This is a genomic window from Enterobacter oligotrophicus, assembly GCF_009176645.1.
Taxonomy (GTDB): domain Bacteria; phylum Pseudomonadota; class Gammaproteobacteria; order Enterobacterales; family Enterobacteriaceae; genus Enterobacter; species Enterobacter oligotrophicus.
Genome location: NZ_AP019007.1, coordinates 457396 through 513212 on the forward strand (window position 1 = coordinate 457396; position 55817 = coordinate 513212).

A 55817-nucleotide genomic window follows, 5' to 3' on the forward strand; every position below is an offset into this window, starting at 1 on the left:
CGTTATCAGGCACGGAATATGCGTTAGCTGGCTTTGCGTAAACCTGCAGCGTGGTGGCGGTTTTGCAGCATTACCAGCCGCTCCATATAGGCGATATCTTTCGGTTCAAGGCAAAATGCGGCATCAACCCAGTCCTCCGTGATGTCCATCAGTTCACTGCGTGGCAGTTGTAAAACGCGTGTGCGGGCACGCAGCATAGCCCGTACACCGTTAAGTTTCGGTTGCAGCGTGTCGATAAACGTCCGTACAGAGACATAGCTTTGTCCTGGTTCAAACAATCCATCGACCAGCCCGTGCTGCTCATACCATTCCGCCGTATGCGATTCCCCTTTGTAGATCAGCTCCTCCGCCAGTTTCATACCTGAGCGGCGTGCGACCAGCGAATAGCCGCCCATGCCGGGGAATAAGTTAAAGGCAATTTCGGGGAACCCTAACCGGGCATCGCGTTGAGCCAGAACAAAATGGTGCGCCAGCGCGGCTTCAAAGCCGCCCCCTAACGCGCTCCCCTCGACCATAGCCAGTGTGATAGCTCCGGTATCAAACCCTCTTGATGCGGCATGGACGCAATCGACACAGGCACGGGCGTAAGCCCGCAGTGCTTCCCGACGGCCATGCCGAATGCACTCCACGAAGAACTGTAAATCCCCTCCGGCATTGTACATATCCGGAACCAGCGATCCGGTTACCCAAAAATCGACAACAAAACCGGACTGCCGTACCAGCCAGGAAAGATTCATGATCTCTTCAATCAAGGCATGGTTGAAGCAAGGTCGTGGCTGAGCCCGCAACATCATCCACACCGTACGACGTTCCTCCTCATAATAAGCGGCCAGTTGAGTGAATCGTTCAGCATCAGTAAACAGTGTACAGGTAGCCTGGTTGATAACTGTCATAGTCTAATTCCTCATATAATAAAGCGCCTTGCGCGCAGTTTTAGACTAATCCACTCATTCAGCCCGCTACATGCAGAGGGGAAAATTTATCACTTTCATTTATGTACTTTCGTTATTGCATTTTTTCCCTTCTCTTTTGAACCTATTTTCTGCATCATTGAAAATATTCACTTTTCGCTCCTGAGGAGAGATTATGTCTAACATAGATGCACAAACCGTGGCGCAACGTATTGATACTGTGCTGGATATCCTTGTCGCGGGCGATTATCACTCTGCTATCCGTAATCTTGAGATTCTGAAATCTGAATTACTGGCACAGAACGGCACGGATACCGCGCCAGAAGCTGCTCAACCAAAAGCCCCGTGGGAAGTGTGACCACGTCTTTTCCGATCTCGTCTTGTTTTTAAATGGATGCTATGAATTCCCGACAACAAATCATTTTGCAGATGGTCATCGATCAGGGCCGCGTGAGCGTGGTCGATCTCGCTAAAGCCACCGGTGTCTCCGAAGTCACAATCCGCCAGGATCTTAACCTGCTGGAAAAACAGAGCTACCTTCGCCGCGCACACGGGTATGCCGTCCCGCTGGACAGTGAAGACGTCGAAACCCGCATGATGAACAACTATGCGCTTAAACGGGAACTGGCGGAATTTGCCGCATCCTTAGTGAATAACGGTGAAACGGTATTTATCGAAAATGGCAGCAGCAACGCCCTTCTCGCGCGCACGCTCGCCGAACAAAAAGATATAACGATTATCACCGTCAGCAGTTATATCGCCCATCTGCTTAAAGAAACACGCTGTGAAGTCATTCTGTTAGGCGGGATTTATCAGAAAAAGAGCGAAAGTATGGTCGGTCCGCTTACCCGGCAGTATGTGCAACAGGTGCATTTCAGCAAGGCTTTCATTGGTATTGATGGCTGGCAGCCAGACACTGGCTTCACTGGCCGGGATATGATGCGTACTGACGTCGTTAACGCCGTACTGGAAAAAGAGTGTGAAGCCATTGTACTTACCGACAGCTCGAAATTTGGTGCGGTTCACCCTTACACGATGGGCCCCTTGTCCCGTTTTAGCCGCGTGATCACCGATGAGCGCCTGAGTAATGAACATCGTCAGCAGCTCGAACGTGACGGCCTGACGGTAAATATCGTCAAAAAGTCAGCATAACTATTTTCCGCGCCCAAATCTCGGGCGCATATTTTTCTGAGAAAATTCCGACCCTTTCTTTAAGATTTTTTACCTGTTTAACCCTGGCTGAAGTCGTAAAATTAATATTAGCGATATAACAGGAAGTGACTATCACCTGCGTGATTACGTAACACCTGCGCAACCAGCTTTCACGGAGAAAAAGAATTTAAGTATTCAATTGGGCTATACTTAAAGTGCATTTCTTTCCGTGAATCGATAATTCAGGAGAAAGTATTATGACCTTAACCAGCAAAAAATTAGCCGCCGCTGTTCTGGCAATCACTGTAGCAATGTCCCTGAGCGCATGCTCTAACTGGTCTAAACGCGATCGTAACACCGCAATTGGTGCCGGTGCTGGTGCTCTGGGTGGTGCGGTGTTAACGGATGGTAGTACGCTGGGTACGTTAGGTGGTGCTGCCGTCGGCGGTATTATCGGTCACCAGGTGGGTAAATAATCACCATACCGACAACAATCAGTATAAAAGATATATTGAATATATTTCCGATCTGACTTACGCACGAGAAAAAGAGCCACGGCATTGTCCGTGGCTCATTTATTTTAACCGCCTGCCAGTTTGACTTTCATACCTTTGGCTTCGAGCAGTGATTTAATTAAATCACGCTTATCACCCTGGATTTCAATTACGCCGTCTTTAACGGCACCACCGCATCCACATTTCTTTTTTAATTCCGCAGCGAGTTTTGTCAGTTCGGCATCGTCCAGATCAATCCCGGTGATCAGGCAAACGCCCTTCCCCTTGCGACCGCTGGTCTGGCGCTGAATGCGCACGATACCGTCGCCTTTTGGACGCTCTGCTTTTTCTTTTGGTTCATCAATACGCCCGGTTCCGGTGGAATAGACCAGGCGGCTGTTAGAATCGCTCATCATGCCCCCTTTCTCAGTGATGCGTTAATCGCTTTCAGGGTCTGCGCAGGATGGGCGGACTGCGTCACAGGGCGACCAATCACCATATAATCCACGCCTGCGGCCTGTGCCTGTTCTGGTGTCATAATGCGGCGCTGATCGCCTGCCTCACTGCCTGCTGGACGGATACCCGGTGTGACCAGTTTAAACTCGCGCCCCAGTTCAGATTTGAAACGCAGCGCTTCCTGAGCCGAGCAGACAACACCATCAAGGCCGCAGTTTTGCGTCAGCCGCGCGAGACGCTCAGCATGCTCTGCAGGTGACAACGTCACACCCAGATCGCGCAGATCGGAATCGTCCATGCTGGTCAGTACAGTTACAGCAATCAGTAACGGCGCGTCCTTACCAAACGGCACCAGCGCTTCACGCGCTGCGGTCATCATCCGCGCCCCGCCTGATGCATGCACGTTTACCATCCATACGCCTAACTCAGCCGCCGCCGCAACGGCATGGGCGGTGGTATTCGGAATATCGTGGAATTTCAGATCGAGGAAAACGTCAAAACCGCGCTGCTGTAGGTCGCGGACGATCTGCGGACCGAACAACGTGAACATCTCTTTGCCGACTTTCAGGCGACAGTCACGAGGATCGATACCGTCAACAAACGCCAGCGCGGCATCGCGATTGTTATAATCGAGAGCAACGACAACAGGAGAATCGGTAATTATGCGGGAAGCGGAGGAAGCTACAGACGTCATGACCAGCCCTTTTCGTCTATGGGCGCGCAGCGGCGCGGAACAGATAAACGGCCAGCATTCTACCTGCCAGCGGCACAAATTGACAGAATCGATTTCCTTTCCTGCCAGGCGATAAATCGCACGGTGCCTGATAATGGTAAAAGAACCATTAGTATGTTGTAACTAAAGCAGAGTTTTTTAAAAAATTATTGTCCGTCAAGTCCGCGAATCGGCTTGATGGTGGACCAGGCCCGGCACGATGGACAGTGCCAGTAGAGCGTATAGGCGGTAAAACCACACTTCTGGCAGCGATAGCGCGGCTTACTGCGCACCTGCTCGCCAACCATATCACGCAGCACCATCAGGCTCTCTTTGGCGCGTCCCTCTTCTGCGTCATTCAGGTGGTAATCCATGAGCTTATGGAACACGCGCATCGTTGGATGTCTCTGCAACTGACGCGTGATATAGACTTGTGCGGTGTCACTGCCTTCGTGCTGTTCAACGATGTCTGACAGCATCAGTTCAGCCGTCGCACCGGTATTCTCTTCTACGCACCGGCGAAGGAAAGCGACCCACTCATCCTGTTTACCCAGTTGCTGATAGCAGGTCTGCAACATTTCCAGCGTTTCACTGACCAGCTCTTTATCCTGGTCGATAACCCGCAGCAGGCTTTCCACCGCTTTGGCGAACTCACCGTTCGCCATAAAAACACGCCCCATCATAATGGAGATGCGAGCGCTGTTGCGGTCAGCAGCGGCCCCTTTTTTCAGTAACGCCATGGCTTTATCCATGTCGTCATTGCCCATTTGCTGAAGGGCAAGTTCGCAGTAGAAATGGGCTATCTCATCGCGCTGTTTATCTTTACCCAGCTTCACCAGACGCTCAGCGGTATCAATGGCTTTCTGCCAGTCACTGGTCGCCTGATAAATTTGCAGCAATTGTTGTAGCGCACTGATGCGGAAATCGGTCTCGTCCACCAGTTGAGCGAACATATCTTCCGCCCGATCGTACAGCCCCGCCGCCATGTAATCACGTCCCAGCTGTTGAACCGCCAGCAAACGCTGATCGTAGGTCAGCGAAGCGCTTTCCATTAAGGTCTGGTGAATGCGAATGGCGCGGTCAACCTCACCGCGTGAACGGAACAGGTTTCCCAGGGTGAGATGCGCTTCAACGGTGCCCGTGTCCTCTTTAAGCATATCGAGGAACAGATCAACCGCTTTATCCTGTTGATTACTCAGCAGGAAGTTAACCCCTGCAACATAGTCGCGGGAGAGACGGTTTGCTTCATCCTGTTTTGTTTGTTGCGCACTTCTGCGGCCCATATACCAGCCATAGGCTGCGGCTACAGGCAAAAGCAGAAACAACAACTCCAGCATATTCGATTATTCCCTGGATACCGGCACAGCACTGCTTTCCGGAATGTCAGTTGCAGGCGCAATTTGATGTTCAAGTCGTTTAATTTTTCGCTCAGCGCGCGCAAGGGAAACACGAACCTTAAGCCAGAACAGGCCACACACCAGCCAGCCGATGATGAAACCCGCTGCGAACAAGACCGCAAGCAGGCTCGAAACCCGGTACTCGCCCTGCGCCAGCAGATAGTTAAACGTTACCTGCTGATCGTTTTGCGCGCCCAATGTGACTGAAATGACAAAAATCGCCAACACCAGTAAGAAAATGAGTAAATATTTCACATTACTTCCCGTTATGTGGTTCAAGCGAATAAAGTGTGTTCAACTCACCGCAATTAGCCTTATAAACTACCATTTTAGTGACGGGCGCGAAACGGAAAAAGTAGCGCGCCAGTCATGGATTTATGGGCAAAATGCGGAATATCAACCTTCAGACGCCGCTTTGCTCCCTTTCGGCGATTTCTGCCTTCTCTTCCGGCGGCGGCGTTAGCGGCCCGCAAATACGTTCGGCAAGCCAGGTTGCCAGCGTGACCAGCACCCACGATATGAGCGTGGCAACCACCAAATCACGCGGCCAGTGCATGCCAAGCAGCAAGCGGCTCCCCATTACGCCTGTCGCCCAGACCAGCAAAATCGCGATAGTCACCGTCCGACGGCGCGGCCATAAAAGCCCTACACCAAGCAACGCCCAACTGGCGGCAAACATCGTATGCCCGGAAGGAAAGGCAAAACCCGTCTCTTTTTGCCAGTGTTTACGTAAAAAGTTCGGAATTTCCTGTTGTTCCGCCAGTTGCTCTTTTACCAGCGCACCGCGATCTTTACGTTTTAAATTGTAGAACTCATCCACCGGAACATGATGCGTTTTTTCCATCCATACCACAAAAGGACGCGGTTCCTGCACATGATCTTTAACCCAGGACTTCACGCCCTGGCCGATAAGGATTGCGCCGCCGAGGATAGCAAAAAGCATTAGCGCAGCACGCAGACGAAAACGCAGACACCACAGGAACCAGGCACAAAGCAGCACATGCGTAATGATCCCCCACGGTTGCGTGACCGTCTCCGTTATCCAGTACAAGGCTTTCAGCCACGCGCTATTCTGGCCGGGCTGCCACATCCAGCCTGAAATCCATACGGATAAAGGCATAATAAGCAAAATGGCCGCACCTGCTGCCGTTCGTCTGGCGATTGAAAGCATGTCTTCTCCTTTTTCGCTAAGCGTCACAATCATAACTGAATTTCATCAACAGGGTGGATATGTCGGATCGTGCGTTTAACGTTCGTATAGCATGGTGGTGATTAGGCGAACGCGCGGAGCTTGTGGCAAAATAAACGGATACAGAAAGCCAAACAGGCGAAAGACACGAAACGTGTCAGCATACTCTGGAGAATCACATGCAGCTTAAACGTGTGGCAGAAGCCAAACTGCCAACCCCATGGGGCGATTTCCTGATGGTGGGTTTTGAAGAACTGGCAACCGGACAGGATCACGTCGCCCTGGTGTTTGGCGACATTTCAGGACAGACGCCGGTACTGTCTCGCGTACATTCGGAGTGTCTGACCGGCGATGCCCTGTTCAGCCTGCGCTGTGATTGTGGTTTCCAGCTAGAGGCCGCCCTTTCCCATATCGCTGAGGAAGGCCGTGGCGTGCTGCTTTATCACCGCCAGGAAGGTCGTAATATTGGTTTGCTGAATAAAATCCGCGCCTATGCGCTGCAGGATCAGGGATACGACACGGTCGAAGCTAACCATCAGCTTGGCTTTGCCGCCGACGAGCGCGACTTCACCCTGTGCGCGGATATGTTTAAGTTGCTGGGCGTAGATGAAGTTCGCCTGCTGACGAATAACCCACGCAAAGTGGAGATCCTGACCGAAGCGGGTATCAATATCGTCGAACGCGTGCCGCTGATCGTTGGACGTAACCCGAAAAATGCCCACTACCTCGACACCAAAGCCGCAAAAATGGGCCACCTGTTGGGCGAGTGATCGCAAATAGCCCGGCACAGGTGCCGGGCTTGTTTCATCAATCCAGCATTTTACGAATCACGTAGTGCAAAATGCCGTCGTTCTGGTAATAGGTTAGCTCTGTTGCCGTATCGATACGGCACCGACATTCCAGCATCTCTGTTGTCCCGTCCGCCCGTGTCAATTTTACCGGCACCGTTTTGCCCGGCTGCAGATTTTGCAATCCGCTAATGTCAATCTGCTCTTCACCCGTCAGCCCCAGCGTTTTGCGGGTGACGCCTTGCGGAAACTCCAGCGGCAAAATACCCATACCAATCAGGTTAGAGCGGTGAATACGTTCAAACGACTCGGCAATGACCACACGGACGCCCAGCAACCGTGGTCCCTTCGCCGCCCAGTCACGGCTTGAACCTGAGCCATACTCTTTCCCGGCGATAACGGCCAGCGGCGTACCTTCTTTCTGATAGCTCATCGCCGCGTCGTAAATAGACACCACTTCCGAGCCCGGCAGGTGTCGTGTCATCCCCCCTTCCACACCCGGCACCATTTCGTTGCGAATACGGATGTTGGCAAAGGTCCCGCGCATCATCACTTCGTGGTTACCACGACGCGAACCGTAGGAGTTAAAATCACGACGCTCCACCCCACGGCTTTGCAGATAGCGCCCGGCCGGACTGTCGGCTTTGATACTGCCTGCCGGGGAGATATGGTCCGTTGTGACTGAATCCCCTAACATTGCAAGGATGCGCGCGTTGTGAATATCCTTAAGCGGTTCAGGCTCTGCCAGCATGTCATCGAAGAAAGGCGACAGGCGGATATAGGTTGAATCATCCTGCCAGTCATAGGTGTCAGAACCGACGACATTGATCGCTTTCCATTCGGGCGTGCCTTCAAACACCTCGGCATACTCTTTGCGGAACATCTCCGTCGACACCTTCTCGACCGCACGCGCAATTTCCCGCGAGGACGGCCAGATATCTTTCAGATACACAGGATCATTTTTGCGATCGTGACCAATCGGGTCGGTGACCAGGTTGATATTCATATTCCCGGCCAGTGCATAGGCTACGACCAGCGGCGGTGACGCCAGCCAGTTCGTTTTAACCAGCGGATGAATACGCCCTTCGAAGTTACGGTTACCGGAGAGGACCGCGCCGACGGTCAGATCGCCCTGCTTAATCGCCATTTCTATTGGCTCAGGCAACGGCCCGGAGTTACCGATGCAGGTCGTACAGCCATATCCCACCAGGTTAAAGCCCAGCTCGTCCAGGTACGGCGTGAGCTTCGCCTGCGCCAGATAATCGGAAACCACTTTCGAGCCAGGGGCGAGAGAGGCTTTCACCCACGGCTGCGGTTTAAGGCCAAGCTGTACCGCCTTTTTCGCCAGTAACCCTGCGGCCATTAGCACGCTTGGGTTTGAGGTGTTGGTACAGGAGGTAATGGCTGCGATAACCACCGCCCCGTCAGGAAGCTGATACTGATGCCCGTTCATGACATAGTCGACCGGACGGTGATCTTTTTGCGCGGTGTTCACTTCCAGTTCATTACTGGCGGCAAATGCTTTAGGCACGTTATTCAGCGCAACGCGATCCTGAGGACGTTTTGGCCCCGCGAGGCTTGCCTCCACGGTGCCCATATCCAGCTCCAGCGTGCTGGTAAATACAGGCTCATCGCCAGGGTTGCGCCACATTCCCTGCGCTTTGGTGTAGGCCTCAACCAGAGCCACCTGCTCTTCACTGCGGCCACTCAGACGCATATATTCCAGCGTGACGCTATCGATCGGGAAAAAGCCGCAGGTTGCGCCATATTCCGGCGACATATTGGCGATGGTGGCGCGATCCGCCAGCGGTAATGAATCCAGCCCGTCACCGTAAAATTCGACAAACTTGCCGACCACACCATGCTTACGCAACATCTGGGTCACGGTCAGGACCAGGTCGGTTGCGGTAATGCCTTCCGGGAGCTTGCCCGTCAGCTTAAAGCCCACCACATCCGGGATGAGCATAGAAACGGGCTGGCCGAGCATGGCTGCTTCCGCTTCAATGCCGCCAACGCCCCAGCCAAGCACGCCCAGGCCGTTAATCATCGTGGTGTGTGAATCGGTGCCCACCAGCGTATCCGGATAGGCCACCCACGCTTTATCCTGCAATTCACTCCAGACGGCTTTGCCCAGATATTCCAGGTTGACCTGGTGACAGATCCCCGTTCCTGGAGGAACGACGCTAAACCGGCTGAACGCCTGCTGCCCCCATTTCAGGAAAACATAACGCTCATGGTTACGCTCCATCTCCAGGCGAACGTTCTCACCAAACGCGTCGTCATCGCCGAAATGGTCAACGGTCACTGAGTGGTCGATAACAAGATCAACCGGTGAGAGCGGGTTTACTTTTGCCGTATCCCCTCCCAGGCGCTTAACGGCTTCACGCATGGCGGCTAAATCGACGACGGCAGGTACACCGGTGAAATCCTGCATTAATACCCTGGCCGGACGATAGGCTATTTCTCTGTCTGCATGGGCATTCTTCAGCCAACCCGCCAGTGCCTGAATATCTTCGGCAGTCACGGAATCGTCGTCCTGCCAGCGTAAAAGGTTTTCCAGTAAAACTTTCAGCGACTTGGGTAACCGCGAAATGTCCCCAAGCGTCCTGGCTGCCAGCGGTAAGCTGTAATAGTGCCAGGTTTTATTTTCTGCCTGTAACGTGTCCTTACTGGCTTCGCGTAGGGTTAACGACATAAGCTCCTCCTTAATTACAGAGATACCCTGACAATCATCAGGGCCGTAATTAAAGATAACACAAAGATGTCGTAACGTTTTGATAACAACCCAAATTGATAAATTTCGGAATGGTCCAGAGAACCCTGGAAAACAAAAAACCCCGCCGTGGCGAGGTTTTACGATTTAGAGGAGAGCCAGCCAGATAAGCTGACACCAGAAGAGAATCGACACGGAAAAAACGCCGATCCATGACCAGTATTTGAGAGTTGTCATGTTATTCATCATAGGGACACCAGGCTTTATTTATTAAACCGTCTGAGGTCAGCCCTCAGTGCTATATTGCTGATGTGTATTTATTAAAGAGTACAAAAGCGCACACCATCGTTAGGCTAATTACATCATTACGCAATAAACGCAATTACTGCTTTTTGGGTTCGTCTTCCGCGAACATATCAATAAAAGCCTGCTGCTGCGGTGTCAGTTTCCAGGAAGCCGGCACGCTGGTTGCAGGGGCCTTACGCGCATTGTGACGATTGTCACGATGCTGACACATCTGTTTTACCGTTTCTGTACGTACCGTCATTGCCATATTTAACCCCAAAATTTCCAGGCAAGGAGAGCAACCACCACCCAAAACAGGGCAGAGACAAGAAAGACCGCCAGCCAGGCTTTACGCTTAAGCGCGGGGTCCCTTTGCGGTTCTTCACTTCCTGACGGCATTGCTAACCTCATACAATCGATATCGCTTATCATTTAGAGACCAAACAATTGGTACAAGTAATCATCGGTTGAGATAAATCCTAAAGAAACTTTAGCCGAAAAGCCAGTGAATTTACGAATCTGTGCCTGGGAAATATTCATTCTTTTGACCAGAAATAAATAATTGAAAAGAATTATTTGCGAAGCCGTAAATTACTTTCTACTTTTGTCGCAAATTTGCGACAGTAAGACCTTATAAATTAAATGGGTTCTGCCATTATATGGCGAAGATATGCAGATGATGATAATTCTAATTTAGGTTTGAGAGGTTATTTCGGTATCTTTCCGCATGGGAAAGATACCGGGAGTGATTATTTGGCAGGAAGTTTAATGTCTTTAAACATCTCTTCGATGTCTTCGTTAGATCGTAATGCAACAGCCGTATCGACAACATCACGCGTTAAATGCGGTGCAAAGCGCTGAATAAAATCATACATATAGCTGCGCAGGAAGGTGCTACGGCGGAAGCCAATTTTGGTGGTGCTGTGGCTAAAAATATCATGCGCATCAAGACGTACCAGATCCGGATCAGAGACCGGATCAACCGCCATGCTGGCAATCACCCCAACCCCCAGCCCCAGACGCACGTAGGTTTTGATAACGTCCGCATCCGTTGCGGTGAACACAATACGCGGCGTTAATCCCGCACGATTAAACGCGGTATCGAGTTCTGAACGGCCCGTAAAACCGAAGGTATAGGTCACCAGCGGGTACTGCGCCAGCTCTTCAATCGTCACCGATCCCTTCCCGGCCAACGGATGATCCGGTGTGACCACAATAGAACGGTTCCAGTGGTAGCACGGCAGCATCACCAGATCGTCATAAAGATGCAGCGCTTCCGTTGCAATGGCAAAGTCAGCATTGCCTTTAGAAACGGCTTCGGCAATTTGCGTCGGTGAGCCCTGATGCATATGCAGCGACACGCGAGGATACCGCTCGATAAAGCCTTTAATGACCCCCGGTAAGGCATAGCGCGCCTGCGTATGCGTGGTAGCAATATACAGCGAACCTTTATCCGGCCAGGTATGCTCACCCGCAACGGATTTAATCGCGTCCACTTTGGAGAGCACCTCTCGTGCAATACGAATGATTTCCTGCCCTGCCGGCGTCACCTGAGTCAGGTGCTTACCACTGCGAGCGAAAATCTGAATCCCCAGCTCATCCTCCAGCATACGAACCTGCTTACTGATGCCGGGCTGCGAGGTATAAAGTCCTTCTGCTGTAGAAGAGACGTTGAGGTTGTGATTGACCACCTCAACAATATAGCGAAGCTGCTGTAGTTTCATGCCAGACCATCCGATTTAGCGCACGCGTTCAATCGCTTAAGACGATTTGATAATAAGAAATGGGTTAACTATAACCACTATATCATTTATAGCCTGGCTGTATAGTACGGAACAAAAAATAATAACAACGTAATAAAAAAGGGCCGGAAGCCCGGCCCTTTTAGAGGTAAGTTACGGTAAGTGAAGATTATTTCTTGCCTTCAACCCATTTACCGTCAACAAAGAAGGCTGACCAGCCTGTCGCTTTACCCTCTTTCTCTGCCGCAACATACTGCTGCTTCGTTTTACGGCTGAAACGCACAACGGTCTTATTCCCCTCCGGGTCCTGCTGTGGCGCATCGGCCAGGTAACGCAGTTTCTCCGGCAGACGATCGCGGAAGCGATGCAGCTCTTCCACCAGCGGGGCGCGCGTCTCACGCGATTTCGGGAAGGTGTTGGCAGCCAGGAACACGCCAGCAGCACCGTCACGCAGCACGAAGTAGGCGTCTGACTTCTCACACGGCAGCTCTGGCAGCGGAACAGGATCTTCCTTCGGCGGAGCCACTTCACCGTTGCGCAGGATCTTACGCGTGTTTTTACACTCGTCGTTGGTACACGCCATGTACTTACCGAAGCGGCCCATTTTCAGGTGCATTTCGGAACCACACTTCTCGCACTCAACGATCGGGCCGTCGTAGCCTTTAATGCGGAACTCGCCCTCTTCAATCTCGTAACCATCGCAGGTTGGGTTATTACCGCAGACGTGCAATTTACGTTTTGGATCGATCAGATAGCTGTCCATCGCCGTGCCGCATTTCTTACAGCGACGTTTGGCGCGCAGGGCGTTGGTTTCCGCGTCGTCACCTTCCAGTACGTTGAGAACTTCGTTCTCCGGCACCAGATTGATGGTGGTTTTGCAGCGTTCTTTCGGCGGCAATGCATAGCCAGAGCAGCCCAGGAATACGCCCGTTGTGGCGGTACGAATGCCCATCTTACGGCCGCAGGTTGGGCAGTCGATGCTGGTCAATACCATCTGGTTCGGCAGCATACCGCCCTCTTCAGGATCTTTCTCGGCTTTATCCAGTTGATTGGTAAAGTCGCTAAAGAAGCTGTCGAGTACCTTTTTCCATTCCGCCTGGTGGCTGGCAACCTGGTCAAGACTGTCTTCCATCTGCGCGGTGAAATCATAGTTCATCAACTCGCGGAAGTTGGCTTCCAGACGGTCGGTAACAATTTCACCCATTTTTTCAGCGTAGAAGCGACGGTTTTCGACACGCACGTAGCCACGATCCTGGATGGTCGAGATGATCGACGCATAGGTCGACGGACGACCGATACCGCGTTTTTCCAGCTCTTTCACCAGCGAGGCTTCGCTGAAACGGGCTGGCGGCTTGGTGAAGTGCTGAGCCGGGACCAGTTCAACCAGAGACAATTCGTCCCCTTTGTTGACAGCAGGCAGCGTTCTGTCTTCATCGCCTTTACGCAAGGCAGGCATTACCTTTGTCCAGCCGTCGAAGCGCAAAATGCGTCCACGCGCCTTCAGACGGAAATCCCCCGCGCCAACGGTCAGCGTGGTGGAATCATATTTCGCGGGCGTCATCTGACATGCTACAAACTGACGCCAGATCAGCTGATACAGCTTCTGTGCATCCGCTTCCATATCTTTCAGCGATTCCGCTAACACGGAGACGTCAGAAGGACGGATCGCTTCGTGCGCTTCCTGAGAGTTCTCTTTACTGGCGTACTGGTTCGCGCTTTCCGGCAGGTATTTCTTACCGAAATTGTCACTGATGTAGCCACGGACCATGTTAACTGCATCCTGGCTCAGGTTGGTGGAGTCAGTACGCATGTAGGTGATGTAGCCCGCTTCATACAAGCGCTGCGCCATCATCATGGTTTTTTTCACGCCATAACCCAGACGCGTGCTCGCCGCCTGCTGCAACGTTGAGGTAATAAACGGTGCGCCGGGCTTGCTGCTGGTCGGTTTGTCTTCGCGTTCCAGCACCTGATAACGCGCTTTCTCCAGCAACGCGACCGCCGCCATCGTCTGGTCACGGTTTTCTGGGCGGAACGGTTTATCGTTCTGATGGCTTACCTGCAGCGGCAGCGCATCTCCCCCTGGCGTGGTCACATTCGCGTCAATTTCCCAGAATTCTTCCGGTACGAACGCTTTGATTTCACGCTCGCGCTCGACGACGAGGCGCACAGCAACGGACTGCACACGACCGGCAGACAGACCGCGGGCGACCTTTTTCCACAGCAGTGGCGAAACCATGTAACCCACAACGCGGTCCATAAAGCGACGCGCCTGCTGTGCGTTTACACGGTCGATATTCAGTTCGCCCGGCTTTTCAAACGCCTGACGAATCGCATTCTTTGTAATTTCGTTAAACACTACACGGCTGTAGCGTTTGTCGTCACCCCCGATCACTTCCCGCAGGTGCCATGCAATGGCTTCCCCTTCGCGGTCAAGGTCGGTTGCGAGATAGATGTGGTCTGCTTTTTCAGCAAGCTGTTTCAGCTCGTTAACGACTTTTTCTTTCCCTGGCAGCACTTCATATTGTGCATCCCAGTTATGCCATGGGTTAACCCCCATGCGGTTGACAAGCGCGCTACGTTCATCCTTTTTAGGCTTTTTAGCCCCTTTGGTGGAGGTAGAGTCTGCGCTCTTTTTGCTGGCTGAGCCACTGGTCGGCAAATCGCGGATATGACCCACGCTGGACTTAACCACGTAGTCATTACCCAGATACTTATTGATCGTTTTGGCTTTTGCCGGGGACTCAACGATGACGAGAGCTTTACCCATATTCACCTTTACCTAATTTAATTCTTCCAGGAATACGCCGCACGTTGATTTCCCTTCCGCTGACGACGAGCCATTGATATTGCGACTGCGTCAGGGGATATCAACCCCTATGTCTTACCGAACGTCAGATTGGCGACATCCAGGTCATTGAGTTATCGGGTATTTTTCTCACATCAAAGTTAATTCGTGACGAATTCCCGGTCGAATGTCAAGCAATTCTGTTGCCAGAATGACGAAAGCGCACACTGTACCTGATAAAATTCGTTACGCAACTTTATTAGCATGCAAAAGCAAATCCCGCCAGCACGCCCCCTCGCCCTTATCCCCTCAGATCACAGGGAAAATTTGCCCCCAAAGCGTCCCCGGCGTAGACTATTGTCACTGTTTAAGGAGTGGATTATGCAGAATACGACCCAACCTATTGACCGAGCATCTCTGCTTATCGAAGCGAACAAACTGATTCGCGATCATGAAGACACCCTGGCGGGCATTGAAGCGACCGGCGTAGAACAACGTAACGGCGTGCTGGTTTTCAGCGGCGAATATTTCCTTGATGAACAAGGTTTACCCACCCCGAAAAGCACTGCGGTATTTAACATGTTTAAATACCTGGCACATGCACTGTCAGAGAAATATCATCTGATCGATTAATGCAAAACGCGAGGCAAATGCCTCGCGTTTTTGTTTACAGCAGCGGCTTTTGGCTGCGTTGCAGCCAGCGTAGCAGCAGACGATCGGCGCTCTCGGCGGCGCTGTTGGTGAAGCGGTCAAGCAGTCGTTTACGCCGGGTGAAGCGCACGCCCACCAGTTCGCGGCCTTCCATCAGGCTCAGCAACAGATCGTCGCTGGTTCCAACTTCATCCACCAGCCCTTTCTCCTGCGCCTGAGTGCCGTACCAGTGTTCGCCTGTGGCGACGTGCTCAATGTCGAGTGCAGGACGCATACGGTGTACAAAGTCTTTAAACAGATGATGCGTTTCGTTCAGATCTTCACGGAATTTCTGACGCCCCTCTTCGGTATTCTCACCCAGCAGCGTCAGTGTGCGTTTGTACTGTCCCGCCGTGTGCAGTTCAATATCGATCTCTTTATTTTTCAGGAAACGGTTAAAGTTCGGGATCTGCGCGACCACACCGATGGAGCCGATGATGGAGAAAGGTGCTGCAACAATTTTGTCCGCGACGCAGGCCATCATATAGCCACCGCTTGCGGCCACTTTATCCACCGCTACCGTCAATGGGATCTGCTTCTCACGCAGGCGCTGTAACTGCGAAGCTGCCAGGCCGTAACCGTGAACCACCCCGCCCGGACTCTCAAGACGCACGACAACTTCGTCCTGCGGTTTTGCGACCGAAAGGACAGCCGTCACCTCTTCACGTAGAGAGGAGACTTCATGCGCATCCATGCTGCCTTTAAAATCGAGCACATAGACGCGTGGTTTTGCCTCATCCTGCGGCGCATTAAGTTTGGCTTTCGCCTTCGCCTCTTTAGCCTCCTGCTTATGCTTTTTCTTCTGCGCTTTCAGCCACAGTTTTTGCTGGTGGTGATCCAGCAACGACAGCGACATCTCTTCCTGCATCTCTTTATATTGTTCGCTCAGGCGGGTAATGCGTAACTCACCACGCTGACGCTTGCGTTGCGTCAGGTTCACAATCAGTACGGCGATCACCGCGATAGCAATCACCACCGTCGCGATTTTGGCCAAAAACAACCCATATTGAGAAAGTAATTCCACGCGCTCCACCTTGATTTAACCACGATTCTTTCACGCCAGTGTACAACAGCCCTGCTCAAGCGTCTCGCTCGTGACATTACCTCTGCGAGCCGCCTTCAGGAATCCCCCCATTCTGGTTTAAATATTTGCAAATTGTTAATTTTGCTGCGTTGTCTCCTGTAGACTGATTGAATTCTCCTGTTATTTCGGGCATAAAGCCGAAAAGTCATAGATAAAGGCACATTTGACGCGCAGTGTGCCTGAGGAGTCACCGTGCATTATCAACCGCAAAAAAATCTGCTGCAGAACCGGATTATTCTTGTCACCGGTGCCAGCGACGGGATTGGTCGCGAAGCGGCGTTGACCTATTCCGAATATGGCGCAAGCGTCATCCTGCTGGGCCGTAACGAAGACAAACTTAAACGGGTCGCGCAGGAAATAGAAAATGCTGGCGGCACACCAACGCCGTGGTACACGCTCGATTTACTCACCTGCACCCCTGCAACCTGCCAGGCGCTTGCACAGCGTATCGCCGCGCATTACCCGCGTCTTGACGGTGTTCTGCACAATGCCGGACTGCTGGGCGAAGTTCGCCCGATGGAAGAACAAAATCCCGAGATCTGGCAGCAGGTCATGCAGGTGAACGTTAACGGGACATTCTTCCTCACCCAGTCTTTGCTTCCTTTATTACTCAATTCTGATTCCGGCTCTCTGGTCTTTACCTCTTCCAGCGTGGGCCGCCAGGGGCGCGCAAACTGGGGGGCATACGCCGCCTCAAAATTCGCGACCGAAGGGATGATGCAGGTTCTTGCCGAGGAGTATCAGAGCCGCCATCTGCGCGTAAACTGCATTAACCCCGGCGGGACGCGCACCAAAATGCGTGCCAGCGCCTTCCCGACGGAAGATCCACAGAAGCTCAAAACCCCGGCAGATATCATGCCGCTCTATCTTTGGTTGATGGGGGACGACAGCCGCCGCAAAACAGGGATGACCTTTGATGCCCAGCCAGGCCGCAAGCCGGGGATTTCGCAATGAGTGAGGAACGTCATCAGCAACGTCAGCAGCGTCTGAAAGAGCAGGTTGATGCGCGCGTCGCCGCAGCCCAGGACGAGCGCGGGATCATCATCGTGTTTACCGGCAACGGCAAAGGTAAAACTACCGCGGCGTTTGGCACCGCCACGCGTGCGGTGGGTCATGGGCAAAAAGTGGGTGTCATTCAGTTTATTAAAGGGGAATGGCCTAACGGTGAACGTAATTTGCTTGAGCCGCATGGCGTTGAGTTTCAGGTGATGGCGACCGGGTTTACCTGGGACACGCAAAACCGTGAAACCGACACCGCAGCCTGCCTTGCCGTTTGGGAACACGCTAAACGCATGCTGGCTGATCCTGCGCTGAATATGGTGCTACTGGATGAGATCACTTATATGGTGGCGTATGACTACCTGCCACTGGATGCTGTACTGGAGGCGTTAAAAAATCGGCCTTCGCATCAGACCGTTATCATTACAGGGCGTGGCTGCCATCGGGATATTCTTGAGCTTGCAGACACCGTCAGCGAGTTGCGTCCGGTTAAGCATGCGTTCGATGCGGGTATCAAAGCGCAAATCGGCATTGATTACTAAATAAAAAGCCCGGTCGACATGACCGGGCTTCTGTTTTTAACCGTTATTATTACGGCTGCCGGAGCGGCGATTGCTGCTCACCTGGCTGTGACGTTTCACGGCACGACGGATCTGGTTCGCCTTCATACGACGACGATCTTTCTCCACCGCCACTTTTGAGGTGGTTTCTGGCGTCAGGCCAACCAGCTCACGCAGATAGTTAGTCTGAGTGAGATCCAGTTCGGTATAACCGCCGCGCGGCAGACCTTTCGGCAGGAGGATGTCGCCGTAACGAACACGGATCAGTCGGCTAACCTGCACGCCTACCGCTTCCCACAGACGACGCACCTCGCGGTTACGGCCTTCGGTCAGGGTCACGTTGTACCACTGGTTAATCCCTTCACCACCGGTAAATTTGATGGTTTTGAACGCCGCTGGGCCGTCTTCCAGCTGAACGCCACGCGACAGATCGCGCAGTTTATTTTCATCAACCTGGCCAAAGACACGCACGGCGTATTCACGTTCCACTTCACGGCTTGGGTGCATCAGACGGTTTGCCAGTTCACCATCGGTGGTAAACAGCAGCAGACCGCAGGTGTTCACGTCCAGACGACCCACGGCAATCCAGCGAGCACCACGCAATTTAGGCAGACGGTCAAACACCGTCGGGCGACCTTCCGGGTCATTGCGGGTACACAGCTCGCCTTCCGGCTTATAGTAAGCCAGCACGCGGCAGATCTGTTCAGCGGACTCTTTCACGGAGATAAGATGACCGTCGATACGGATCTTCAGCCCCGGTACGATTTCTACGCGGTCACCCAGCGTGGCGATTTTACCGTCCACACTCACGCGTCCCGCTTCAATAATGGCTTCGATTTCACGGCGTGAACCGTGGCCGGCGCGCGCCAGCACTTTTTGTAACTTCTCGCTCATTGAGCTTCCTCAGGTGTCGCCTTCACAGGCGTCGAATCAGGTCAAAACGGAACTGCGCCCCATTTTGATGGCCGCGTAGTATAGCTGCTTACACCTTTACAAGAAAGGCTTAACATCGCCCACGCCTTCACGAATTACTTCTGGCGCATCATCGGTCAGGTCCACTACCGTCGTCGGCTGCTGGCCGAGATAGCCACCATGAATAATCAGTTCCACCACCTTCTCCAGACGATCTTTGATCTCTTCCGGATCAGACTCGGTAAATTCACTGCCTGGCAGCATCAGCGAGGTGGAGAGCATCGGCTCACCCAGCGTCTCCAGCAGCGCCTGCGCAATCGGGTTAGACGGTACGCGCATCCCGATGGTTTTGCGCTTTTCCTGCAGCAGACGACGCGGCACCTCTTTCGTCCCTTTCAGGATGAACGTGTAGTTGCCGGGCGTGTTATTTTTGATCAGCCGAAACGCCACGTTGTCGACATAAGCATAGGTCGACAGTTCGGAGAGATCGCGGCACATCAGGGTAAAATTATGGCCATCCGGTAGCTGGCGAATACGGCAAATGCGCTCCATTGCCCCTTTGTCTTCAATTTTACAGCCCAGCGCGTAGCCAGAATCGGTCGGGTAGACGATCACGCCCCCTTTGCGAACAATCTCCACGGCCTGGTTAATCAGGCGTGGCTGTGGGTTATCCGGATGGATATAGAAAAACTGACTCATACTTCCCTCTCTTCAATTTGCTGTGGCTGTTCCCAGAGCTGCCAGACAGGCTCCACGCCTGCGGGTAACCAGAGCTTGCGCCCCAGTTCGATCCACGCGCAGGGCTGGTGGAAATCAGAACCCTGTGACCCAAGCAGGCCGAACTGGCGGGCATAGGTCGCGAGCTGTGAACGCTCATTGGGAGCCTGCTGACACTGGGCGACTTCCATCGCCTCACCGCCGCATTCGGCAAAGTGCGCCAGCAGTCTTTTCAGCCATTTAGCAGAAAGATTATACCGCCCCGGATGGGCCAGCACTGCCTTACCGCCAGAATGATGAATCACATCAATAGCTTGTTTTATTGTACACCACTGTGGCGGAACGTATCCGGTTTTCCCGCGCGCCAGATACCGTTTAAAAACATCCGCCATTGTGGTTGCCTTCCCCGCGTCGACGAGGAAACGGGCGAAATGGCCCCGCGTGACCGCCCCGCCGTTCGCCAGTTTGCGTGCGCCTTCCAGCGCACCGGGAATATGCGCTTTCTCAAGACGCTCACCGATCATCTCCGCACGCTGGTTGCGGCGTATTTTTTGTTCCTCTAAAAAGGCACGCAGTGCCGGATGTTCTGTATCGATGTTCAGGCCCACAACATGTATTTCATGATTTTCCCAGAGGGTCGAGATTTCAACGCCGGAAACCAGGTTGAGTGCGAGCCCACTGCGGGCAATCTCCGCGCGGGCGGCGGGGATCGCATCTGTCGTATCGTGATCGGTTATTGCCAGCGTGCCGACACGCATTTCTACGGCGCGGTGGACCAGGGCTTCGGGCGTCAACAGGCCGTCAGAGGCCTGAGTATGGCTGTGTAAATCATAAATTATGGCGTAGGTAGTATCGCTCAAAGCACTTCCCGTTACAGGTTGGAGACATCCGAAACGCCTATGATAACGACTTGCCGCGAAATTCTGAAATCAAGGGTTGACAACTCGCCATCGAACTAGTTAACTAGTACGCAAGTTCACACGAGAAAGGTATCTGAAAATGACCGCACATTTCACTCTGCATGGCTGGTGGCGTACTTCCTGATTATCGGGCAGTGTCACACGTCTGCAAAATGCAAACAGATACCAGCCCGCTACCAGGCGGGCTTTTTTTTGAACAAAAAATGAGAACAATATAATGCAAACAGCCAAACCACACCTCGAATTGCTGACCTGCGAGGCGGCCTATCGCCACAATCCGACCGCGCTGTTTCATCAGGTCTGCGGTGCCCGTCCGGCAACGCTGCTGCTAGAATCCGCCGATATTGACAGCAAAGACGATCTCAAGAGCCTGCTGCTGGTCGACAGTGCGCTGCGCATTACCGCATTAGGTGACACCGTCACTATAAAGGCATTGTCAGAGAACGGCGCATCGCTGCTGCCTCTGCTGGACGCTACTCTGCCGTCAGGTATCGAAAATGAAAAACACCCGGAAATGCGGATTCTGCATTTCCCGCCGGTCAGCCAGCTGCTGGATGAAGACGCCCGCCTGTGCTCCCTGTCCGTTTTCGACGCCTTCCGCCTGCTGCAAAATCTGGTGTCCGTGCCGGAAGATGAACGTGAAGCGATGTTCTTCGGCGGGCTGTTTGCTTACGACCTGGTCGCCGGTTTCGAAGATTTACCGGAGACTGAACAGGGCAACCGCTGCCCGGACTACTGTTTCTATCTGGCCGAAACCCTGCTGGTAATCGACCATCAGAAAAAATACACCCGCATCCAGGCCAGCCTGTTCACACCGTCTGCGTCGGAGAAACATCGTCTCGAACACCGTATTGCACAACTGCAGCAGCAGATGACGGAAGCCCCACCCGCACTGCCAGTGCAACGTGTCGAACAGATGAAGTGCGACGTAAACCAGACTGACGATCAGTACGGTGCCGTAGTTCGCCAGATGCAAAAAGCAATTCGCGCCGGGGAAATTTTCCAGGTTGTGCCGTCCCGCCGTTTCTCACTGCCCTGCCCGTCGCCACTGGCGGCCTACGACGTGCTGAAAAAGAGTAACCCAAGCCCGTACATGTTCTTTATGCAGGACAACGATTTCACCCTGTTTGGCGCGTCACCGGAAAGTTCCCTGAAATACGACGCCACCAGCCGCCAGATTGAGATCTACCCGATTGCCGGTACCCGCCCACGCGGTCGTCGCGCCGATGGATCACTGGATCGCGATCTCGACAGCCGTATCGAACTGGAAATGCGTACCGACCATAAAGAGCTGTCCGAGCACCTGATGCTGGTAGACCTGGCACGTAACGATCTGGCGCGCATCTGCACACCGGGCAGCCGCTACGTGGCGGATCTGACCAAAGTTGACCGCTACTCCTTCGTGATGCATCTGGTGTCCCGCGTGGTGGGAGAACTGCGCAGCGACCTCGATGTGCTGCACGCCTACCGCGCCTGCATGAATATGGGCACCCTGAGTGGCGCGCCAAAAGTGCGCGCGATGCAGTTGATTGCCGAAGCCGAAGGTCGCCGTCGCGGCAGCTACGGCGGCGCGGTGGGTTACTTCACCGCACACGGTGATCTGGATACCTGCATCGTAATCCGCTCCGCCTACGTGGAAGACGGCATTGCCACCGTCCAGGCGGGTGCCGGGATTGTTCTTGATTCTGTTCCGCAGTCTGAAGCTGACGAAACCCGCAGTAAAGCACGTGCGGTATTGCGTGCCATCGCGACCGCTCACCATGCACAGGAGATTTTCTGATGGCTGACATTCTGCTGCTCGATAATATCGACTCCTTTACTTACAACCTGGCAGATCAGCTGCGTGCGAATGGTCATAACGTCGTTATCTATCGCAACCACGTACCGGCGCAAACGCTGATCGACCGTCTGGCTACGATGCAAAACCCGGTGCTGATGCTCTCCCCTGGGCCCGGCGCACCGAGTGAAGCAGGCTGTATGCCGGAGCTGTTGACCCGTATGCGTGGCAAGCTGCCAATTATTGGCATCTGCCTCGGCCACCAGGCCATTGTGGAAGCCTATGGCGGCTACGTTGGTCAGGCCGGTGAGATCCTGCACGGCAAAGCCTCCAGTATTGAACATGACGGCCAGGCGATGTTCGCCGGGCTGCCAAACCCGCTGCCCGTGGCGCGTTATCACTCGCTTGTTGGCAGCAACATTCCGGCCGGACTGACCATCAATGCCTCGTTTGAAGGGATGGTGATGGCGGTGCGTCACGATACCGATCGCGTCTGCGGTATGCAGTTCCACCCGGAATCGATCCTGACCTCTAACGGCGCGCGCCTGCTGGAGCAGACGCTGGACTGGGCGTTACAGAAACTGGAACAGACCAATACCCTGCAGCCGATACTGGAAAAACTGTATCAGGCACAGACCCTGAGCCAGCAGGAGAGCCACCAGCTCTTCTCCGCCGTGGTGCGCGGCGAGCTGAAACCTGAACAGCTGGCGGCCGCGCTGGTGAGCATGAAAGTGCGTGGCGAAAGCCCGCAGGAGATTGCCGGTGCCGCGACGGCCCTGCTGGAAAATGCCGCTCCGTTCCCGCGTCCGGACTATCCGTTTGCGGATATTGTCGGCACAGGTGGTGACGGCAGCAACAGCATCAATATCTCCACCGCCAGTGCGTTCGTTGCAGCGGCCTGTGGACTGAAGGTAGCGAAACACGGTAACCGCAGCGTCTCCAGCCGTTCCGGATCTTCTGACCTGCTGGCCGCGTTCGGCATCAACCTGGACATGCAGGCCGAACGTTCGCGTGAAGCGCTGGATGACCTGGGCGTTTGCTTCCTGTTCGCGCCGAAATATCACACCGGTTTTCGTCACGCGATGCCGGTTCGCCAGCAGCTTAAAACCCGCACACTGTTTAACGTGCTGGGCCCGTTGATTAACCCGGCGCACCCGCCGCTGGCGCTGATTGGCGTATACAGCCCTGAGCTGGTGCTGCCGATTGCAGAAACGCTGCGCGTGCTGGGTTACCAGCGTGCCGCCGTCGTTCACAGCGGAGGCATGGATGAGGTGTCGCTTCATGCGCCAACGCTTGTTGCCGAACTGCGCGACGGTGAAATCCTGAGCTATCAGCTGGAAGCGTCCGACTTCGGCTTAGCCCCGTATCATCAGGAAGCGCTGGCGGGTGGGACGCCTGAAGAAAACCGTGACATTCTGACGCGCTTATTACAAGGTAAAGGTGAGGTCGCCCATGAGGCTGCCGTGGCTGCCAACGTCGCCATGCTGATGCGTTTGCATGGTGAGGAAGATCTGAAGGCCAACGCCCAAAAAGTTCTGGACGTACTGCGCTCCGGTGCAGCTTACGATCGCGTTACCGCACTTGCGGCAAGAGGGTAAAGAATGCAGACCGTTTTAGCGAAAATCGTTGCCGATAAGGCCATCTGGGTAGAAGCCCGCAAGCAACAACAGCCGCTTGCCAGTTTTCAGAACGATGTGGTGCCAGCTACACGCCGTTTTTATGATGCCCTGCAGGGTGCGCGTACCGCGTTCATCCTGGAGTGTAAAAAAGCCTCTCCGTCGAAAGGCGTGATCCGTGACGATTTCGACCCGGCGCGCATTGCCGGTATTTATAAGCATCATGCGTCAGCCATCTCCGTGCTGACGGATGAAAAATATTTCCAGGGCAGCTTTGATTTTCTGCCGATTGTCAGCGGTATCGCGCCGCAGCCCATTTTGTGCAAAGACTTTATCATCGACCCGTATCAGATCTGGCTGGCGCGTTTTTACCAGGCCGACGCCTGCCTGCTGATGCTCTCGGTGCTTGACGACGAACAGTATCGCCAGCTTTCGGCGGTGGCACACAGCCTGAACATGGGCGTGCTGACCGAAGTGAGCAATGAAGAAGAGCTGGAGCGAGCGATTGCGCTGAAAGCCAAAGTGGTCGGCATCAATAACCGCGATCTGCGAGACCTGTCGATTGATCTGAACCGCACACGCCAGCTGGCTCCGCTCCTCGGGCCTGGCGTGACGGTGATCAGCGAATCTGGCATCAACAGCTACGCCCAGGTGCGTGAGCTGAGCCATTTTGCCAACGGTTTCCTGATTGGCTCGGCGATGATGGCACACGACGATCTCAACGCCGCAGTACGCCGTGTCTTACTCGGTGAGAACAAGGTATGTGGATTAACCCGTGAAGAGGATGCACAAGCCGCGTATGAGGCAGGTGCGATTTACGGCGGGCTGATCTTTGTGGGCACCTCTCCTCGTGCCGTGACGGAAGAACAGGCACGTAAGGTAATAGCAGCCGCGCCGCTCAGCTATGTGGGCGTCTTCCGTAATGCCGATATCACCGATGTTGTCGCAAAAGCCGAAGCGTTATCTCTGGCTGCAGTGCAACTGCACGGTGATGAAGACCAGGCGTATATCAATGCCCTGCGCGAGGCTCTCGCACCTCAGGTGCAGATCTGGAAAGCGCAAAGCGTTGGCGAGACATTGCCCGCGCGTAACTTGAATCATGTTGATAAATACGTGCTCGACAACGGCCAGGGCGGTACGGGCCAGCGATTTGACTGGTCACTGCTGAACGGCGAAGCGCTGGACAATGTCCTGCTCGCGGGCGGGTTAAGCCCGGATAACTGTGTGGACGCGGCGAAAACCGGCTGCGCAGGCCTCGATTTCAATTCAGGCGTAGAGTCCCAACCGGGAGTGAAAGATGCCAGCAAACTGGCCTCAGTATTTAAAACTCTGCGTGCATATTAAGGAAGAAAAGATGACGACATTACTAAACCCGTATTTTGGTGAGTTCGGTGGGATGTACGTCCCGCAAATCCTGATGCCCGCGCTGCGCCAGCTGGAAGACGCGTTCGTGAGCGCGCAGAAAGACCCGGCGTTTCAGGCCGAATTTACCGACCTGCTGAAAAACTACGCGGGCCGCCCTACCGCGCTGACAAAATGCCGTAATCTGACGGAAGGCACAAAAACCACGCTGTACCTTAAGCGTGAAGATTTGCTCCACGGCGGCGCGCATAAAACCAACCAGGTGCTGGGCCAGGCGCTGCTTGCCAAACGCATGGGCAAAACTGAAATCATCGCTGAGACCGGTGCCGGTCAGCACGGTGTGGCCTCCGCTCTCGCCAGCGCCCTGCTCGGCCTGAAGTGTCGCATCTATATGGGGGCAAAAGACGTTGAGCGTCAGTCCCCAAACGTGTTCCGTATGCGCCTGATGGGTGCGGAAGTGATCCCGGTCCACAGCGGCTCCGCGACGCTGAAAGATGCCTGTAACGAAGCGCTGCGCGACTGGTCTGGCAGCTACGACACCGCGCACTACATGCTTGGTACTGCGGCGGGCCCGCACCCGTTCCCGACTATCGTGCGTGAATTTCAGCGCATGATCGGTGAAGAGACCAAAGCGCAGATCCTTGAAAAAGAGGGTCGCCTGCCGGATGCGGTGATCGCCTGCGTCGGCGGTGGTTCTAACGCCATCGGGATGTTTGCAGATTTTATCGATGACACCAGCGTGGGGCTTATCGGCGTGGAACCCGCCGGTCACGGCATTGAATCGGGTGAACACGGCGCGCCGCTGAAGCACGGCCGCGTGGGGATCTACTTCGGTATGAAGTCACCAATGATGCAGACTGACGAAGGCCAGATTGAAGAGTCTTACTCTATCTCTGCCGGTCTGGATTTCCCGTCTGTCGGGCCACAGCATGCTTACCTGAACAGCACTGGTCGTGCGGATTACGTTTCCATTACGGATGACGAAGCGCTGGAAGCCTTTAAAACGCTGTGCCGCAACGAAGGGATTATCCCGGCACTGGAATCCTCGCATGCCCTGGCGCACGCGCTGAAAATGATGAAAGAGAACCCGGAAAAAGAACAATTGCTGGTGGTTAACCTTTCCGGTCGCGGTGATAAAGATATCTTCACCGTTCACGATATTCTGAAAGCACGAGGGGAAATCTGATGGAACGCTACGATAACGCATTTGCACAACTGAAGGCTCGCCAGGAAGGCGCGTTCGTTCCCTTCGTTACTCTGGGCGACCCTGGCCCGGAACAGTCGCTGAAAATTATCGACACCCTGATTGAAGCCGGTGCCGATGCACTCGAATTGGGTATCCCGTTTTCAGACCCGCTGGCAGATGGCCCGACCATTCAGAACGCCACCCTGCGTGCCTTTGCGGCTGGCGTCACGCCAACGCAGTGTTTTGAGATGCTGGCAACGATCCGCCAGAAGCACCCGACCATTCCGATTGGCCTGCTGATGTATGCCAACCTGGTGTTTAACCGTGGCATTGATGAATTTTACGCCGAGTGCGCGCGCGTGGGCGTCGATTCTGTTCTGGTTGCCGATGTGCCCGTTGAAGAGTCGGCCCCTTTCCGCCAGGCGGCAATGCGTCACAACGTAGCCCCCATTTTCATCTGCCCGCCAAATGCGGATGATGAACTGCTGCGCCAGATTGCCTCATACGGACGCGGGTATACTTACCTGCTCTCCCGTGCGGGCGTGACGGGTGCGGAGAACAAAGCGGCGTTGCCTCTGCATCATCTGGTAGAAAAGCTGGCGGAGTACCACGCGGCACCACCGCTGCAGGGGTTTGGTATTTCGTCACCGGATCAGGTGACTGCGGCCATTGACGCGAAGGCAGCCGGTGCCATTTCCGGCTCCGCGATTGTGAAGATCATTGAGAAAAACGTGGATAAACCAGAGCAAATGCTGGCTGAACTCAAAACCTTCATTACCGACATGAAAGCGGCCACACGTCAGGCCTGATGTTAAAAACCGTCTGGCGCGACTGCCAGACGGTTCCTTATCCTCCCCTTAAGGGTTACGTCAAAATTGATCCCATCGATATTCTCGGCGTGAATGACTTTTCAAACCCTGCTGTAAGCGTATGATTCGGTTTCTTTCTGTTTATACCTTCTGAGTTCAGAGGCTTACACATGTCATGGCATACCTTCAAACAGGCTTACCTGGTTAAGTTCTGGTCGCCCGTTCCGGCCGTTATCGCGGCAGGCATTCTTTCTACTTATTATTTCGGCATTACCGGCACATTCTGGGCCGTCACTGGCGAGTTTACCCGCTGGGGTGGTCAGCTATTGCAGCTGGCAGGCGTGCATGCCGAAGAATGGGGTTATTTCAGGCTCATTCATCTCGACGGCACACCGCTGACACGCATCGACGGAATGATGATTATCGGCATGTTCGGTGGCTGTTTTGCCGCCGCACTGTGGGCAAATAACGTTAAACTGAGAATGCCAAAAAGCCGGATTCGCATTTTGCAGGCGGTTACCGGCGGGATCATTGCCGGGTTTGGTGCGCGTCTGGCAATGGGGTGCAACCTCGCCGCTTTCTTTACGGGAATTCCTCAGTTTTCACTGCACGCGTGGTTCTTTGCCGTGGCAACCGCCATTGGCTCTTACTTTGGCGCTAAATTCACCCTGCTGCCGCTGTTCCGTATTCCTGTCAAAATGGTCAAGGTGACGGCTGCGTCGCCCTTAACACAACAGCCTTCTCAGGCGCGCCGCCGTTTCCGCCTCGGTATGTTGGTGTTTTTTGCCATGATCGCATGGGCTATTTGCACAGCGCTAAACCAGCCGAAACTGGGCCTGGCAATGCTGTTCGGCGTTGGCTTTGGCCTGCTGATTGAACGTGCACAGATCTGCTTCACCTCCGCGTTTCGCGATATGTGGATCACCGGACGTGCCATGATGGCGAAAGCGATTATTGCCGGGATGGCGGTGAGCGCCATTGGCATCTTCAGCTATGTCCAGCTTGGCGTAGAGCCAAAAATCATGTGGGCTGGCCCAAATGCGGTGATTGGCGGCTTGCTGTTTGGTTTCGGCATTGTTCTGGCCGGAGGCTGCGAAACAGGCTGGATGTACCGCGCCGTAGAAGGCCAGGTACATTACTGGTGGGTGGGGCTTGGGAACGTTATCGGCTCCACGATTCTGGCATATTACTGGGATGATTTGTCACCTGTGCTGGCCACAAACTGGGACAAGGTCAACCTGCTGAATACCTTTGGCCCGCTCGGTGGCTTGCTGATGACGTATGCCCTGTTGCTGGTTGCATTTTTACTGGTCGTCGCACAGGAAAAACGTTTCTTTCGCCGTACCTCTGTCAAAACTGAAACGCAGGAGAATGCTGCATGAGTGAGATCGTGCCTGACTATCGCCTTGATATGATCGGCGAGCCGTGTCCCTACCCTGCGGTCGCCACGCTTGAAGCGCTGCCGCAGTTAAAAAAAGGAGAAATTCTGGAAGTGGTAAGCGATTGTCCGCAGTCCATCAATAATATTCCTCTGGATGCCAAAAACCACGGTTATACGGTGCTGGATATTCAGCAGGACGGGCCTACCATTCGTTATTTGATCCAGAAATAAGTGCTTATCTGCGCTCCGTTCAGGGGCGCACCTTCCTCCCGCGATAAATCGTCTAAAAACACGCCGCTCGTCCCATTTTCCTGATCTGAGCAGGCATAGTGTATGGGCAGTTTCCAGGAGGTTACACCAATGAAAAAAATTCTGATTTGTTGTCTTTTCGGTAATACAGCGAATACGCTCGCAAAGAAAATGCAGCATGTTGCCGATGAGCGAGGCTACCCTCTCGTCATCAGCGCAGTAGGAGTGGATAATTTCGCCAGCGTCGCCCCCGCGTTTGATGGGTATCTGGTCGCACCGCACATTCAATACAAACGTGAGGAGCTTGCACAGCAGATCGACGCAAATTTACCGGTGCTGATTATCGAAAGCTACCCTTATGCGTCTCTGGATGGGGAAACAGTGTTGCTGTATGCGCTTGAGCATATGCCAGAGCTGGGGATTAATTAAGTGGGTCTGCGAAGCTGGCCATCTGCTGGGCCAGCTTCTTACAGGATGGTCAGAAACGGTATCCCGCCGAGAACATAAACACCCACGGGTCCAGGCGTGTGCTAATGCTTTGCTGCTCGCCGCCCGCTTTAAAGCGCACGTCGGTATCAATGTCCATATACCAGACCGAGGCGTTGATTAACCAGTCGCGGTTAATCAGATAATCCAGACCTACCTGCCCTGCCATCCCCCAGGAATCTTTCAGGCTGAGATCGGTAAGCCCCGCGTCTTTACCGGTATCGTTAAATTTCTCATCAAAGAAGGTGGTGTAGTTCACACCTGCGCCAATATACGGACGCACCTTGCTGCTGGAATCACCAAAGTACCATTGCGCCATCAGCGTGGGCGGTAAATGGTGCACCGTGGCGATATCGCCGGTTGGCCCAAGCCCAACGCGGTGACGGAATGGCGTGGCCGCCAGAAGCTCAACACCAACGTTATCTGTTGCCATATACGTGAACGTCAAACCTAACTGGGTATTATTACTGACGTTAAACCCGCCCATTCCCAGCACATTATCGGAACCTTCCGTTGGACGCACCGTTGCCGAACCTGCACGAATAAAGAATTCGCCCGCTTCATGCGCGTAAGCGCCGCCAGAGAGACTGCTTAAGACAAGGGCTGCCACCGCTAATTTTTTCATATCCGCTCCATCGTTGTGGTTTTCATAGCGGATGAGAATATACTCACAAATGAGTAATAAGTGATCTAACACAGATCACATTAAAACCAGTAACTTAACATTTATTGATCCAGATTAATTTTTGCGGATATCATCCGAGCGGGTAATTTGATTTACCTATGAGCGCGGCATTACCGCCGCTTTACAAAGATATGCTTTTCCATACAAGCCTTGATGCTGCCACAGTAGCGTTATCCGGTGTACAATTGCCGGCTAATTAATACCTGCAATACTCAAGGAGAGTGCATGTCTATCACGGCGAAGTCTGTCTACCGTGACACGGGAAACTTTTTCCGCAATCAGTTCATTACCTTTTTGCTGATCGCATTGTTGTGCGCCTTTATCACGGTGGTACTGGGTCATGCGTTCTCACCCAGTGATGAGCAGATTGCCAGCCTGAGCCAGGGTGACCACCTTACAGATAGCGTGGGGTTGTTTGAGCTGGTGCAGAACATGACGCCGGAACAGCAGCAAATCCTGCTGCGCGCATCGGCAGCCTCAACCTTCTCCGGTCTGATTGGCAATGCCATTCTCGCCGGTGGCGTACTGCTGATGATCCAGCTCGTCTCTGCGGGTCATCGTGTAAGCGCCTTACGCGCCATTGGTGCCAGCGCCCCGGTGCTGCCGAAGCTGTTTATTCTCATCTTTTTAACCACGTTGCTGGTGCAAATGGGGATTATGCTGGTTGTTGTGCCTGGGGTGCTGTTGGCTATCGTGCTCTCCTTTGCACCGGTGATGGTCGTGCAGGATAAAATGGGGATCTTCACCGCGATGCGCAGCAGCATGAGGCTCGCGTGGGCAAACATGCGCCTGGTCGCCCCTGCGGTGGTTAGCTGGTTACTTGCCAAAACGCTTTTGCTGCTGTTTGCACCGAACTTTGCCGTATTAACACCAAACGTCGGTGCGGTGGTCGCTAATACGCTGAGCAACCTGATTTCAGCTGTACTGCTGGTTTACTTGTTCCGCCTGTATATGTTAATTCGTCAGTAATCCTGATGGCCGGGGCGTTCCCGGCTTTTCTCAGAAGATGGGATCGTAGAATGAAGCAGTTTCTGGATTTTTTACCGCTGGTCGTGTTTTTCGCGTTTTATAAGCTGTATGACATTTACGCCGGGACGACGGCACTGATTATTGCTACCGCTGTCGTACTCATCTACAGCTGGGTTCGCTACCGTAAAGTTGAAAAAATGGCGCTCATTACTTTTGTGATGGTGGCCGTCTTTGGTGGGCTGACGCTGTTCTTCCACAATGATGAATTCATCAAGTGGAAAGTGACGGTGATTTATGCCCTGTTTGCGGGGGCCTTGCTAATCAGCCAGTGGGTGATGAAAAAACCCCTGATTCAGCGCATGTTGGGTAAAGAGCTGACCTTACCGCAGGAAGTATGGTCTCGCCTGAATATGGCCTGGGCGCTGTTCTTTATTCTCTGTGGGCTGGCCAATATCTACATCGCCTTCTGGCTACCGCAGAACATCTGGGTCAATTTTAAGGTGTTCGGCCTGACGGCGCTGACGCTTATCTTTACTCTGTTAAGTGGCGTTTATATTTACCGGCACATGCCGCAGGACGACAAGCACTGATTGTTATATCCAGAGCGCGTATCATCGCGCTCTGGGCTATTCTCTCTCATCCAAAATCATAGTAGCATCCCGCCTGAAGTCTTCAGTTACGAGTTAAAAACAATGACAACAAATAACGCCCCTCAGGGCGAACTGGTTTTGCGCACACTGGCAATGCCCGCGGACACGAATGCCAATGGCGATATTTTTGGCGGCTGGCTGATGTCGCAGATGGATATGGGCGGTGCAATCCTGGCAAAAGAGATTGCTCATGGACGTGTGGTTACCGTGCGGGTGGATGGAATGACCTTCCTTCGCCCGGTTGCAGTGGGTGATGTGGTCTGTTGTTATGCGCGTTGTGTAAAGCGCGGTAATACGTCAATTTCCATCAATATTGAAGTGTGGGTAAAAAAAGTTTCATCTGAGCCTATCGGACAACGTTACAAAGCAACGGAAGCGCTGTTTATTTATGTCGCGGTAGACAGTCAGGGAAAACCGCGCCAGCTTCCTGCGATAACTGCCGGGTAAAAAAAAGCCTCCTTACGGAGGCTTTTCTTATTCCATCTGCGCTCCGCCATTCAGGCGGAAAACAATATTCACTATCAGCCCACTGCCCGGCTTACCGGCCTCATAACGCCACTTGCGCATGGCCGTTTTCACTTCACGTTCAAACATATTAGAAGGCTGTGCGGACAAGACTTCCACGTTTTCAACGCGACCATCTGGCGTAACGTCAAATTTCACCCGCACACGCCCTTCAATGCGTAATGCCTGAGCACGTGCCGGATACTGTGGCTGGTTACGGCTCAGCGCACGAGGACCGGCCGGCGCTGTGATCTTCGGCTTCGCCGTTGTCGTGGAGTTATTCATTACCGGACGCGATGGCGCAGTATTTTCTACCGTTTGCGTAGCGCGTGGCTCTACCGGACGCTCTTCACGTTTTGGACGCTCCTCCACCTTTTTGACCGGTTTTGGCTTCGGCTTGGGTTTAGGCTTCGGTTCCGGTTTATGGATCACGACCGGTGCTTCTTTCGGCGGCTCCGGAATCGGTTCAGGTTCGGGCTCCGGTTCAACGACCGGCTGAGGCGGTGGAGGCGCAACCTGCGGCGGTTCAAGATCCGCGGGCGATACCATGGTCACGGAAATTGGCTGCGCGGGCGCTGGCATTTCAATAACCTGATGAACCGAGGTATAGAGCAAACCCGCCACGACAGCACCGTGAATAACGACGGAAAGCAGCGTCGGCCATGGAAAGCGGCGAGGTAAATCAAGGGTCATCGAAGTCATAATCATCAACGTTAAAAAACCGAACCCTGATTTTAAATGCAAATAGCAATCATATTCAATAAGACACTTTGTTCTGGCGCAATTTAAGCGCATGAGCGGCCAAAAAAGGCGCACTCAGCTCAGGGTTTTAACATTGTTTTTATGTTTACATTGCAGTCAGTTATGCTTTCACATAACGTAAATAACACTTTCTCAGTTTAGGAGCTCCACCGTGCTTTATGTGATTTACGCTGAAGATGTTGCTGATTCGCTGGAAAAACGCCTTTCGGTCCGCCCTGCTCACCTGGCGCGCCTGCAACTGCTGCAGGATGAAGGCCGACTATTAACCGCTGGCCCAATGCCCGCAGTAGACAGCAACGATCCGGGTGCCGCAGGTTTTACTGGCTCCACGGTCATCGCCGAGTTTGAATCGCTGGAAGCGGCAAACGCCTGGGCAGAAGCTGACCCGTATGTAGCGGCCGGGGTGTATGAGAAAGTCAGTGTGCGACCGTACAAGAAAGTGTTTTGATATCAAAAAGGCTCCCTCAGGAGCCTTTCTTTTCATCAATGCAGCGATGCAAGCCTTGCCGCAAATCCTACAAACAGCAACCCTATCAATCCGTTCCCCAGTTTTGCCAGTTTCTTTTTGGTTTTCAGGTAACGGGTAACAAACGCCCCGGAGAAGATCAGGAAGCTCATATACATAAAGCTGATTAGCTCCAGCGTGGTTGCGAGGATCAGAAAAGAGGTGCCTGTATTTGCAGCATTTACATCAATGAACTGCACAAAAAACGACACATAGAACAGAATCGCTTTTGGATTGGTCAGGCTTAAAACCAGCGAGCGTTTCATGATCATGCTTGCCGGTTCCGTACCGCTCTCGTGCGTATTATTCTGACGGGTAATGACCGACCAGAGCATTTTTCCGCCCAACCACAGCAGATAGAACGCACCAAGATAACGGACGATATTAAATAAGACAGGCGTGGTCTGGATGAGCGCCGCAACACCTGCCCAGGCCAGGAACATCAGGACGGCATCGCCGATAAATACACCGGTCGCGGCCAGATACCCTTTTTTGACGCCGTGCCCAATCCCTGTTTTCAGTACAAACAAGGTGTTCGGTCCTGGAACCAGCACAATAAAAAATGCGCCGACGACGTAAGTCCAGAAATTCAGTACACCAAACTCCGCAAACACTTCTCCCTCCTTTTGCTAAAAAACAAAGGGAATATCGCTGCAACGGCGATACTCCCAAAACGCATCCGCTTATTGTACGCCGTTATAGCCATCAAGATAAGTCGCGGCCAGTTCATTGCCGAACAAAATGGCGTCTTTGTCTTCCATTTCAGACGTCCATTTATCGCTGGCATTGCCTGAGAATGCATGGTCGGTACTGGCTTCTTTCCTCAACTGATCGCGAATGCTTTGGGCATATTCGCTGGCCTCAGCCGCAGTGCGCCCCGCTGAACGATCGGCTTTACCCTGCGCATATAGCTCGCGAAATTGCGGGACGTTCAGACGGTAATTTTGAGGTACGCTCGACGTAAAGTTTCCGCCGACAAAATTTGATTTATGGGACACGAAATAATACGCGTGTCTTTCCGGTGATGTTTTTGTACTGGTACACCCGCTTAAAAGCGCAATTCCCAGAATTGCAGCCAGCATTTTTCCATTCATCCCTTATTCCTTTAGTCACACTACGGAGCTATCCCGTTAAGTAAATAGTCAATCAACGCGGGAAACGACGAAAGTCCTGCGTATTCTCTGAGCGCATCCAGCGTCATAAGCACGACAAAAACCCAGAGGTAAGGATTCATATTTTATATTCAACGCATCAGGGGTACACAGTATATCGCGGAATCAGGTCGGGAGAGGACTGCGAGAATTGATAGCTAAGGGACACCTTAACGGTGCCCTCATGACGTTCAGATATCCTGGACGGCAAACAGCAACGCATTACGGTGTCTGTTCAGCCCACATTTTCTGATGGCGTGGATACGCATATTGCGGCGGGATTGTGCTTCCAGCCAACGAGCCTTACGACGACTCACCTGTCGCAACATGCGCCAGCGCCCTACTTCTGTTCTACTGCGCTTCATGTCTACAACTCTTTCTTAAACAGAAATCTCATTATAAACCCAACCCGGCGGCAAACCAGCGCTTTTATCTGCCGTTTTTATTTGCCAGATGAATCCTGATGCGTACACTCATAACAACACGCTTTCAAAAGGATTTTTTTACCTATGACAACCTTCTACACCGTGGTGAGTTGGCTGGTCATTCTGGGATACTGGCTGTTAATCGCGGGGGTGACGTTGCGCATCCTGATGAAGCGCAGAGCCGTACCTTCTGCCATGGCCTGGCTTCTGATTATCTACATTCTGCCGCTGGTCGGTATTATCGCCTATCTCTCTTTTGGCGAGCTTCATCTGGGTAAACGCCGTGCCGAACGCGCCCGCGCTATGTGGCCCTCCACGGCGAAATGGCTTAACGACCTCAAAGCCTGCAAACATATCTTTGCTGAAGAGAACAGCAGCGTTGCTTCTTCACTGTTTAAACTGTGTGAACGTCGCCAGGGGATTGCGGGCGTCAAAGGTAACCAGCTGCAATTAATGACCACCTCCGATGACGTGATGCAGGCGCTGATCCGCGATATTCAGCTTGCCCGCCATAATATTGAGATGGTGTTCTATATCTGGCAACCGGGCGGAATGGCGGATCAGGTCGCCGAATCCTTGATGGCGGCGGCACGCCGCGGTATCCACTGCCGCCTGATGCTGGACTCTGCGGGCAGCGTCGCGTTTTTCCGTAGCCCGTGGGCGGGCATGATGCGCAACGCAGGCATCGAAGTGGTTGAGGCACTCAAGGTAAACCTGCTGCGTGTATTCCTGCGCCGCATGGATTTGCGCCAGCACCGGAAAATGGTCCTGATTGATAATTATATTGCCTACACCGGCAGTATGAACATGGTTGACCCTCGCTTCTTCAAGCAGGACTCCGGCGTCGGGCAATGGATCGATTTAATGGCGCGCATGGAAGGCCCGGTGGCGACCTCTATGGGCATTGTCTACTCCTGCGACTGGGAAATCGAAACCGGCAAACGCATCCTGCCCCCGCCACCGGACGGAAATATCATGCCATTTGAGGAGGCCAGCGGGCATACCATTCATACCATTGCCTCCGGCCCTGGCTTCCCGGAAGACCTGATCCATCAGGCTCTGCTCACCGCCACGTACGCCGCGCGTGAGTATTTGATCATGACCACGCCCTATTTCGTCCCCAGTGACGATCTGCTCCATGCCATCTGTACCGCCGCCCAGCGTGGCGTGGATGTCAGTATTATTATGCCGCGTAAAAATGATTCCCTTCTGGTTGGCTGGGCAAGCCGCGCATTCTTTAGCGAACTGCTGGCCGCAGGGGTGAAGATTTATCAGTTTGAAGGAGGCCTTCTTCATACCAAGAGCGTACTGGTAGATGGTGAGCTAAGCCTGGTGGGCACGGTCAATCTGGACATGCGCAGCCTGTGGCTCAACTTTGAAATCACCCTGGTGATTGATGATGCCGGATTTGGTGGCGATCTCGCCGCGGTTCAGGATGACTATATCTCCCGCTCTCGCCTGCTGGATGCAAGGCTGTGGGTGAAACGTCCGCTGTGGCAGCGAATTGCCGAACGACTGTTTTACTTCTTTAGCCCGTTGCTGTAAAACGTGCCCAACGATGTTAAACAGGTAGTCATCATGGAAATGGATCTGAACAATCGCCTGACCGAAGACGAAACGCTCGAGCAGGCCTACGACATTTTTCTCGAACTGGCGGTTGATAATCTCGATCCCGCAGACGTGATCCTCTTCAATTTGCAATTTGAAGAACGTGGCGGTGCCGAACTGTTCGATCCGTCTGAAGACTGGGCCGAGCATGTGGATTTCGACCTCAATCCGGACTTCTTCGCCGAAGTGGTGATTGGCCTGGCGGATGAAGATGGCGGTGAAATTAACGATATCTTCGCTCGCGTCCTGCTTTGCCGCGAGAAAGACCACAAGCTGTGCCATATTCTCTGGCGCGAATAATAAAAAAGGCTGCGAATGCAGCCTTTTTTATTTAATCCGGTAATTCGCTGCCACAACGGTTACAAAACCGCGCGCTGTGGTCATGTTCGCCCTGCTGGCAGCGTGGGCATTTACGCTGCTGCTTGCGGCTCTGAAATGCACTGCTCATATGCGTGGTAATCAGCCCCGTCGGGATCGCAATCACCGAATATCCGATCAGAATCAGTACCGAGGCCACAATGCGCCCGAGCGGCGTATGCGGCGTGATATCGCCATAGCCAACGGTCGTGACGGTCACAATGGCCCAGTAAACGGAGGCATTCAGCGTTGAGAAGCCATATTTTGGCCCTTCGATTAAATACATCAGAGAGCCAAACACAATCATCACGATTGCGATAAACGAATAGAAGAGAATAAGCTGGTGACGCGCGCTTAATATCGCGACCCAGAAAACCCTCAACGACGGCATAAAACGCAGCAGTTTCAGAATTCGTAACACGCGAATCGCACGCATCGCCCGCCAGGCAAACACATAATTCAGGCTAATTTCCGGCCAGAGCCACATCACGTAAAGCGGCAGAATAGTCGCTAAATCTATAAACCCCCAGAAACTGAAAACATATTTCGCCGGATTAGGCCAGCAGGCGACCCTCAGCACATATTCAGTGGTAAAGACGAGAGTAACTATTAGCTCCAGCCAGAGAAAAACGTGCCATTCGTCGAACGTCAGATGGTACTGCGTCCCGGCACCGGACTCGATAAAGATGATAATCACGCTGAGCAGCGCGAATAAACCGCAGAGCCCTTCGAAACGGCGACCCGACACCGTTTGGGGATCGAATAATAAACGATACAGCCGCTGACGGGCCGACGTGAATAATCGCGACACATTCACCTCGCAAAAAATAAGGGCTGACATCGTGTCAGCCCTTGCGATTATAACGGGTCTACTTTCAGGCAGGAAACCGCATGTCGGAAACTGCCCTCCAGAACCGGTCGCGTTTGTGCGCACTCCGGCCCTGCCATCGGACATCGCGTGCGGAATACGCAACCTGACGGCGGGTTAATCGGTGATGGCAACTCACCTTCGAGAAGCTGGATGGTTTTATTCTTTTCCAGATCGGGATCGGGAATCGGTACAGCAGACATTAACGCTCTGGTGTAGGGGTGCAGCGGATTGTGGTACACCTCATCGTAAGTGCCTAACTCGACAGCGTGGCCCAGATACATCACCAGTACGCGATCGGAAATGTGCTTAACGACGGCCAGGTCATGCGCGATAAAGATCAGCGACAACCCCATCTCGCGCTGCAGTTTTTGCAGCAGGTTTACCACCTGCGCCTGGATAGAGACATCCAGTGCAGAAACCGGTTCATCACAGATGATCAATTTCGGTTCGAGGATCAGCGCACGCGCAATACCAATTCGCTGGCACTGGCCGCCGGAGAACTCGTGCGGATAGCGGTTGATGAGGTTCGGCAGCAGACCCACTTTCATCATCATCGCTTTCACACGGTCGCGGACTTCCTGACGCGACATCTTCGGATGGTAAGTGCGCAGCGGCTCGGCAATAATCTCACCAATGGTCATACGTGGGTTGAGTGACGCCAGCGGGTCCTGGAAAATCATCTGGATATCACTGCGCACGTCGCGCCATTCGTCCGGCTTCATGCCCAGCAGGTCTTTACCCAGCCAGGCGACTTTACCGTCTGTCGCTTTAACCAGACCGATAATCGCGCGCGCAAACGTTGATTTCCCGCAGCCTGATTCCCCCACCACGCCCAGGGTTTCCCCCTCGTAGAGGCGTAGCGTGACACCATCGACCGCTTTCAGGGTTTTAGGTGGCTGCCAGAACCACTGTTTGCCGTCTTTGATATCAAAATGCACTTTGAGGTCAGCGATTTCGAGCAGCACATTGCGTTTTTCATCTATTGCATTCATACCAGTTCCTCCAGCGGCTTAAAGCAGGCGCGCAGACGGCCTGGGGCAAACGCATCCAGCGGCGGAGCGCTGTTACAGATTTCCATCGCGTGCGGGCAACGTGGCTGGAACGGACAACCTTTCGGCAGGCGCAGCAGGTTTGGCGGATTCCCTGGAATGGTCAGCAGAGATTCGCCTTCTGCATCGAGACGTGGCACTGCGTTCAGCAGGCCAATCGAGTACGGATGCGCAGGGTGGTAGAACACATCACGCGCGTTGCCGTACTCCATGGTGCGCCCGGCATACATGACCAGCACCTTGTCACAGATACCGGCGACGACACCCAGATCGTGGGTAATCATAATGATTGCCGTGTTGAATTCGTGCTTAAGTTCATTCAACAGGGTCATGATTTGCGCCTGAACGGTCACATCCAGCGCCGTGGTAGGTTCATCAGCAATCAGCAGTTTTGGCCGACACAGCAGCGCCATCGCGATCATCACGCGCTGACGCATACCGCCCGAGAACTCGTGCGGGTACATGCGCATACGCTTACGGGCTTCCGGCATTTTTACCGCATCCAGCATTTTCACGGATTCGTCAAACGCTTCGGCTTTGCCCAGCCCTTTATGCAGCATCAACACTTCCATCAGCTGTTCGCCAACGCGCATGTACGGGTTTAGCGAGGTCATCGGGTCCTGAAAAATCATCGAAATCTGCTCGGCACGCAGTTTGTTCAGCTCCTGCTCCGGCAGGTTGAGGATCTCGCGACCGTTGAATTTCGCAGAACCGCCGATAACACCGTTCGCCGCCAGCAGACCCATCAGCGCAAACGCCGTCTGGGATTTCCCGGAGCCAGATTCGCCCACAATCCCCAATGTTTCACCTGCACGGAGGTTGAAATTGAGATCGTTTACAGCAGTTACGTCACCGTCTGGTGTTTTAAATGTCACCCGGAGGTCTTTCACATCCAGCAGAATGTTGCTCTGCCGTTGCGCCTGTGGCGCAGTTGCCGTTTCAATAATCGTCATGACGGCGCTCCTTAACGGTCTTTCGGATCGAGGGCATCACGCAGGCCATCGCCGATAAAGTTGAAACAAAACAGGGTAACGACCAGGAAGCCTGCCGGATACAACAGCAACCACGGCGACACTTCCATAGAGTTCGCGCCATCACTCAGCAATGCGCCCCAGCTACTCAACGGCTCTTGTGTGCCCAGCCCCAAGAAGCTCAGGAAGGATTCGAACAGGATCATGCTTGGCACCAGCAGTGAGGCATATACCACCACCACACCCAGCACGTTCGGGACAATGTGGCGTACCACGATATTCCCCGTAGAAACACCCCCAACCTGCGCCGCTTCGATAAACTCTTTGCGTTTAAGGCTCAGCGTTTGCCCGCGCACGATACGCGCCATATCCAGCCAGGAAACCATTCCGATTGCCACGAAGATCAACAGGATATTCTGACCGAAGAAGGTCACCAGCAGGATCACGAAGAACATGAACGGGAAGGAGTTTAAGATCTCCAGCAGACGCATCATCACGGAGTCCACTTTTCCGCCCAGGTAGCCAGAAAGAGAGCCGTAAAGCGTGCCCAGGATCACCGCCACCAGCGCGGCGGCGATACCCACCATCAGCGAGATACGCCCGCCAATCGCCACACGAACCAGCAGGTCACGGCCTGAGGAGTCCGTCCCGAAATAGTGCCCGGACTCCATATCCGGCGCGCTGGACATCATGCCCCAGTCCGTATCGAAATAGGTGAATTGCGACAACATCGGCGCAAGCGTGACAAACAGCGCAATGATCACCAGCACAATCAGGCTGGCGACGGCGGCGCGGTTGTGCATAAAACGACGACGGGCGTCCTGCCAGAGGCTGCGACCTTCCACTTCCAGTTTTTCACTGAAGTTTTCCAGCGCCTCGCTGTTTTTCTTACTCAACATCATGGCGTGCTCCAGTTAGTAACGGATTTTCGGGTCGATGACGGCATACAGCACATCGACGATGGCGTTAAAGAGAATCGTCAACGCACCGACAAGGATTGTCAGACTCAATACCAGCGAATAGTCGCGGTTAAGCGCGCCGTTAACAAACAGCTGACCAATACCCGGCAGGCCATAGATGGTTTCAATAACCATTGACCCGGTAATGATACCGACGAAGGCCGGGCCCATGTAGGACAGGACGGGCAACAGCGCAGGCTTGAGCGCATGGCGGAAGATAATGCGGCGCATTGGTAGCCCTTTCGCTCGCGCCGTGCGGATGAAGTTAGAGTGCAAGACTTCAATCATTGAACCACGGGTAATACGCGCGATACTGGCAATATAGGCCAGCGATAATGCCACCATCGGCAAAATCATGAACTTGAGCGCCCCGCCGTTCCAGCCGCCACCGGGCAGCCATTTCAGCGTGATGGCAAATATCATTACCAGCAATGGCGCGACAACGAAGCTGGGGATAACCACCCCGGTCATTGCGACCCCCATTACGGCATAATCCCATTTGGTATTTTGTTTTAGCGCGGCGATAACGCCCGCAGTGACGCCGAGGACGACAGCCAGGATAAATGCCGCAGCACCTAATTTCGCTGACACAGGGAAGCTCGAAGCCACCAGGTCGTTAACGGAATAGTCTTTATATTTGAATGACGGTCCGAAATCACCGTGCGCAAGTTGCTTCAGATAATTGAAGTATTGGGTGGCGATAGGATCGTTTAAGTGGTATTTCGCTTCGATGTTGGCCATCACTTCTGGCGGCAGCGTACGTTCTCCGGTAAAAGGGCTTCCCGGTGCAAGACGCATCATGAAGAAGGAAATCGTAATTAGAATAAATAGCGTTGGAATCGCTTCAAGACAGCGACGTAGGATAAATTTCAACATTGCCCGTACCTTCTGGCCTGTGCCTATATTATATGATGATGGTTAGACACCGTGGGGCGAGCCTGCCCGCCCCACTCATTGCCATTAATGCTTGATAATATACAAGTTTTTAACGTAGATATTATCCATCGGGTCTTTACCGGTATAACCACCTACCCACGGCTTAACCAGACGGGCGTTAACGTAGTAGTAAACCGGAACGATCGCGGAGTCTTTATCCAGCTGCTGCTCAGCTTTGGAGTACAGTTCGGTACGCTGTGCTTCGTCAGTCGCTTTCAGGGTGTCGCCGATCAGCTTGTCAAACGCCGGGCTCTTATAGTGAGCCGTGTTGTTTGAGCTGTCGCTCAGCATGGTGTTCAGGAAAGAGGTCGGTTCGTTATAGTCCGCACACCAGCCTGCACGTGCCACATCAAAGGTGCCCTGATGACGGCTATCCAGGAAGGTTTTCCACTCCTGGTTTTCCAGCTTCACGTTCGCACCCAGGTTCTTTTTCCAGATCGAGGAGACGGCGATAGCCAGCTTTTTGTGCAGGTCAGAGGTGTTATACAGCAGGCTGAAGGTCAGCGGTTTGTCTGCGGTATAACCCGCTTCGGCCAGCAGTTTCTTCGCTTCTGCGTTACGCTGCTCCTGCGTCATTTTGAACCACTCTGGCTCGGTCAGTTTCGCGCCATCGGTGTACGGCGGGGTGTAGCTGTATGCTGGCAGATCGCCCTGGTTCTTCACTTTGTTGACGATGATATCGCGATCCAGAGCCAGCTTCAGTGCGGTACGAACGCGCACATCAGTAAATGGCGCTTTCTGGTTGTTGATTTCGTAGTAGTAAGTACACAGATACGGATCGACGTGGACTTCTTTAGGGATCTCTTTTTTCAGCTTCTGGAACAGTTCAATCGGCATGTTGTTATAAGTCATGTCGATTTCACCGCTGCGGTAGCGGTTAACGTCTGTCACTTCAGAGGCAATTGGCAGGTAGGTTACCTGGTTAATCACGGTCTTCGCGTTGTCCCAATAGTTAGGGTTACGCTCAAGATCGATACGTTCGTTAACCACCCAGGCTTTCAGCTTATACGCCCCGTTGGTGACGATATTGGCAGGCTGAGTCCATTTCTCACCGAATTTTTCCACAGCGGCTTTCGGTACCGGAGAAACTGATGGGTGAACCAGCAGTTTATAGAAGTACGGAACAGGTTCGCTCAACGTCACTTCAAAGGTATTGGCGTCGATGGCTTTCACGCCCAGATCGGTAACCGGTTTTTTGCCGGCAATGATGTCATCAATATTGGCAATGTGGCCGTACTGCAGATAGCTCGCATAGGGCGAAGCGGTATTTGGATTCGCCAGACGCTGCCAGCTATACACGAAGTCTTCCGCAGTAACTGGCGTACCGTCTGACCATTTCGCATCTTTACGCAGATGGAAGGTCCAGACTTTGAAATCTTTGTTTTCCCATTTTTCTGCCACACCCGGTGCCGGGTGGCCGTCTACGTCGGTCACCAGCAGGCCTTCGAACAGGTCGCGGTTAACGTTAGACTCAGGAACGCCTTCAATTTTGTGCGGATCAAGAGATTGTACTTCCGCACCGTTGTTACGCACCAGCGTCTGTTTCTCAGCCAGTTGAACACCTGCAGGAACGTCCGCAGCCATTGCAGCGTTGCCTGTGATTAGCGCAGTTAAAATTCCCGCCGCTACCAGACTTTTTTTTGTGATGATGGACATTGTGTTGATACTCCACTCATTATAATGACTGGCCTTCGCCAGCTGTGTAATCCCCTTTTGGGGCCTGTACAGCGCAGGAGTTTTTTTTGCTGCTGTCAGGTTCTTTTTTTACTTCTTGCTATCACCGACTTTTTATTACTGACCGCTCGTATGGCCGTCTTGCGTCGATTCATTAACACGTCACCCCTGTCTGTGACGTGTATTGGATATCTGAGAAGAGGACTATATGAAAATAATTCTCATCTACTTGTTTAGTGCTGCAAAATATAAGGCCGGAAAGTACCAAAAGGCGGAAACTCTCGCCAATACATTTTGCAAATTTGTTAAGCAATTCTCTTTTACGCCGAGTGCCGTTTCTTGGGGGGCAGCCCTGCCCGACATCAAATACCAGGAAAATCCCCTGTTATTCAATAGAGTAGAGAAAAGTATCTCTCTTCGCGCGTCGCTGCGCTATCATCGGCTGGATTTGTACAAAAAATTAACAACTGATTATTATTTAGCACATTCCTCTGGGGGAACGTTAAAATTACTAATATCATTTCGGTTATCTCTCAGCAAGCCCCAGAGTATCATGTGAGGAAAATAACAGTGAGTTTGAAGGTTTTTCATGCAAGGTAGCGAAGGAGGGATTAATAACTCTTTGAAAACTAACAAAAGACAATTATTAGCAGAATTTATTATGGCTCGTGCATTTTTCAACTTTATTTATATGATTTGCTGATAATCACGTAAAAAAAACGGAGCGCATGCCCCGTTCTTTCATATGAAATAATCAGTGTAATAGTCCGGGGAAAATGCTCTTGATCCCGGTGACGATGAATTCGATACCCAACGCCATCAATAAAAGGCCCATGATACGGGTGATAACGTTGATTCCCGTCTGCCCCAGCAAACGTACCAGCCACGGTGCCATGCGGAAGACTCCCCAGCAGCAGAGCGCGAAAACGGCAATGGCGACGGAAAAACCGATAAGATGCATCAGGTTGTGGTAGCGAGTCCCCCACACTATCGTCGAACTGATGGCCCCAGGGCCTGCCATTAGCGGTAACGCCAGCGGCACAACGCCAATGCTTTCACGGATCGCCGTTTCTGATTTTTCCTGCTTGTTCTGCTTATCTTCCCCCAGCTTGCCGCTGATCATCGACATGGCGATGGTCACAACCAGAATCCCACCAGCAATACGGAATGAATCAATCGAGATCCCGAACAACTGCAGAATGGCATCGCCAAGAAAAAGCGAAGTAAGCAAAATGATAGCCACTGACAGGTTAGCCGTCAGATTGGTTTTGTTCCTGGCCGCTGCCGTTTGATAGCTGGTCATACTAATGAAGACCGGAATGATCCCTACCGGGTTCACCAGTGCAAACAAACCAATAAAAAACTTAAAATATGTCGGGAAATCAAAGAGCGTTTGAATCACGTGTAGCTCCGCTAATGAGCATGGCCTGAGACTAAAAATGTGTCATGGTTAAACCGCGCTGAAGATACGCTTTTTATGCGCATACTTCATCAGAAATCTGAGTCAAAATGCCCTCATTTCATGATGTTAAATATTTGTAGAATCAATGATAGAAGCGCTTCCAATAGTTACGTAATTATTTAACAGTGGAATAATCATGGCGAAATAACCCTGCTGAAAGGTATCAGCTTGTGAGAAAATTGACGCAGATCATGATTTTCGTACTCAGAAGTGAGTAATCTTGATTACGCCGCCAGGGAGATCACCCGTCAAAAAGGTATGATGCTAAGGTAAGGCTCTTTTAGTAAATTAGTGAGCTGGAGCAAGAAGTAACCCTTTGTTTTAATGTGTATTACGCAAGGGTTATCGGCTCTGACTATACTGTCTGACGTATCGAGCGCTGGTTTACTAAAAGAGTTTAACATTATCAGGAGAGCATTATGGCTGTTACCAATATCGCTGAACTGAACGCACTCGTCGAGCGCGTGAAAAAAGCACAGCGTGAATATGCCAATTTCACCCAAGAACAGGTTGATAAAATCTTCCGCGCGGCCGCTCTGGCTGCTGCAGATGCTCGAATCCCTCTCGCTAAAATGGCCGTTGCCGAATCCGGCATGGGTATCGTTGAAGATAAAGTGATCAAAAACCACTTTGCTTCTGAGTATATCTACAACGCCTATAAAGATGAGAAAACCTGCGGCGTGCTGTCTGAAGACGACACATTCGGTACTATCACCATTGCAGAACCTATCGGCATCATTTGCGGTATCGTTCCAACCACTAACCCAACGTCTACCGCTATCTTCAAATCGCTTATCAGCCTGAAGACCCGTAACGCAATTATCTTCTCTCCACATCCACGTGCTAAAGATGCGACAAACAAAGCAGCAGATATCGTTCTGCAGGCCGCAATCGCAGCTGGCGCACCAAAAGATCTGATTGGCTGGATTGATCAACCGTCCGTTGAACTGTCTAACGCACTGATGCATCACCCTGACATTAACCTGATTCTGGCGACCGGTGGTCCTGGTATGGTTAAAGCAGCGTACAGCTCCGGTAAACCTGCTATCGGCGTAGGCGCGGGTAACACTCCTGTTGTTATCGACGAAACGGCTGATATCAAACGTGCTGTTGCTTCTGTTCTGATGTCCAAAACCTTCGACAACGGTGTTATCTGTGCTTCTGAACAGTCTGTTGTTGTGGTTGATTCCGTTTACGACGCCGTTCGTGAACGTTTCGCCAGCCACGGTGGCTATCTGCTGCAAGGTAAAGAGCTGAAAGCTGTTCAGGACATCATCCTGAAAAATGGCGCACTGAACGCCGCTATCGTTGGTCAGCCAGCGTACAAAATTGCAGAGCTTGCAGGCTTTACCGTTCCGGCTACCACTAAGATCCTGATCGGTGAAGTAACCGTTGTTGACGAAAGCGAGCCATTTGCTCACGAAAAACTGTCCCCTACGCTTGCAATGTACCGTGCGAAAGATTTCGACGACGCGGTAGAGAAAGCAGAGAAACTGGTCGCCATGGGCGGTATCGGTCACACCTCTTGCCTGTACACCGACCAGGACAACCAGCCAGAACGTGTTGCTCACTTCGGTCAGAAGATGAAAACCGCACGTATCCTGATTAACACCCCGGCTTCTCAGGGTGGTATCGGTGACCTGTACAACTTTAAACTCGCACCTTCCCTGACTCTGGGTTGTGGTTCCTGGGGTGGTAACTCCATCTCTGAAAACGTTGGTCCAAAACACCTGATCAACAAGAAAACCGTTGCTAAGCGAGCTGAAAACATGTTGTGGCACAAACTTCCGAAATCTATCTACTTCCGCCGTGGCTCTCTGCCAATCGCGCTGGATGAAGTGATTACTGATGGCCACAAACGTGCGCTCATCGTGACTGACCGTTTCCTGTTCAACAACGGCTACGCAGACCAGATCACCTCTGTACTGAAAGCCTCTGGCGTCGAAACTGAAGTCTTCTTTGAAGTTGAAGCTGACCCGACACTGAGCGTTGTACGCAAAGGTGCTGAACTGGCAAACTCCTTCAAACCAGATGTGATTATCGCACTGGGTGGTGGTTCCCCAATGGACGCCGCGAAGATCATGTGGGTCATGTACGAGCATCCGGAAACCCACTTCGAAGAACTGGCACTGCGCTTTATGGATATCCGTAAACGTATCTACAAGTTCCCGAAAATGGGCGTGAAAGCGAAAATGATCGCCGTCACCACCACGTCCGGTACGGGTTCAGAAGTCACACCGTTTGCGGTTGTGACTGATGACGCCACCGGTCAGAAATACCCACTGGCTGACTATGCACTGACTCCGGATATGGCTATCGTTGACGCCAACCTGGTGATGGATATGCCGAAATCACTGTGTGCATTTGGTGGTCTGGATGCCGTCACTCACGCCCTGGAAGCCTATGTTTCCGTACTGGCCTCTGAGTTCTCTGACGGTCAGGCTCTGCAGGCTCTGAAACTGCTGAAAGAAAACCTGCCAGCATCTTATAACGAAGGGTCTAAAAACCCGGTAGCGCGTGAACGTGTACACAGTGCCGCAACTATCGCAGGTATCGCGTTTGCGAACGCCTTCCTGGGTGTTTGCCACTCAATGGCACACAAACTGGGTTCTCAGTTCCACATTCCTCACGGTCTGGCGAACGCCCTGTTGATCAGCAACGTTATTCGTTATAACGCCAACGACAACCCAACCAAGCAGACTGCTTTCAGTCAGTACGACCGTCCGCAAGCACGTCGTCGTTACGCTGAAATTGCAGACCATCTGGGTCTGAGCGCGCCGGGCGACCGTACCGCTGCGAAAATCGAGAAACTGCTGGCATGGCTTGACAGCATCAAAGCAGAGCTGGGTATTCCTAAATCTATCCGTGAAGCAGGCGTTCAGGAAGCTGACTTCCTCGCTCACGTAGATAAGCTCTCTGAAGATGCATTCGATGACCAGTGTACCGGTGCTAACCCACGTTACCCGCTGATCTCCGAGCTGAAACAGATCCTGATGGATACCTACTACGGCCGTGAGTACAAAGAAGGCGACGTTGTTGCTGCAAAAGTTGAAGCTCCTGCAGTAAAAGCTGACAAAAAAGCGAAGAAAAGCGCTTAATTGACAGCCTGATAAAAAACCCGCCAATGGCGGGTTTTTTTATGCCTGATGTCAGGCCTGAAAATTACAATCAGGGATTATTTTCGATTGTCACTCTGGATTGCCGTCAACGAGCCCACAACAAGCGCTTCTTTATAGTGTTTGCGGCAGACTGACACATAACGCTCATTCCCGCCTATGACCACCTGCTCACCGTCTGCATATGGCTTCCCCGACTGATCCAGACGAAGCACCATACTGGCTTTACGTCCACAGAAACAGATGGTTTTCAGTTCTACCAGTTTATCGGACCAGGCAAGCAAATACTGGCTACCGGGAAATAACTCGCCCCGGAAATCAGTGCGCAGGCCATAACAAAGAACGGGGATATCCAGCTCGTCTACAACCTCTGACAGCGCATGAACCTGTTCACGCGTCAGGAACTGGCTTTCGTCGACCAGCACACAATGAATGGGCTTAGAAGCATGCTCTGCACGGATATCCTCTAACAAATCAGTTTCCGGGTTATACAGCCTTGCAGGAGACGAGAGCCCTATTCTTGAACTTACCTTTCCTGCACCAAAGCGATCGTCGATCTCGGCAGTGTAAACGACGGTACGCATACCGCGTTCCTGATAATTGTAGGAAGATTGCAGCAACGCTGTCGATTTCCCTGCATTCATTGCCGAATAGTAGAAATAAAGTTGTGCCATTGGCTGTAAAACCCTAATCAATGTGTAATATTCCCGATGAATCATTGTACCATATTTTGTCTGGTCATCAGCGATACACCGCACAGACTATGCCGTTCAGAGCAAGCGGAGGCATCGGGAAGCATAGAAAATAATACGTTAAAACAGTCATTAAACGCTTTTAAGGCCATCATTACCTTAAGCGCCCAGCCAAACATAACACTTCTTTTTATACTGGAATCAACGTTCATTAAAATTCACTATTTATTAACTATTTTTTGCTGTAGCTGCGCTTAGCTGGAGTAATACAAAAGGCTGATATTTATCCGCCGCAACTATAATTCCTGAGGGAAATGTCACAAAAACAAACATGCAATCAGCAGGCTGTTGCCGTTTAGGGTGATATCTTGCAGGACAGACAAGCGATGAAATTTAAGTTAGCGTAATTAATAATAGCGTCGATAATTTAGTATTTTTTGAATTCCTTACATTCCTGGCTATTGCACAACTCAATTTATCGCTCTATTATTAGGTCAACAAACCACCCCCATTATAAGTTTGAGATTACTACAATGAGCGAAGCACTTAAAATTCTGAACAACATCCGTACTCTTCGTGCGCAGGCAAGAGAATGCACCCTGGAAACGCTTGAAGAAATGCTGGAAAAATTAGAAGTTGTAGTTAATGAGCGTCGTGAAGAAGAAAGCGCAGCTGCCGCCGAAATCGAAGAACGTACTCGCAAACTGCAGCAATATCGTGAAATGCTGATTGCCGATGGTATCGATCCAAACGAATTGCTGAACAGCATGGCTGCAGCTAAAACAGGTACTAAAGCGAAACGCGCTGCTCGTCCGGCTAAATATAGCTACATTGATGAGAATGGCGAAGAGAAAACCTGGACTGGCCAGGGTCGTACTCCAGCCGTTATCAAGAAAGCAATGGATGAGCAAGGTAAACAACTGGATGACTTCCTGATTAAGGACTAATCTGGCCGTATTCTAAGAATCCCGCTATTAGCGGGATTTTTTATGCCCACAATTTACCTCAAACATCCGCTTACAGTCTGTCATATAGCATAAGAGTCGATTTAACGTCCTTTACATTCCCGTGACTCCGCGAAGTTCCTGTGAGCATAAAAAAACCGGCGGGCAAAGCCACACCGGTCTTGTTGAGCGGAGTATCAGATTATTACTTAATACCCACGCTTTCTTTGAGCCAGGCTTTAAATTCTTCGCCCAGGCTATTATGACGGATACCATATTCAACAAACGCCTGCATATAACCGAGTTTATTACCGCAGTCGTGGCTCTTCCCTTTCATATGGTAGGCTTCAACGGTCTCTTTCTCGATCAGCATATCAATAGCGTCGGTCAACTGGATCTCATCACCTGCTCCTGGAGGCGTTTTCGCCAGCAGCGGCCAAATTTCAGCACTCAGCACATAACGACCCACAACCGCCAGATTGGACGGCGCAACGTCGGCTTTTGGCTTCTCTACCACACCGACCATCGGTACGCTTTCGCCAGGCTCAAGGTTAACGCCTTTGCAGTCAACAACACCATAAGCGGTCACGTCTTCAACCGGCTCAACCATAATCTGGCTGCTGCCTGTTTCGTCGAAGCGTTTAATCATTTCGGCGAGGTTATCCTGAGAAAGATCTGATTCGTATTCGTCCAGAATGACATCTGGCAGAATAACTGCTACGGGCTCATTACCCACAACCGGATGCGCGCACAGTACCGCATGACCCAGCCCTTTAGCCAGGCCCTGACGAACCTGCATAATGGTCACGTGTGGAGGGCAAATAGATTGAACTTCAGCTAACAGCTGGCGCTTAACACGTTTTTCCAGCATTGCTTCCAGCTCAAAACTGGTATCGAAATGGTTCTCGATAGAGTTCTTAGATGAATGCGTAACCAGTACAATTTCTGTAATGCCTGCAGCGATACATTCATTAACGACATACTGGATTAATGGCTTATCCACCAAAGGCAGCATCTCTTTCGGGATGGCCTTTGTTGCTGGTAACATCCTGGTCCCCAATCCCGCTACCGGGATAACGGCCTTTCTGACTTTCGAATTTAGGGCAGCCATTGAAATTCTCCTGAGCTGTTCAAGTTTTGAACTTTTATGCATTAAATAACGCGTTGAGTATATCAGCCATCCCCTGTAGTACGGGTCTGAAAAGAACGCGTTGCCGATCAATTAGGATAAATACGAATGAATCTGGTAGTGATAGTAGCACTGCCGCCAAAACACAGGTAAAGCAATCTGATTAATAAAATCTGACTGCTTATTCCGTGGACAACATTAAGCGTAACCGCCCTCCTGCCCCCCAAATTTGACACTGCCAGGACGAACAACGATGGCTAATTTGATTGAGATACGCCGTGCCCAATGTTCCCAGCGGTACACCGTTACTCACCTGAATATGATGTTCACCGGTATTCAGTGAGGCGTTTAAACCCGCAGAGACAAGGATGAGATTTTTCAGCCCGCTATGGTAATAACCAACCAAAAGCGGAAACTGTCCTGGCAAATTGGCCTGGCGAAAAAGTTGGTTAACTTGTTTCAGCAAACTTCCTAACTCAGGAAGCCGTTGTCCCTGATGGGATAACTGCTCCTGCAGCAGTCCATTAAAGAGTGCGCGAAGTAATAACGCCGCTAATACGCCATTATCCCCTGCTCGCGTGACGTCCAGACAATAAAATGCCAAATCGGTATCTGACAACGGGGCAATATCCAGCACCAGGCCAGGCTGATCGGCCGCTACCAGCTGGCGATAATTCACTCGGCAATGCGAAATATTTTGCTGCACTGGCGGCTGAAGCTCTTGCAATAATTTCGCGGCCGCGGGGGGATCGCTGACTAAGGCATCCCAGTCCTGGAAAAGGCGTTCTTCTTCTTCGACACGGGAATTGAACATATTGGGATACAGGCAGGCCAGTACGGTTTCACGCAAACGGCTGAGATCCTTAACGGGCTTCAGCAGAATGTCCTGCACACCCAACCGCAACGCCTTAGCGATATCCGCCATATTCTCCGTCGCAGAAATCACCAGTATTGGCGTCTGGTCGCCTTCATTACGCAGGTGCTCAACCAGCTTAAGACCGTTCATGCGCGGCATGGCAATATCGCAGATCATCAAATCAGGAGTGATACTGACCATTTTCTCCAGCGCATCAATGCCATCTTCAGCAAGCGACGTAATTGCGCCCAGCGAGGATAACCACGAATCCAGCAGCGATCGGAAAACGGGCTCGTCTTCAACTATCAAAATGTGTTTTCCGGCCAATGGCTGCGTCATAGTTCCTCCCCTGGCTGACAGTTACTCAATAGTGGCATGCTATCGGTACTATCGCCTGTCAGATTTTGCTGAAGTAATCAAAAAAAGGATGCTTAAAGTGCTGTCCGCACAAATGGCAACAGTTCATCTATTTTCTTTTCGACGGCTAACGAGCCCGCTGCGATGGCGGCCTCGGCCCGATGGAAATCAAGGGTAGAGATTTGCGGACAATATGGCTGAATCAGAATATCTGGCGGATCTCCGGCCATACGGTTTCGCTTCAGGCGATTCTCAAGCACCTGAATAGAGGTGGTCATTATTTCCATTGCGGTCGGCGCAGTGATGGCACGTTTTGCAGCCATACGCCCTATTCTTCCGCGTAAGCGTTCATGCCAGGCGAGCCGCTCCCCCTCTGCATCATCACTATGGAGGTTGACCGGCATGAGGTCTTGCTGCATCAGGTGAGCATCGTGTTGCAAATCCACGGCGATGACGATATCCGCGCCCATTGCGCGTGTCAGTGAAATAGGCACCGGGTTCACTACCCCGCCATCCACTAACCAGTAACCGTTATGCGGCACAGGAGCCATCAGACCCGGTATGCTGCAGGATGCGCGCACAGCGAGGTGAATATCTCCCTCGGTGAGCCATAACTCTCTGCCCGTACTAAGGTTCGTTGCCACGGCTCCGAAGGGCATCTGACAATGACGAAAGTCATCAAGAGGCATTATCTGACGAAACTGATTAAACACACGTTCGCCACGTAGCAGGCCACCACGCTGCCAGGAGAGATCCATCAGGCGCAGGACATCCCAGTAGCTGAACGAGCGAACCCAACGTTCAAGCTCCGGGAGCTTACCGCACGCGTATGCAGACCCAACCAGCGAACCAATTGAACACCCTGCAACGATATCAATGTCGATTCCCATCTGTTTTAAGGCATTGATAACGCCAATATGTGACCAGCCCCTGGCTGCACCTGAGCCAAGCGCCAGACCTATTTTTACCTTTCTCATTAGCCCTGCTTAAACTTCCCCTGGATTCCAGACATAGCGTCAACGCAACTGCTCAGTTAACATGGTGCTACCTTAAAAGTTAATTTTTGTTCCAGGAAGAGAATCGTGTCTCAACTCTGCCCCTGCGGTAGCGCTCTGGAGTATAGCCTATGTTGCCAGCGATATCTTTCTGGCGAGCAGGTTGCACCAGACCCGTCACACCTTATGCGTTCACGATATACTGCTTTTGTGATCCGCGACGCAGACTACCTGATTAAAACCTGGCACCCATCGTGCCACGCTGCCGATTTTCGGCAAGATATTGAAACCGGGTTCGCCAACACCCGATGGCTCGGGCTTACCGTGTTTGAGTCTGCTCCTGGCCGAGACAACAATGAAGGCTACGTGAGCTTTGTTGCCCGGTTTAGCGAACAGAATAAACCGGGAGCAATTATCGAACGTTCCCGGTTCTTAAAGGAAAGCGGGCAATGGTATTATATTGACGGTACGCGTCCTCAATTCGGTCGTAACGATCCCTGCCCCTGCGGTTCAGGTAAAAAATTTAAAAAGTGTTGCGGGCAGTAATGCCTGACAACTCAGACTTCGCAAATACTCAAACAGGATTTCCCGGCGATGCAATCACTACAACGTAAAGTTCTGCGCACCATTTGTCCCGACCAAAAAGGGCTTATCGCACGAATTACCAACATTTGTTACAAGCATGAACTGAATATCGTGCAGAACAACGAGTTCGTTGACCACCGTACTGGCCGTTTCTTCATGCGTACCGAGCTGGAAGGCATTTTCAACGACACCACCCTGCTTGCCGATCTGGACAGCGCCCTGCCGGAAGGCTCAGTACGTGAACTGACGCCTGCGGGCCGTCGTCGTATTGTGATTCTGGTGACCAAAGAGGCCCATTGCCTGGGCGACCTGCTGATGAAAGCAAACTATGGCGGCCTGGACGTCGAAATCGCCGCCGTTATCGGTAACCATGAGACGCTGCGTACGCTGGTTGAGCGTTTCGACATTCCGTTTGAACTGGTGAGCCATGAAGGCCATACCCGCGAAGAACACGACAACCTGATGGCACAGGCTATTGAAGCGCACAACCCTGACTATGTGGTGCTGGCAAAATATATGCGCGTGCTCACACCTTCTTTTGTGGCGAGATTCCCGAACAAGATTATCAATATTCACCATTCATTCCTGCCTGCCTTTATTGGTGCGCGTCCTTACCACCAGGCATACGAGCGCGGCGTGAAGATCATCGGTGCGACGGCGCATTACGTGAATGACAATCTGGATGAAGGCCCAATCATTATGCAGGATGTGATTCATGTGGATCATACCTATACGGCGGAAGATATGATGCGTGCCGGGCGTGACGTTGAAAAGAACGTACTGAGCCGCGCGTTGTATCAGGTTCTGGCACAGCGGGTCTTCGTCTATGGTAACAGAACGATTATTCTTTAATCCTTCGGAAAATGAACTGATTAGCTTTGCGTCTTTACGAACAAAAAGCAGGCAAACGGCTTCATTTTCCTAAAGGAATGCTTTACAGGGGCGCGTCATTTGATATGATGCGCCCCGCTTCCAGCAGGAAGCAGGCCAGTTAATAGCATTACCCCGTGGTGGGGTTCCCGAGCGGCCAAAGGGAGCAGACTGTAAATCTGCCGTCATCGACTTCGAAGGTTCGAATCCTTCCCCCACCACCATCTCTCAGCGTTACCTCAAAATATGAATTACCCCTGGTGGGGTTCCCGAGCGGCCAAAGGGAGCAGACTGTAAATCTGCCGTCATCGACTTCGAAGGTTCGAATCCTTCCCCCACCACCATCTCTTTTGTAAAATTCCACTTTGTAATTTCTGTACCGTTTTCCCTGGCTAAAACAAAGCCGAGCTTCCGTTGCAGGTCGGGTAAGGCGTAGCCGCCATCCGGCACCTGACAGAGACATCCGCGCTAAACGCCCCGAGCCAGGACAAAAAAAACCCCGCAAATGCGGGGCCAGTATCAAAACAGCGGATTAGCGACGTGCGCGCACAATCTGGTATTTGCGCGTCAGGTACTCCACCGGTGCGCTCCAGATGTGCACAAGACGGGAGAACGGGAACAATACAAACAGCGTCATGCCCAGCACCAGGTGCACGCGGAAGACAAATGCCACACCGTCCAGATGCTCAGACGCACCGCCGTGGAAAGTCACCACAGACTGCGCCCAGCCAACCAGCTTCATCATTTCGCTGCCGTCCATATGCTGCGCGGAGAACGGAATGGTCAGCAGACCCAGCGCGCACTGAACCATCAGCAAGGACAAAATCAGAATGTCCGCTCCGGTGGTGGTAGCACGAACGCGCGGGCTGAACAGGCGGCGTTTCAACAGCAGCAGGCCACCCACCAGCGTCATCACACCACAGGCACCACCAGCGATCATCGCCATTTTCTGCTTCACTTCGACAGGCAGGAAGGATTCATACATCCAGTGAGGCGTCAGCATGCCCAGGAAGTGACCGGCGAAAATCCCCAGAATGCCAATATGGAACAGGTTGGATGCCAGGTTCATTCCTTTGCGATCCAGCATCTGGCTGGAGGCAGCACGCCAGGTGTACTGGCCGTAGTCATAACGCAGCCAGCTTCCCACCAGGAATACGGTGCCCGCAATATACGGGTAGATGTCAAAGAAGAACATATTCAGGAAGTGCATTATTGCTGTCCTCCGTTAGAGATATTCAGATATTGCGGAGCAACCGCTCCGGCAAAACGACGCTGGTGAGCCGAGATTTCCGACTCGCCACAGTTCTGGTCAGCAAAGAATTTCACCTGCTCTTCTTCCCAGACCGCATCCAGTGCCTGCGGT

At 52.4% G+C, this 55817-nt stretch carries 63 protein-coding genes, 2 tRNA genes, 1 pseudogene and 1 other annotated feature (2 of these 67 only partly in view); of the genes and pseudogenes, 31 read left to right on the forward strand and 35 right to left on the reverse strand.

Annotation, left to right across the window (positions count from 1 at the left end; translation table 11 throughout):
- On the forward strand, positions 1-27 hold the 3' end of the coding sequence (gene pdeR / locus EoCCA6_RS02160) for a cyclic di-GMP phosphodiesterase (protein WP_152081277.1). The gene continues 1965 nt to the left of window position 1, outside the view; 27 of the gene's 1992 nt are visible here — the last part of the coding sequence; its start codon lies beyond the left edge, outside the window; the stop codon is at positions 25-27.
- Here pdeR and EoCCA6_RS02165 read toward each other — a convergent pair.
- Positions 24-893 (reverse strand): crotonase/enoyl-CoA hydratase family protein, encoded by an 870-nt coding sequence (locus EoCCA6_RS02165; RefSeq protein ID WP_152081278.1) that lies wholly within the window; start codon positions 891-893, stop codon positions 24-26. The two genes, pdeR and EoCCA6_RS02165, sit on opposite strands and share 4 nt — an antisense overlap.
- A 193-nt stretch (positions 894-1086) precedes the next feature.
- Between EoCCA6_RS02165 and EoCCA6_RS02170 the strand changes: the two genes are divergently transcribed.
- The 3 genes from EoCCA6_RS02170 (at position 1087) to osmB (ending at position 2539) form a co-directional block, all read left to right on the forward strand.
- Positions 1087-1269: a YciZ family protein gene (locus EoCCA6_RS02170; RefSeq protein ID WP_152081279.1), complete on the forward strand. Its 183-nt coding sequence runs from the start codon at positions 1087-1089 to the stop codon at positions 1267-1269.
- A gap of 41 nt (positions 1270-1310) precedes the next feature.
- Positions 1311-2063, forward strand: coding sequence for a DNA-binding transcriptional regulator YciT (yciT, locus tag EoCCA6_RS02175; protein ID WP_152081280.1), 753 nt, complete (start codon positions 1311-1313; stop codon positions 2061-2063).
- A 257-nt stretch (positions 2064-2320) separates the two neighbouring features.
- Complete coding sequence (gene osmB / locus EoCCA6_RS02180) at positions 2321-2539, forward strand: osmotically-inducible lipoprotein OsmB (RefSeq protein ID WP_008501216.1); 219 nt, start codon at positions 2321-2323, stop codon at positions 2537-2539.
- A gap of 104 nt (positions 2540-2643) precedes the next feature.
- Here the strand turns inward: osmB and yciH are convergent, their stop codons facing one another.
- The 5 genes from yciH to pgpB form a co-directional block, all read right to left on the reverse strand.
- Entirely contained in the window at positions 2644-2970 is a 327-nt protein-coding gene (yciH, locus tag EoCCA6_RS02185; protein ID WP_152084381.1) for a stress response translation initiation inhibitor YciH, read from the reverse strand.
- Positions 2970-3707 (reverse strand): orotidine-5'-phosphate decarboxylase, encoded by a 738-nt coding sequence (pyrF, locus tag EoCCA6_RS02190; protein WP_152081281.1) that lies wholly within the window; start codon positions 3705-3707, stop codon positions 2970-2972. Before pyrF ends, yciH begins: the two co-directional genes overlap by 1 nt.
- A gap of 185 nt (positions 3708-3892) precedes the next feature.
- On the reverse strand, positions 3893-5062 hold the full coding sequence (lapB, locus tag EoCCA6_RS02195) for a lipopolysaccharide assembly protein LapB (protein WP_152081282.1): 1170 nt from the start codon (positions 5060-5062) through the stop codon (positions 3893-3895).
- Positions 5063-5068: 6 nt separating this feature from the next.
- Positions 5069-5377, reverse strand: coding sequence for a LapA family protein (locus tag EoCCA6_RS02200; protein WP_152081283.1), 309 nt, complete (start codon positions 5375-5377; stop codon positions 5069-5071).
- A 148-nt stretch (positions 5378-5525) separates the two neighbouring features.
- Positions 5526-6293 carry a phosphatidylglycerophosphatase B gene (gene pgpB, locus EoCCA6_RS02205; protein ID WP_152081284.1) on the reverse strand — a complete coding sequence of 256 codons (768 nt, stop codon included), beginning with the start codon at positions 6291-6293 and terminating at the stop codon, positions 5526-5528.
- Between the two features lie 197 nt (positions 6294-6490).
- On the opposite strand from pgpB, the gene ribA reads away from it, so the two are divergent.
- On the forward strand, positions 6491-7081 hold the full coding sequence (gene ribA / locus EoCCA6_RS02210; protein ID WP_152081285.1) for a GTP cyclohydrolase II: 591 nt from the start codon (positions 6491-6493) through the stop codon (positions 7079-7081).
- Between the two features lie 37 nt (positions 7082-7118).
- Here the strand turns inward: ribA and acnA are convergent, their stop codons facing one another.
- From acnA to topA, 6 genes are all read right to left on the reverse strand, one after another.
- Complete coding sequence (gene acnA, locus EoCCA6_RS02215) at positions 7119-9794, reverse strand: aconitate hydratase AcnA (RefSeq protein ID WP_152081286.1); 2676 nt, start codon at positions 9792-9794, stop codon at positions 7119-7121.
- A 165-nt stretch (positions 9795-9959) separates the two neighbouring features.
- Entirely contained in the window at positions 9960-10058 is a 99-nt protein-coding gene (ymiC, locus tag EoCCA6_RS21625; RefSeq protein WP_225903385.1) for a small membrane protein YmiC, read from the reverse strand.
- 136 nt (positions 10059-10194) lie between these two features.
- On the reverse strand, positions 10195-10365 hold the full coding sequence (locus EoCCA6_RS21515) for a hypothetical protein (protein ID WP_167515524.1): 171 nt from the start codon (positions 10363-10365) through the stop codon (positions 10195-10197).
- A gap of 2 nt (positions 10366-10367) precedes the next feature.
- Entirely contained in the window at positions 10368-10508 is a 141-nt protein-coding gene (locus EoCCA6_RS02220) for a YmiA family putative membrane protein (RefSeq protein WP_215722170.1), read from the reverse strand.
- 338 nt (positions 10509-10846) lie between these two features.
- Positions 10847-11821: an HTH-type transcriptional regulator CysB gene (cysB, locus tag EoCCA6_RS02225; protein ID WP_006175683.1), complete on the reverse strand. Its 975-nt coding sequence runs from the start codon at positions 11819-11821 to the stop codon at positions 10847-10849.
- A 187-nt stretch (positions 11822-12008) separates the two neighbouring features.
- Complete coding sequence (gene topA / locus EoCCA6_RS02230) at positions 12009-14606, reverse strand: type I DNA topoisomerase (protein WP_152081288.1); 2598 nt, start codon at positions 14604-14606, stop codon at positions 12009-12011.
- Between the two features lie 399 nt (positions 14607-15005).
- On the opposite strand from topA, the gene EoCCA6_RS02235 reads away from it, so the two are divergent.
- Entirely contained in the window at positions 15006-15257 is a 252-nt protein-coding gene (locus EoCCA6_RS02235) for a YciN family protein (RefSeq protein ID WP_152081289.1), read from the forward strand.
- A gap of 34 nt (positions 15258-15291) precedes the next feature.
- Here the strand turns inward: EoCCA6_RS02235 and sohB are convergent, their stop codons facing one another.
- The gene (gene sohB / locus EoCCA6_RS02240; protein WP_152081290.1) at positions 15292-16338 is read right to left on the reverse strand and encodes a protease SohB; all 1047 of its coding nucleotides are present in this window, start codon (positions 16336-16338) and stop codon (positions 15292-15294) included.
- A 252-nt stretch (positions 16339-16590) separates the two neighbouring features.
- On the opposite strand from sohB, the gene EoCCA6_RS02245 reads away from it, so the two are divergent.
- On the forward strand, positions 16591-17352 hold the full coding sequence (locus EoCCA6_RS02245; RefSeq protein ID WP_152081291.1) for a YciK family oxidoreductase: 762 nt from the start codon (positions 16591-16593) through the stop codon (positions 17350-17352).
- Positions 17349-17939 carry a cob(I)yrinic acid a,c-diamide adenosyltransferase gene (cobO, locus tag EoCCA6_RS02250; protein ID WP_152081292.1) on the forward strand — a complete coding sequence of 197 codons (591 nt, stop codon included), beginning with the start codon at positions 17349-17351 and terminating at the stop codon, positions 17937-17939. The genes EoCCA6_RS02245 and cobO overlap by 4 nt, the downstream gene beginning before the upstream one ends.
- A 36-nt stretch (positions 17940-17975) precedes the next feature.
- Here cobO and rluB read toward each other — a convergent pair whose 3' ends face one another.
- The 3 genes from rluB to rnm form a co-directional block, all read right to left on the reverse strand.
- The gene (gene rluB, locus EoCCA6_RS02255) at positions 17976-18851 is read right to left on the reverse strand and encodes a 23S rRNA pseudouridine(2605) synthase RluB (RefSeq protein ID WP_008502809.1); all 876 of its coding nucleotides are present in this window, start codon (positions 18849-18851) and stop codon (positions 17976-17978) included.
- A gap of 96 nt (positions 18852-18947) precedes the next feature.
- Positions 18948-19568, reverse strand: a complete 621-nt coding sequence (locus EoCCA6_RS02260; RefSeq protein WP_152081293.1) for an L-threonylcarbamoyladenylate synthase — start codon at positions 19566-19568, stop codon at positions 18948-18950.
- Positions 19565-20446 carry an RNase RNM gene (gene rnm / locus EoCCA6_RS02265; protein WP_152081294.1) on the reverse strand — a complete coding sequence of 294 codons (882 nt, stop codon included), beginning with the start codon at positions 20444-20446 and terminating at the stop codon, positions 19565-19567. The genes EoCCA6_RS02260 and rnm overlap by 4 nt, the downstream gene beginning before the upstream one ends.
- A 139-nt stretch (positions 20447-20585) precedes the next feature.
- On the opposite strand from rnm, the gene trpL reads away from it, so the two are divergent.
- The 9 genes from trpL (at position 20586) to EoCCA6_RS02310 (ending at position 29315) form a co-directional block, all read left to right on the forward strand.
- Complete coding sequence (trpL, locus tag EoCCA6_RS21730; RefSeq protein WP_106993556.1) at positions 20586-20630, forward strand: trp operon leader peptide; 45 nt, start codon at positions 20586-20588, stop codon at positions 20628-20630.
- Positions 20607-20700 (forward strand) — a sequence feature (Trp leader region). It overlaps the preceding gene by 24 nt.
- Before the next feature lie 23 nt (positions 20701-20723).
- On the forward strand, positions 20724-22286 hold the full coding sequence (locus tag EoCCA6_RS02275) for an anthranilate synthase component 1 (RefSeq protein ID WP_152081295.1): 1563 nt from the start codon (positions 20724-20726) through the stop codon (positions 22284-22286).
- Positions 22286-23881 carry a bifunctional anthranilate synthase glutamate amidotransferase component TrpG/anthranilate phosphoribosyltransferase TrpD gene (trpD, locus tag EoCCA6_RS02280; RefSeq protein WP_152081296.1) on the forward strand — a complete coding sequence of 532 codons (1596 nt, stop codon included), beginning with the start codon at positions 22286-22288 and terminating at the stop codon, positions 23879-23881. Before EoCCA6_RS02275 ends, trpD begins: the two co-directional genes overlap by 1 nt.
- Positions 23882-23884: 3 nt before the next feature.
- Positions 23885-25243 carry a bifunctional indole-3-glycerol-phosphate synthase TrpC/phosphoribosylanthranilate isomerase TrpF gene (trpCF, locus tag EoCCA6_RS02285; protein ID WP_152081297.1) on the forward strand — a complete coding sequence of 453 codons (1359 nt, stop codon included), beginning with the start codon at positions 23885-23887 and terminating at the stop codon, positions 25241-25243.
- A 10-nt stretch (positions 25244-25253) separates the two neighbouring features.
- Positions 25254-26447, forward strand: a complete 1194-nt coding sequence (trpB, locus tag EoCCA6_RS02290) for a tryptophan synthase subunit beta (RefSeq protein WP_152081298.1) — start codon at positions 25254-25256, stop codon at positions 26445-26447.
- Positions 26447-27256: a tryptophan synthase subunit alpha gene (gene trpA / locus EoCCA6_RS02295; protein ID WP_152081299.1), complete on the forward strand. Its 810-nt coding sequence runs from the start codon at positions 26447-26449 to the stop codon at positions 27254-27256. Before trpB ends, trpA begins: the two co-directional genes overlap by 1 nt.
- Before the next feature lie 170 nt (positions 27257-27426).
- The gene (gene yedE / locus EoCCA6_RS02300; protein WP_152081300.1) at positions 27427-28638 is read left to right on the forward strand and encodes a selenium metabolism membrane protein YedE/FdhT; all 1212 of its coding nucleotides are present in this window, start codon (positions 27427-27429) and stop codon (positions 28636-28638) included.
- Positions 28635-28868, forward strand: coding sequence for a sulfurtransferase-like selenium metabolism protein YedF (yedF, locus tag EoCCA6_RS02305; RefSeq protein ID WP_152081301.1), 234 nt, complete (start codon positions 28635-28637; stop codon positions 28866-28868). Before yedE ends, yedF begins: the two co-directional genes overlap by 4 nt.
- Positions 28869-28997: 129 nt before the next feature.
- Positions 28998-29315 carry a PTS sugar transporter subunit IIB gene (locus EoCCA6_RS02310; RefSeq protein WP_152081302.1) on the forward strand — a complete coding sequence of 106 codons (318 nt, stop codon included), beginning with the start codon at positions 28998-29000 and terminating at the stop codon, positions 29313-29315.
- A gap of 49 nt (positions 29316-29364) precedes the next feature.
- On the opposite strand, the gene ompW is transcribed toward EoCCA6_RS02310, so the two are convergent.
- Positions 29365-29997, reverse strand: coding sequence for an outer membrane protein OmpW (gene ompW, locus EoCCA6_RS02315; protein ID WP_152081303.1), 633 nt, complete (start codon positions 29995-29997; stop codon positions 29365-29367).
- A gap of 170 nt (positions 29998-30167) precedes the next feature.
- Between ompW and EoCCA6_RS02320 the strand changes: the two are divergent.
- The 4 genes and pseudogenes from EoCCA6_RS02320 to yciA all read left to right on the forward strand — a co-directional run.
- Positions 30168-30257: pseudogene (locus tag EoCCA6_RS02320) on the forward strand (YkgJ family cysteine cluster protein); the annotation flags it as partial.
- 25 nt (positions 30258-30282) lie between these two features.
- Positions 30283-31026 carry a YciC family protein gene (locus EoCCA6_RS02325; RefSeq protein ID WP_152081304.1) on the forward strand — a complete coding sequence of 248 codons (744 nt, stop codon included), beginning with the start codon at positions 30283-30285 and terminating at the stop codon, positions 31024-31026.
- A gap of 50 nt (positions 31027-31076) precedes the next feature.
- Complete coding sequence (locus EoCCA6_RS02330) at positions 31077-31616, forward strand: septation protein A (protein ID WP_152081305.1); 540 nt, start codon at positions 31077-31079, stop codon at positions 31614-31616.
- 102 nt (positions 31617-31718) lie between these two features.
- Entirely contained in the window at positions 31719-32123 is a 405-nt protein-coding gene (yciA, locus tag EoCCA6_RS02335; protein ID WP_152081306.1) for an acyl-CoA thioester hydrolase YciA, read from the forward strand.
- A 27-nt stretch (positions 32124-32150) separates the two neighbouring features.
- Here yciA and tonB read toward each other — a convergent pair whose 3' ends face one another.
- Complete coding sequence (gene tonB / locus EoCCA6_RS02340) at positions 32151-32873, reverse strand: TonB system transport protein TonB (protein ID WP_152084382.1); 723 nt, start codon at positions 32871-32873, stop codon at positions 32151-32153.
- A gap of 220 nt (positions 32874-33093) precedes the next feature.
- Here tonB and EoCCA6_RS02345 point away from each other — a divergent pair, with 220 nt between their 5' ends.
- Positions 33094-33390, forward strand: coding sequence for a YciI family protein (locus EoCCA6_RS02345; protein ID WP_152081307.1), 297 nt, complete (start codon positions 33094-33096; stop codon positions 33388-33390).
- 35 nt (positions 33391-33425) lie between these two features.
- Here the strand turns inward: EoCCA6_RS02345 and leuE are convergent, their stop codons facing one another.
- From leuE to EoCCA6_RS02360, 4 genes are all read right to left on the reverse strand, one after another.
- A complete protein-coding gene (leuE, locus tag EoCCA6_RS02350) occupies positions 33426-34061 on the reverse strand; it encodes a leucine efflux protein LeuE (RefSeq protein ID WP_152081308.1) in 636 nt (211 codons plus the stop codon).
- Between the two features lie 69 nt (positions 34062-34130).
- A complete protein-coding gene (locus tag EoCCA6_RS02355) occupies positions 34131-34541 on the reverse strand; it encodes an Exc2 family lipoprotein (protein ID WP_152081309.1) in 411 nt (136 codons plus the stop codon).
- A gap of 20 nt (positions 34542-34561) precedes the next feature.
- The gene (locus EoCCA6_RS21735; RefSeq protein ID WP_225903361.1) at positions 34562-34681 is read right to left on the reverse strand and encodes a KPN_01571 family protein; all 120 of its coding nucleotides are present in this window, start codon (positions 34679-34681) and stop codon (positions 34562-34564) included.
- A 108-nt stretch (positions 34682-34789) separates the two neighbouring features.
- Complete coding sequence (locus tag EoCCA6_RS02360; RefSeq protein ID WP_017384232.1) at positions 34790-34963, reverse strand: YciY family protein; 174 nt, start codon at positions 34961-34963, stop codon at positions 34790-34792.
- A 144-nt stretch (positions 34964-35107) separates the two neighbouring features.
- On the opposite strand from EoCCA6_RS02360, the gene cls reads away from it, so the two are divergent.
- Together cls and EoCCA6_RS02370 are read left to right on the forward strand one after the other, a co-directional pair.
- Entirely contained in the window at positions 35108-36568 is a 1461-nt protein-coding gene (cls, locus tag EoCCA6_RS02365) for a cardiolipin synthase (RefSeq protein WP_152081310.1), read from the forward strand.
- A gap of 33 nt (positions 36569-36601) precedes the next feature.
- Positions 36602-36931, forward strand: a complete 330-nt coding sequence (locus EoCCA6_RS02370) for an HI1450 family dsDNA-mimic protein (RefSeq protein WP_006810881.1) — start codon at positions 36602-36604, stop codon at positions 36929-36931.
- Between the two features lie 31 nt (positions 36932-36962).
- Here the strand turns inward: EoCCA6_RS02370 and EoCCA6_RS02375 are convergent, their stop codons facing one another.
- The 6 genes from EoCCA6_RS02375 to oppA all read right to left on the reverse strand — a co-directional run bounded on the left by EoCCA6_RS02375 (position 36963) and on the right by oppA (position 43430).
- Positions 36963-37799: an ion transporter gene (locus EoCCA6_RS02375; RefSeq protein ID WP_152081311.1), complete on the reverse strand. Its 837-nt coding sequence runs from the start codon at positions 37797-37799 to the stop codon at positions 36963-36965.
- 47 nt (positions 37800-37846) lie between these two features.
- On the reverse strand, positions 37847-38851 hold the full coding sequence (gene oppF / locus EoCCA6_RS02380) for a murein tripeptide/oligopeptide ABC transporter ATP-binding protein OppF (RefSeq protein ID WP_152081312.1): 1005 nt from the start codon (positions 38849-38851) through the stop codon (positions 37847-37849).
- A complete protein-coding gene (gene oppD / locus EoCCA6_RS02385) occupies positions 38848-39861 on the reverse strand; it encodes an ABC transporter ATP-binding protein (RefSeq protein WP_152081313.1) in 1014 nt (337 codons plus the stop codon). The genes oppF and oppD overlap by 4 nt, the downstream gene beginning before the upstream one ends.
- Before the next feature lie 11 nt (positions 39862-39872).
- Entirely contained in the window at positions 39873-40781 is a 909-nt protein-coding gene (oppC, locus tag EoCCA6_RS02390; RefSeq protein WP_152081314.1) for an oligopeptide ABC transporter permease OppC, read from the reverse strand.
- Between the two features lie 12 nt (positions 40782-40793).
- On the reverse strand, positions 40794-41714 hold the full coding sequence (oppB, locus tag EoCCA6_RS02395) for an oligopeptide ABC transporter permease OppB (protein ID WP_152081315.1): 921 nt from the start codon (positions 41712-41714) through the stop codon (positions 40794-40796).
- Positions 41715-41798: 84 nt separating this feature from the next.
- Entirely contained in the window at positions 41799-43430 is a 1632-nt protein-coding gene (oppA, locus tag EoCCA6_RS02400) for an oligopeptide ABC transporter substrate-binding protein OppA (RefSeq protein WP_152081316.1), read from the reverse strand.
- 226 nt (positions 43431-43656) lie between these two features.
- On the opposite strand from oppA, the gene EoCCA6_RS02405 reads away from it, so the two are divergent.
- A complete protein-coding gene (locus EoCCA6_RS02405) occupies positions 43657-44007 on the forward strand; it encodes a hypothetical protein (RefSeq protein ID WP_152081317.1) in 351 nt (116 codons plus the stop codon).
- Between the two features lie 195 nt (positions 44008-44202).
- Here EoCCA6_RS02405 and EoCCA6_RS02410 read toward each other — a convergent pair whose 3' ends face one another.
- On the reverse strand, positions 44203-44850 hold the full coding sequence (locus EoCCA6_RS02410; protein WP_152081318.1) for a YchE family NAAT transporter: 648 nt from the start codon (positions 44848-44850) through the stop codon (positions 44203-44205).
- 479 nt (positions 44851-45329) lie between these two features.
- On the opposite strand from EoCCA6_RS02410, the gene adhE reads away from it, so the two are divergent.
- Positions 45330-48008 carry a bifunctional acetaldehyde-CoA/alcohol dehydrogenase gene (gene adhE / locus EoCCA6_RS02415; RefSeq protein ID WP_152081319.1) on the forward strand — a complete coding sequence of 893 codons (2679 nt, stop codon included), beginning with the start codon at positions 45330-45332 and terminating at the stop codon, positions 48006-48008.
- A gap of 77 nt (positions 48009-48085) precedes the next feature.
- On the opposite strand, the gene tdk is transcribed toward adhE, so the two are convergent.
- The gene (gene tdk / locus EoCCA6_RS02420; RefSeq protein WP_152081320.1) at positions 48086-48700 is read right to left on the reverse strand and encodes a thymidine kinase; all 615 of its coding nucleotides are present in this window, start codon (positions 48698-48700) and stop codon (positions 48086-48088) included.
- Positions 48701-49251: 551 nt separating this feature from the next.
- Here tdk and hns point away from each other — a divergent pair.
- A complete protein-coding gene (gene hns / locus EoCCA6_RS02425; protein WP_003856724.1) occupies positions 49252-49665 on the forward strand; it encodes a histone-like nucleoid-structuring protein H-NS in 414 nt (137 codons plus the stop codon).
- 202 nt (positions 49666-49867) lie between these two features.
- On the opposite strand, the gene galU is transcribed toward hns, so the two are convergent.
- The 3 genes from galU to rssA form a co-directional block, all read right to left on the reverse strand.
- Entirely contained in the window at positions 49868-50773 is a 906-nt protein-coding gene (gene galU / locus EoCCA6_RS02430; protein ID WP_152081321.1) for a UTP--glucose-1-phosphate uridylyltransferase GalU, read from the reverse strand.
- A gap of 199 nt (positions 50774-50972) precedes the next feature.
- Positions 50973-51986: a two-component system response regulator RssB gene (rssB, locus tag EoCCA6_RS02435; protein ID WP_152081322.1), complete on the reverse strand. Its 1014-nt coding sequence runs from the start codon at positions 51984-51986 to the stop codon at positions 50973-50975.
- Positions 51987-52078: 92 nt separating this feature from the next.
- Entirely contained in the window at positions 52079-52981 is a 903-nt protein-coding gene (rssA, locus tag EoCCA6_RS02440) for a patatin-like phospholipase RssA (RefSeq protein WP_152081323.1), read from the reverse strand.
- 105 nt (positions 52982-53086) lie between these two features.
- Between rssA and EoCCA6_RS02445 the strand changes: the two genes are divergently transcribed.
- From EoCCA6_RS02445 to EoCCA6_RS02460, 4 genes are all read left to right on the forward strand, one after another.
- Positions 53087-53545, forward strand: a complete 459-nt coding sequence (locus EoCCA6_RS02445) for a YchJ family protein (RefSeq protein WP_152081324.1) — start codon at positions 53087-53089, stop codon at positions 53543-53545.
- 48 nt (positions 53546-53593) lie between these two features.
- On the forward strand, positions 53594-54436 hold the full coding sequence (purU, locus tag EoCCA6_RS02450) for a formyltetrahydrofolate deformylase (RefSeq protein ID WP_014832256.1): 843 nt from the start codon (positions 53594-53596) through the stop codon (positions 54434-54436).
- A 157-nt stretch (positions 54437-54593) separates the two neighbouring features.
- Positions 54594-54678 (forward strand) — tRNA-Tyr (locus tag EoCCA6_RS02455).
- A 35-nt stretch (positions 54679-54713) separates the two neighbouring features.
- Positions 54714-54798 (forward strand) — tRNA-Tyr (locus tag EoCCA6_RS02460).
- Positions 54799-54986: 188 nt separating this feature from the next.
- On the opposite strand, the gene narI is transcribed toward EoCCA6_RS02460, so the two are convergent.
- On the reverse strand, positions 54987-55664 hold the full coding sequence (gene narI, locus EoCCA6_RS02465; RefSeq protein ID WP_152081325.1) for a respiratory nitrate reductase subunit gamma: 678 nt from the start codon (positions 55662-55664) through the stop codon (positions 54987-54989).
- A protein-coding gene (narJ, locus tag EoCCA6_RS02470) for a nitrate reductase molybdenum cofactor assembly chaperone (RefSeq protein ID WP_152081326.1) crosses the window boundary here: on the reverse strand, positions 55664-55817 show its final stretch. It continues 557 nt past the right edge of the window; only the last 154 of its 711 coding nucleotides appear in the window; its start codon lies off the right edge, out of view; the stop codon is at positions 55664-55666. The genes narI and narJ overlap by 1 nt, the downstream gene beginning before the upstream one ends.

Bases quoted from the DNA above. Each gene is read 5' to 3' on its own strand.
- trpCF (WP_152081297.1), top strand. From the start codon at position 23,885: ATGCAGACCGTTTTAGCGAAAATCGTTGCCGATAAGGCCATCTGGGTA.
- EoCCA6_RS02405 (WP_152081317.1), top strand. From the start codon at position 43,657: ATGAAAATAATTCTCATCTACTTGTTTAGTGCTGCAAAATATAAGGCC.
- rssB (WP_152081322.1), bottom strand. From the start codon at position 51,986: ATGACGCAGCCATTGGCCGGAAAACACATTTTGATAGTTGAAGACGAG.
- oppC (WP_152081314.1), bottom strand. From the start codon at position 40,781: ATGATGTTGAGTAAGAAAAACAGCGAGGCGCTGGAAAACTTCAGTGAA.
- ribA (WP_152081285.1), top strand. From the start codon at position 6,491: ATGCAGCTTAAACGTGTGGCAGAAGCCAAACTGCCAACCCCATGGGGC.
- galU (WP_152081321.1), bottom strand. From the start codon at position 50,773: ATGGCTGCCCTAAATTCGAAAGTCAGAAAGGCCGTTATCCCGGTAGCG.
- rssA (WP_152081323.1), bottom strand. From the start codon at position 52,981: ATGAGAAAGGTAAAAATAGGTCTGGCGCTTGGCTCAGGTGCAGCCAGG.
- hns (WP_003856724.1), top strand. From the start codon at position 49,252: ATGAGCGAAGCACTTAAAATTCTGAACAACATCCGTACTCTTCGTGCG.
- yciT (WP_152081280.1), top strand. From the start codon at position 1,311: ATGAATTCCCGACAACAAATCATTTTGCAGATGGTCATCGATCAGGGC.
- EoCCA6_RS02260 (WP_152081293.1), bottom strand. From the start codon at position 19,568: ATGAGTCAGTTTTTCTATATCCATCCGGATAACCCACAGCCACGCCTG.
- ompW (WP_152081303.1), bottom strand. From the start codon at position 29,997: ATGAAAAAATTAGCGGTGGCAGCCCTTGTCTTAAGCAGTCTCTCTGGC.
- EoCCA6_RS02355 (WP_152081309.1), bottom strand. From the start codon at position 34,541: ATGAATGGAAAAATGCTGGCTGCAATTCTGGGAATTGCGCTTTTAAGC.
- lapB (WP_152081282.1), bottom strand. From the start codon at position 5,062: ATGCTGGAGTTGTTGTTTCTGCTTTTGCCTGTAGCCGCAGCCTATGGC.
- tdk (WP_152081320.1), bottom strand. From the start codon at position 48,700: ATGGCACAACTTTATTTCTACTATTCGGCAATGAATGCAGGGAAATCG.
- EoCCA6_RS21515 (WP_167515524.1), bottom strand. From the start codon at position 10,365: ATGGCAATGACGGTACGTACAGAAACGGTAAAACAGATGTGTCAGCAT.
- EoCCA6_RS02325 (WP_152081304.1), top strand. From the start codon at position 30,283: ATGTCTATCACGGCGAAGTCTGTCTACCGTGACACGGGAAACTTTTTC.
- EoCCA6_RS02360 (WP_017384232.1), bottom strand. From the start codon at position 34,963: ATGAAGCGCAGTAGAACAGAAGTAGGGCGCTGGCGCATGTTGCGACAG.
- trpD (WP_152081296.1), top strand. From the start codon at position 22,286: ATGGCTGACATTCTGCTGCTCGATAATATCGACTCCTTTACTTACAAC.
- yciH (WP_152084381.1), bottom strand. From the start codon at position 2,970: ATGAGCGATTCTAACAGCCGCCTGGTCTATTCCACCGGAACCGGGCGT.
- EoCCA6_RS02275 (WP_152081295.1), top strand. From the start codon at position 20,724: ATGCAAACAGCCAAACCACACCTCGAATTGCTGACCTGCGAGGCGGCC.
- EoCCA6_RS21735 (WP_225903361.1), bottom strand. From the start codon at position 34,681: ATGAATCCTTACCTCTGGGTTTTTGTCGTGCTTATGACGCTGGATGCG.
- trpB (WP_152081298.1), top strand. From the start codon at position 25,254: ATGACGACATTACTAAACCCGTATTTTGGTGAGTTCGGTGGGATGTAC.
- EoCCA6_RS02330 (WP_152081305.1), top strand. From the start codon at position 31,077: ATGAAGCAGTTTCTGGATTTTTTACCGCTGGTCGTGTTTTTCGCGTTT.
- EoCCA6_RS02370 (WP_006810881.1), top strand. From the start codon at position 36,602: ATGGAAATGGATCTGAACAATCGCCTGACCGAAGACGAAACGCTCGAG.
- acnA (WP_152081286.1), bottom strand. From the start codon at position 9,794: ATGTCGTTAACCCTACGCGAAGCCAGTAAGGACACGTTACAGGCAGAA.
- oppB (WP_152081315.1), bottom strand. From the start codon at position 41,714: ATGTTGAAATTTATCCTACGTCGCTGTCTTGAAGCGATTCCAACGCTA.
- yedF (WP_152081301.1), top strand. From the start codon at position 28,635: ATGAGTGAGATCGTGCCTGACTATCGCCTTGATATGATCGGCGAGCCG.
- oppF (WP_152081312.1), bottom strand. From the start codon at position 38,851: ATGAATGCAATAGATGAAAAACGCAATGTGCTGCTCGAAATCGCTGAC.
- purU (WP_014832256.1), top strand. From the start codon at position 53,594: ATGCAATCACTACAACGTAAAGTTCTGCGCACCATTTGTCCCGACCAA.
- cobO (WP_152081292.1), top strand. From the start codon at position 17,349: ATGAGTGAGGAACGTCATCAGCAACGTCAGCAGCGTCTGAAAGAGCAG.
- yciA (WP_152081306.1), top strand. From the start codon at position 31,719: ATGACAACAAATAACGCCCCTCAGGGCGAACTGGTTTTGCGCACACTG.
- narI (WP_152081325.1), bottom strand. From the start codon at position 55,664: ATGCACTTCCTGAATATGTTCTTCTTTGACATCTACCCGTATATTGCG.
- trpA (WP_152081299.1), top strand. From the start codon at position 26,447: ATGGAACGCTACGATAACGCATTTGCACAACTGAAGGCTCGCCAGGAA.
- EoCCA6_RS02220 (WP_215722170.1), bottom strand. From the start codon at position 10,508: ATGAGGTTAGCAATGCCGTCAGGAAGTGAAGAACCGCAAAGGGACCCC.
- pgpB (WP_152081284.1), bottom strand. From the start codon at position 6,293: ATGCTTTCAATCGCCAGACGAACGGCAGCAGGTGCGGCCATTTTGCTT.
- EoCCA6_RS02235 (WP_152081289.1), top strand. From the start codon at position 15,006: ATGCAGAATACGACCCAACCTATTGACCGAGCATCTCTGCTTATCGAA.
- EoCCA6_RS02310 (WP_152081302.1), top strand. From the start codon at position 28,998: ATGAAAAAAATTCTGATTTGTTGTCTTTTCGGTAATACAGCGAATACG.
- oppD (WP_152081313.1), bottom strand. From the start codon at position 39,861: ATGACGATTATTGAAACGGCAACTGCGCCACAGGCGCAACGGCAGAGC.
- EoCCA6_RS02165 (WP_152081278.1), bottom strand. From the start codon at position 893: ATGACAGTTATCAACCAGGCTACCTGTACACTGTTTACTGATGCTGAA.
- tonB (WP_152084382.1), bottom strand. From the start codon at position 32,873: ATGACCCTTGATTTACCTCGCCGCTTTCCATGGCCGACGCTGCTTTCC.
- topA (WP_152081288.1), bottom strand. From the start codon at position 14,606: ATGGGTAAAGCTCTCGTCATCGTTGAGTCCCCGGCAAAAGCCAAAACG.
- adhE (WP_152081319.1), top strand. From the start codon at position 45,330: ATGGCTGTTACCAATATCGCTGAACTGAACGCACTCGTCGAGCGCGTG.
- pyrF (WP_152081281.1), bottom strand. From the start codon at position 3,707: ATGACGTCTGTAGCTTCCTCCGCTTCCCGCATAATTACCGATTCTCCT.
- ymiC (WP_225903385.1), bottom strand. From the start codon at position 10,058: ATGAATAACATGACAACTCTCAAATACTGGTCATGGATCGGCGTTTTT.
- rluB (WP_008502809.1), bottom strand. From the start codon at position 18,851: ATGAGCGAGAAGTTACAAAAAGTGCTGGCGCGCGCCGGCCACGGTTCA.
- cls (WP_152081310.1), top strand. From the start codon at position 35,108: ATGACAACCTTCTACACCGTGGTGAGTTGGCTGGTCATTCTGGGATAC.
- oppA (WP_152081316.1), bottom strand. From the start codon at position 43,430: ATGTCCATCATCACAAAAAAAAGTCTGGTAGCGGCGGGAATTTTAACT.
- yedE (WP_152081300.1), top strand. From the start codon at position 27,427: ATGTCATGGCATACCTTCAAACAGGCTTACCTGGTTAAGTTCTGGTCG.
- osmB (WP_008501216.1), top strand. From the start codon at position 2,321: ATGACCTTAACCAGCAAAAAATTAGCCGCCGCTGTTCTGGCAATCACT.
- cysB (WP_006175683.1), bottom strand. From the start codon at position 11,821: ATGAAACTACAGCAGCTTCGCTATATTGTTGAGGTGGTCAATCACAAC.
- EoCCA6_RS02170 (WP_152081279.1), top strand. From the start codon at position 1,087: ATGTCTAACATAGATGCACAAACCGTGGCGCAACGTATTGATACTGTG.